A 57,671-nucleotide genomic window follows, 5' to 3' on the forward strand; every position below is an offset into this window, starting at 1 on the left:
CCCGCTACCGGCTGCCGCCTGATTGAGGGGCGGTGCCGGCGAGCGGGGGGCTAAACGATTACTGTTGGAGAGCTCGTTCGAGAGCGCTTAGCCTGGCCGCGAGAGTATTGGCTTTTGCTCGGCTTACGCCACGCGGCGAACGAATATCGCCTTGATGTTTATCTTCGTTGAGCTTGGCAAGTCTTTATGGCGCTGTTCAACAAAAACCCGCAGTCAAAACGTGAGGAGAAACAATAATGCCAGTTATAAGCCTTGATATTATTGGCCAAAGAGATGGACAAGTTTTTTATCCAACCACGCAGCAAGTATCTAAACTGCAGACTGCGATATCGAACAGCGAATTAGCTGTCCTTTCGTCCACCTTTCCAGATCAATTGGGCTTTGTTAGTCATGTTGATTCGACCACGGGCTTGAATCAGTATGACATAGCAATGCAGGCGGTACATGATGGTTTTCCAGGTTATATCATTGTAGCGGCTGATCAATCAGCTTATCCAATGGCAGTTTACGGTACAAATCTTGGCAATGGGATTTCTGTTCTGGCAGATATCCGTATTGTCGAGTTGGCTTTGGATGAGTCCATTCAGGATGCGATGGACAAAGCTCTGACAGCCGCGATCCAGTCTTCTCTCGGTAGCGATTACCCTGATCTGAACATCAATGTCGCATCGACCATGATTACAGGCAATGTGGATATTTCCTTGCCGGGAACGAAGAATGTTACCGGTGGGCCTGTTGATGGTGTGATCAGCGCCATGGCACGAACTTCTGCCGATGGTTCACAGAATATCAGTTTTCATGACTTCCTGTGGAGCCAGATATTGGCGGCAACGGATGCAAAAGGATTGAACTTGCATTTGGAAAATCAATTAAACAATATCGACGGCCTTCGTGGAGGGGCCGGCAACGATGTGCTTGATGGATCCAATAGTGGCGATTATTTGTTGTCAGGCAATGCGGGTAATGACATCATAATCGGAGGCGGGTACTCCGACATAGGGATCAATGTGATAGAGGGTGGTTTGGGCAATGATTCATTGGTTGCGGGAGGTCATAAGACGGGCCAGTTTGACAAATTCCTCGCTGCTAATCCAAGTATTGCAGCAAACGCAGCCAAGGCTCAGTCAAGTGATTTGAATTCAATCATGAACAGCGTTGCCGATAATTCGACAGGAAGATCTTATAATATCTTCACTTTCGACAGCAACAGCGGCAGTGATGCAATCTACAACTTTCACGCCGCAACCGATCAGATTCAAATTCACAAAGGAATTAACAACTCCAATATCGTAGACCTGAGCAGCCTTGTCCAGCACATTACTGTTTCAGGAGACAACCTGAGCATCGACCTGGGCGGTAACAACATAGTGACGCTTCTTGGTGTTGATGTCGCCGGATTGAGTGCAGTAAACGCTTCGTTTGTTTGAACGCAATCAATGGTGGCGGCGACGTAAGAAGAGAACCGTCGTGGAATGAATCCTCGGCGGTTCTTCTCGTTTCGGGCGGCAGAGAAGCCCGGTCCGGGATGGAAGGAGGTCACCCGTGGACCTACCGACTCGACGACACCAGACACATCCCAGCCCAGAATAAAGGGCAATTTATGGTGGAGAAGACCATCGAGAAAGCCTTCGCGGACTTTCCAATCGACCGGGTTCACTCCAGCCGCGTGCACGCGCACCAGGATTTCGCCTTCGGCCGGCTCTGGTCGGGGGACTTCTTCGACCATCAGGACTTCAGGTCCGCCGTATTTGTGGATGCGTATCGCTTTCATAGCCGTTCTCGCCAATGCTTTCACGCCGCGTGGCCGACCTCTACGCCACGCTGTTCGGATCGGGGCATTTGACTGCAAGGGTGTTGCGGTTGACGTTGTCGCAGCGCTGATAGTCAAAGCGATCGACGCCCTGCAGCGCCAGAAAGATCCCCAGGCCGCCGATCTCGCGATCGGACAGTGGTTTGTCGAGGTCTTCGGCGCTTGGCATGCCTTGAGCGCGAGGATCATAGGCGACCCCCGTATCCTCGAGTATCACGGTCAGGTTCTGGTCGCCCCGTTCGATCGATATCACGATGTCACCGGTCAAGCCTTGTTCCTGGTAGCCGTGGATGATGATGTTGGTGGCGATCTCGTCCACAGCCAAGGTCAGACGATAGCCTGCTGCTGCCGCCAAACCTGCTTCCCGGCATGCCTGCGTCACCAGTTGGCGGATCGCCGAAAGCGCCGGCAGGTTGGCCGGGATGGTGTGCCTTGCCATGGAAAGGCACAAGCCGGGCTCAGGGGTAACTTTCCTGAAGGTACACCGACTGGTCGAAGCCGCTCATCAGCAATGTGTTGAGGACCGGGCCGCTGGCGCCGACGACGTGGATGCTGACCTCACGCCCCATGTGCTGCTTGGCAAACACCAGTACGCGCAGGCCGGCACTGGCCATGAATTGTAGCTTGCTGGCGAAGAGGACGAGCTTTTCGGGTTTGTGCTGCGCGACCTGTTCGATGGCCTGACGGAATTCCCCAGCCACCCCAGCATCGAGTTCGCCATCGAGCGTGATCCATGCCTCGCGGCCATTCATTTCCACGATTGTGCTGAATGCCATTATTGCTGTCTCCAAAAATTGATCAAATGGTCAGGTGTCAGGTGTCAGGTGTCAGGTGTCAGGTCTACGGCCGAGGACGCCCGATCAGTATCGCTACTGCCCGTCCACCCACCAGGAAGCTGCGCAGATTGTCCTCCAGCGGGACTTCGTGTCCGGGTTCATGGATGTCATCGGGGGCTGGCAGGCCGGTATTGGCGAACAGGTACCAGTGATAACCGGCGGGTAGTTCGGGTAACTCGAAGGGGAGTGCGTCCCAAAAACTGTTGATCGCCATGTACAGCACGGGGTCGATATTTCCCCCTTGTCCGGCCTGACGTTCACGGAGCATGAAGGCCAGGGTTCGCGAGCCCGGCGACCAGTCAGCGCTCCAGGCTTGCGTGCCATGCCAGATGATGTCGGCCTGGGTGTGACTGCTGGCAAAGAACTCGCGGGCGCGCAACAGCGGCTGCGCCTTGCGCAAAGCGATCATCCGGCGAGCAAAGTTGAACAGGCTGCCGTGACGTTCCAGCAGCGTCCAGTCGAACCAGTTCAGGTCGTTGTCATGGCAATAGGTGTTGTTGTTGCCACGCTGGGTTCGGCCTACCTCATCGCCCATCAGGATCATCGGAACGCCATGGCTCATCAGCAGGATGGCCAGGGCATTCTTGATCATGCGTTGGCGGAGGGCATTGACTTCGGCATCGTCGGTTTCGCCCTCAACGCCACAATTCCAGCTATGGTTATCGTTGCCGCCGTCGCGATTCTGCTCGCCGTTGGCTTCATTGTGTTTGTCGTTGTAGGCGAACAGGTCGTAGAGGGTGAAGCCGTCATGGCAGGTGATGAAGTTGATCGATGCGGTCGGGCCGCGTTGATTCCAGCCGTAGAGATCCGGCGAGCCCTGGATGCGCTCGGCGAGAACGGGGACCATCCCTTCGTCGCCTTTCAGGAAACGGCGGATGTCGTCGCGGTACTTGCCGTTCCACTCGGCCCAGCGCCCGTAGGCAGGGAACGACCCGACCTGATACAGGCCTCCGGCGTCCCAGGCTTCGGCGATCAGCTTGCAGTTGGCGAGCACCGGGTCATAGGCCAGACTTTCCAGTAAGGGTGGGTTGGGCAAGGGGGCGCCGCTCGGAGCACGGCCGAGGATCGACGCCAGATCGAAGCGAAAGCCGTCGATATGGTATTCGGCAGCCCAGTAGCGCAGGCAGTCGAGGACCGTATTGCGTACCACCGGGTTGTTGCAATTGAGCGTGTTGCCGCAGCCACTGAAGTTGTAGTAATAGCCTTCGGGAGTCAGCATGTAGTAGGTCTGGTTATCGATTCCCCGGAAGGAAAGGGTCGGACCCTGCTCGTTGCCTTCGGCCGTGTGGTTGAAAACCACGTCGAGAATGATTTCTATACCGTTGCGGTGGAATTCCTTGACCAGATTCTTGAATTCGTCCACCTCCATCCCGAAGGGTCCGGTGGCCGCATAGCCAGCTTTGGGAGCGAAGAAACCGACCGTGCTGTATCCCCAGTAGTTGTACATCGTCTCGCCGGTGACCGGATTGGGACGGCTGTTTTCGAACTCGTCGAACTCGAAGATGGGCATCAGCTCGACGCAGTTGATCCCCAGTTCTTTGAGATACGGGATCCTGGCAATGATACCCGCATAGGTGCCGGGATACTTGACGCCGGCCGAAGGGTGGGCAGTGAAGCTGCGGGTATGCAGTTCGTAGATCACCAGGTCGGCGAGGGGTGTTTCCAGGGGGCGATCTTCCTCCCAATCGAAATCATCGAAAATCAGTCGGCCACGGTGGGGGTACTGGTCGCTCCAGTCGGGCGGCTTGCCCCAGGCAGTTCGTCCGCCGATCGCTTTGGCGTAGGGGTCGAGCAGAATCTTGGCAGGGTCGAAGCGGTGCCCAGCCGCTGGATCCCAGGGGCCGTCCATGCGGTAGCCATACTCGATGCGCTCGTAATCGAGATCGAAGACCACCATGCACCAGGCGTTGCCAATGCGGAAGGATTGCGGAAAGGGGATCTCCACCAGTGGCTCCGGCGCCCCTTTCTCGAAGAGCACCAGCGTGCACGAGGTCGCATGGCGGGAAGTGATGGCGAAGTTGACGCCACCCGGTACCAGGGTGGTGCCGAAGGGAAAGACATGCCCGGGACGAAATCTGTAAGCCCCCTGCTGGTGAGTCGGATAGAAATCAATGCGCGTATCCATGTCACACCTGCTTGAGGGCCGTCACGGCCTCGTCGACGCTGTTCGCCACGGTGAAAAACTTCAGAAAGCCGGTAATCTCCATGGTGTCCCGGATCGATTCCGGGAGTCCTGCGAGAGCGACACGGCCATTGTGCGCCGCCGCCTGACGGTAGAGCAGGAGCAGCGTCCGCAGACCTGCGCTCGACAGGTAAGTGACCGCGCCGAGATCCAGGATCATCACCGAACCGTCCTCCTGCAGGAGCGGCAGGATCTTGCTCTGCAAACTGGGCGCGGAACTACCGTCTATCTCGCCCGCCACGGCGACGACCGTCATCCCGTCGCGGGGAAAGGCTTTAACCTCGATCGACATCTGCTTGAATCCTTCCCTGAGATTGACGCGCGGCTATTCGACAGGCGTCAGGGTAACCTTGACCCGCACGCTCTGGCGGGAATCGGGTAGCTGCACCGAGAGGGCGTCAGCGTCGAAGGAAGTGTAGGGCCGTCCGTCGATCTCGACGGCGGTGAGTCGGATGCTCCCTTTCGGCAGAATGTCCGGCGCTACGCGCAGGATCCGGTCAGGGAAACCGTCCGGCAGCGGCTTGAAGTACAGGCACATCGGTTGCTTGTTGATCAGCAGGTTGATATAGGTCGCCGACAGGTAACACAACTCGGTGGAGTGATAAGCGCTCATCGAGTGGCTGCCCTTGAGCCGTTCGTTGCCTAGCAGATAGGGCAGCCCGTTGGCCAGCACGTTGAAATAGACACCACCATCGTCGTGATCGAGGAAGAATGCGTTGTAGAAGGCGGCTGCTTCGCGGCCGTGTTTCTGGTAATCGGCCTGGCTCAGGCAACCCTGCAGAATCAGGTAGGCGAGGATCGCCTGCTCCTGCTGCCACCAGGCCTTGCGATCATGCCAGACAAATCGGTGCGCCTCCTCACCCGGGGCGATCACCCGCTCGACCACATCGTACCAGCCACCGCGGACCTGGTCCGAACCGGCATCGGGCATCAGGTGGGCGATCTTCTCGGCCAGCGCCACGTAATGGTCATTCGGACGCATGCTGTGGATGCGCATGAGATTCCAGGCAATCTTGAGATTGTGGCCAACCACCGCGCGGTCCTGCTGCCAGTTCCAGGCACTATCGTGGCTCCAGTCTTCATGGAAACGCTCCTGGACAAACGGAGAATGGTCGTAGTCCGGAAAGTGCTTGACGATGGTGTCTGCGGTGTCAACCAGGAAATCGGCGTACTTGTCGTCGCCAGTGGCTAGCCAGAGGTTGATCAGGTAGGCGGGAGCGTGATCGCCGACCGAATTCCAGTTTTTTCGCGCGCGGTTGTTGCCTTTGTCCAGCAGCGGCGAGCGGGGATCCAGTCCGATCGGATCGATGTGCGAGAAGTAGCCGCCTTGCTCATTATCCTTGTAGTACTTGTCGAACAGATCGATTGTTTTTTCGATATCGTACAGAATGCGCCGGTCGCCGGTAATGCGATAGGTCTGGGTCGGTCCGGCGAGCGCGTAGATCTGCTCGTACATGGGCAACGAATCGAAGTCGTCGCCGAATTCCGAAGTCAGCAACTTGTGCTCGCGGTCGTTGGCAACCTGGATTCCGTGGTACCAGTAAATCAGATCCTCGTCCGGGTCCATGAAGCGCATGTGCGCACGCAGGTATTCCGTCCCTTTTTCGGCGGCCTCGAGAAAACTCTCCTCGCCGGTGAGCATGTAGGCCGAAGCCATGCCGTAAACCATACGGGAAATGGTATCGGTTTCCTGCAGGTAATCGCCTTTCTTGCCACCGGCCAAGTGCAGGATGGTGCGGTAATTGCGATAGTCGATCGACTGGCCGGGGTAGTTGAATTGCCAGCGCAGGTAACTGTTGGCGATGGAGCGGATCTGCTTGATCCACCATTCCGGTTCCTCGTGGCGGTAAACACCGGGTCCCTCACCGGGGAAGACCATCGACTTGACCTCGGCGCGCAATTCGCCCGCCTGCGGATAAAAGATGCAGTAAGCGAAAACCTGCTGGCCCGGTTGTAGCATTTCTGCAATTCGCGAGGTGCAATCCTGGTAGGAGTCCTCGAGGTTCTCGGCGATGCGTGCGTAAGTGTTTGACGTCAAGTAGGCACGAAACTCGCTGCCGTTACTGGTTTTGAGATCAAAGCTGCGGGCGGTGCGATCAAAGTGAGTGACGTAACCGGCAATGGTATCTGAATAGGAATACGCTGGCGTCTTCATGACGGCTCCTCGGGATCTTGGAAATTGTTTGTTCAGTCTGAACGGTGGTGTTACCTTAGCTGCTAATTTAAGGTACGGTCAACTGCTTTTTGCCAATGGCTTGCCGTGCCTGAGTAAATCGATAAATGATGACTTATTCGCTCCGCGGCAGCTTGCCTGCCGGTGACCAAACGCATGGGTGAGGACTCGCAATGCCGCTCGACGAAAGCCAGCCACTGATGACGATGCTCGAAGAATTCGGGATTGCCAGCGCGACGGTCGAGCATCCGTCGCTGCGCACGATTGACGACAGTAGGCGCCTGCGCGGCGATCTGCCCGGGGCGCACGCCAAGAGCCTGTTTCTGAAAGACAGAAGGGGCGGGTACTGGCTGCTGGTGGCGCTGGAGCAGACACGGATCGATCTGCGAGTCGCGGCAAGCGTTTTGCAGGCGCCGCGTTTCTCATTTGCCAGTATGGACGAACTGAGTCGTCTCCTCGGAGTCGTTCCGGGAGCCGTCTCGCCTTTCGCGGCGGTCAACGACGTGCATGGGCGGGTCTGCGTGGTGATCGAGCAACGCGTGCTGGCCAGCGAGCTCATTAACTGCCACCCGCTGAGGAATGACCGCACGACAACGATCGCCACACTCGATCTGGTCAGATTTCTCGAGCAGATCGGACATCCGCCGCGCATCATCGATCTTTCCGGGCTGACGGAAAGCGCGTAGAGGGCTATGTCAGGCGTTCGGCTCATCACGCATCCCCGGAACCCAGCCTGTGCTTGCCCCGTGGTCAGCGTCGCGCGCTGCGTCTTGGTGGGTCGAAGGAGACTCGGCGCCGGCGGGACCATGCCAGCGTAGCGCCAGCAGGGTAATGTCATCGCTCTGCGGATGACCGCCAACGAAAGCCCTGACGGCGTTCATGACGCTTTCGATGATCGTTCGCGCAGAACATTCCGCTGAGATCGCGCCCAGGGTGTCGCCGAGACGTGTCGCCTTGAATAGCTCGTGCTCGCTGTTCATCGCTTCGGTCACCCCGTCGGTGTAGATCACCAGTCCTTCGCCAGGCAGCAAGCGGATGACATCATCCCGGTAAACGGACTCGGCGACGAAGCCGAGTACCAGTCCCCCCTTTTTCTTCTCGATCATTTCCACGCCGTGGCCGCGTCGCAGGGCGAAAGGCAGTTCATGGCCGCCGTCACTGCATCTGATCTCGCCGCTGCACAGGTCGAGAATACCGGCGAAGACGGTCACAAACATGCCTTCCGGATTGTTCTCGCAGAGGGTACGGTTGACCCGCGCCATGATGCCGCTGACCGAGGTGGAGTCGCGCTTCGCCTCCACTGAGAACAGCGTCTTGGTCACCGCCATGAACAGCGCGGCCGGCACACCCTTGTCGGATACGTCGCCGATCAGGAAGAACAGCCGGCGCTCGTCGAGCAGGAAAAAGTCGAACAGGTCGCCGCCTACGGCCTTGGCAGGTTCCAGCACCGCATGCAGGTCGAAGCCTGCGTCGGTCGGCAACTCGACGGCGTGCGGCAGCATACCCATCTGGATATTGCGTGCCGCTGACATCTCGCCCTCGATCCGCTCCTTGGCAGCCGTTGTGGCCTTGAGGTCCGCGATATACGTCTTGAGCGTGGTGACCATCGAGTACAGTGCGTTGCCCAGATAACCGACTTCATCGTTGCGGTTTTCCGACACCTTGAGCAGTTCCGCATGCATCTCCTCATCGGGATCGAAGTTGTGTTCCACCAGACGACGGGTCTGCACGGCAAGGCGCGCCAGCGGCCGGACGATGCGGTCGAGAAAGGGTAGGGCCAGGGCCATTCCCAGGACCAGCAACAACACAGTAATCCCGCCGCCGACCGTCAGCAGTGAATTGAGCTCCGCCTTCATGTCGACCGGCAGGCGCATCAGCGCGGCCCCATTCGGCAACCCGTCTGCGCCAAAAATGGGCGCCGCAACGTAGAGCAGAGCGTGCTGGAAGGGGACCTTGTTATCAAGATGCGAGGCGGGCGCGCTATTCCTGATCACTGTTTCCACGAAGCTGCGCTCGGTATCGCTCAGTGTGGCACTCGTGTCGAAGCTGGCGACCGAAGAGACAGCCAAGGGATGGAGGTTTTCGTCGAATATCCAGATGGTGTCAATCAGCGCCGCCGACAGAACGGTGTCCAACATCCGTTTGAGGCCGACACCGCGGATGATCTTGTTGGCTCGGTTCGGGAGACGGGCGATCAGGGCCATGCCGCCGCTCCGGTCCGGCATCGTAACCGCGCCGTAGTACAACTCCCGATGGTCAAGATCGCGGTGCTGAAGGTCAGTGGACACGCTAAACTGGTCACCGTCCAGTAGCGGCTTGAAGGCCGGCTGCAGCGTGAAGCCGGAGTCAACGGCGACGGTCGCGTCGATATCGTCGAGCGACCAGTAGAGCGGGCTGCCGTTGACGTCGGTCACCCAGATTTCCGGGATGCCATTGCGCGCGGCGAGGGTTCGCAGAGCTCGGTTGATATCCGTCGCCGAGGCCTTTTTCTGGCGCGCCAGGTACGTCAGTTCGGCAACAATATCTGCCTGGGTGCGTACGTTCTTGTCGACGATCTGCTCAACGACCGCTGGCACTTGCTGGATGAAAGTGACGGACTGGGCAAGCGTCTGGGCAATCAGAGTTCCCTCCCGATCGGTACGTTCCAGAACCGACTGCCAGGACACATAGGCGAACACCCCGGCGGTGCTTGGCAGACCGATGGCGATGAGCGTCGTGACGAGGAGGAAGAGCCGCTGGCGCAGAGTCATGGCGACGACCCTATTTCAGCCAGATGATCGAAGCGGACAGGCGCTGTGCGATGGTATAGTCCAGCGGGAAATAGATGACCCCGCGTGGCCCGAACCATTTGTCGTAGATGTCGAAATAGCCACCACGGTACTGGTCGATGCCTTCGAGGAGTCCGGCGAATACCTCGTTGACGAAAGCGCGCCATTCAGAGTCGTTCTGAGGCAGGCTGCAGGCCATCGATTCATAGGATAGCTCCTCTGTCCGCGGCAGCAGGACGACCTTGCTCTTGAGAGGACTCTTCTCGACGATGGCCCGCAACACGATCCCGACATTGGATAGCCCGTCGAGTTCTCCGCGTGCGAACATCCTGAAGCCGGTGTCCATGTCGGGGACCTCGACGATCACTGCATCCGGCACGTGCTGTTTGAGAATGCCGGCGGTCGTCGTGCCGGCGCCGACGCCGATGCGTTTGCCGCGCAGATCGGCGAAGCCCTTGGCCGTCGTGCGCAGGAGCATGATGCGGGTGCCGTTGCCGAAGAACGGGATCGAGAAATCCACCACTTTCTGACGTTCCCAGGTGGGCGTGGTGATGCCGCATTCGATGTCGATGGCGTGACTGGCGACCAAGTTCAGGCGATCGTGCGCCGTGGTCACGCGCAGCCTCGTTTCAATTTCGCGATCGAACTTCTTCGCCAGCTTCTGGCGAAGAAGTTCGATCAGGTCGACCGAGAACCCGACCAGTCGTTCATCCCTTTCTCCCGCGACCTTGGCGCGGTAACCAAATGGCATGGCATCCGCGCGGGTTCCGGCGTTGAGGACGCCGGTGTTCCCGATGCGCTCGATCGTCGACTCGGCCCATACCGGGTCCGGCGCGGCGAAAGCGAGCAGCGCTGCAGCCGTCAGGCCTGGCAGGCAACGGCGAAGAATTGCGCTAGTCTGTTTCAATGTTTTCCCCACAAGTCGCCCGCCGTTTACGGCGTCGCGGTGCCGATGCGCGCCAGCAGGCGCCGCCTCGCGTAGCCCATTGCCCAGTTCAGCGGGAAGCAGAACAGCAGAAAGTAGCTGATGGCGTAAGTGTATACCCACAACATCGTTTCATCGCCGCCCACCGCGGCGATGACGATGTTGCAGCGTGACACGATCTCACCCACGCCGATCACCGAAGCGGTGCTTGATGCCATGACGATAGTCACCAGGTAAGACGTCCAGCTCGGGATGAAGAGCAGCGCTGCCGCATGATTCCGGCTTTGCTGATGGCGCAGCGCGACCAGCAGGTTGTCGGAGACGAAACCGATCACCGCCACCGAGAGCGCCAGCGACGCTTTGAGCCAGGCGGGAACGGCGTAGAGATTGCCCGCCACTTCGAGCTCCGCCGGAATCAGGAACGCCAGGTAGAACAGGAAGACAAAGGTCGGGATATTGCGCGTCAGTTCGGTGACCACCAGGCTGGCGTGCGCCAGGGGCTTCCGACTGGACAGGCGCAGCCGTGCCAGGACCGCGCCGAGCACGGTGCCAATGGCCATCGCGACCAGCGAGATCAGGATGTTCCACGCGAAGCCGAGCGCCAGGAACGGCGTCCAGGTCAGCAGCATGGCGACGATCTCAGCGGTTGCCACTCTGTAGCATCCTCCGCTCGAGAAAGTTGAAGATCTGCACGATGGCCATCACCAGCAGGAAGTAGGTGATCATCAGAACGTTCATCATCACCGCGGGGTTGCCCTGTTCGGCGACGATGGCGGTGGCGGCCGAGACAAGTTCCGGTACCCCAATCACGCTGGCCATGGCCGTCGCCTTGACGACGTTGACCAGCGAAGCGACCACCGGGGCATAAGCGAGGCGAAGCGCTTGCGACAGGTTGCGCCGGCGCAGGGAAAAACCGGCTTCCTGCTCCTTGAGTACGGCGACCGCATCGAGCAGGGCGGAAACGATGGCGCAGCCGGTATAGGTCGACAGGCAGAAGATGGCGATCGCGGCGCCGTCGAAAGTCCAGCCGAAACGGCTGACGATGATGCGCCCGATGCCGAAGAAAACCAGGTAGATCAGCAAGAGCGGCGGCGTCATCCGGCCGAGAGCGGCGGAAATTCGAACCAAGCCGCTCAATAAGGGGATGCCCGACTCGGCCACCAGCGCACCAAGGCAGCCTACGGCAAGGCTGCCGGCAATGCATGCGACCATCAACTGCAGCGTGACCCAGAGGCCGTGCAGGAAGAGTTGGCGATCATAGGCGTCGTGGATGATTGCCAGGTCCAATCCCGCTTGTTCCTTGAGCAGCAGGCCGAAGCGCTGCATTCCGTCGACGTCGGCGGAGCTTAGAAGGAACTTGTTACGGCACTCAACAGGCCATTTGTCGTTGCTCTGTCGCGCGCAGAGAGGGCTTCCGTCGGGCTGAAGCCGCGTCCAAAGTTCGCGCATGTCGGTCAGGAAGTGGTTTGGCTTGATTCCCCAGCGCTGCTCGCTTTCGATCAGCCACCCACTACGGTGCCAGTCGGCAATCGCTTCGGAGACCGCGTGCTCGAATCGCGATCCCTGTTCCGTGGAGGCCAGGGCGATGGCCCATGGCGAGACCATCATCGAAGGCAGCGGCGTCTCGAAGCGGGCCCATTCCGGATCGCCCAGAACACCAACGATGCCCGTGTCATCGTAAAGCCAGGCCACGCAGCGCCCGTCTCGCAGGGCCAAGCCGGTGTCGCGCGTGCCGTTGAAAACCTGCAGATCGAGCAGGAAGCGTTGGGCCATCGCGCGATTGAAGTAGGCGCCCTGGGTGGCACACACTTTCTTGCCGCGCAGGTCCGCCCAACTCGACAGGCGGCTATGGGGGGACGTCACTACCGTTGCGCCACTGGCGTAGTAGCTTGGCTCGACCAGGGTGGCAATCTGTCGGCGCTGCGGGGTGTCGGCGAGGGTGGCGACGACCAGGTCAATGGCGCCCTCGTCGAGCTTTTGCAACCGGTTGGTGGAACTCACCGCGACCAACTGCAAGCGGACGCCCAGGCGGCGCGCGATTTCGGCAGCAAGATCGGGCTCGAAGCCGATCAAGCGGGCATTGCCGTCCAGCATGCCGAATGGCGGATAGTCGGATTTGACGCCGGCGATCAGGATTCCGCGCTTCTGGATCAGATCGAGCCGGTCGGCAAACGCTTCCCGGCCAGCAAAGATGGCCATCAACGCCAGCAGGCAGGCGGTACAGAATTTCACACGGCTCATCGCCCGTCTTGTTCCGCTCGGCCGCGAGCGGTATTGTCGGCCTGGCTTGGCACCTCGGCCACGGCAAGAAAACCGTAAGCGTGGCGCAGTGGTACGAACGCCGCCAGCAGTCGGTCCACACCGCGCAGCAAGGCCGACCTGACGATGCCGCTCTCCGGCAGAAAGCTCTCGGCACCGAGGTGGATCAGGCGGAATCCCTGTTGTTCAAGGTCATGGACGAACTCTTCGAGGGTGTACAGGTGGTAGTACATTTCTACTACTATTTGATTGGTCGTCCGTTCGTAAAGGATGTCGCCCGTTTCCAGATGTCCCGCCTGTACCAGCCGTTGGGCAGCCGCCTGCTGGCTCGAAAAACGTCGCGCGGCGTTAGGCACCGTAACGACGATCCGCCCTCCCGGTCGCAGCAGTTCGCGGATGGCGGCGAGCGTCTCGCGGCGCAACGTGCGGGAATAAATGTGACCGAGGACACCAAACAGCATGATCGCCAGATCGAACCTCTCGTCCCGGCCAACGCTCTTGGCTACCACCGAAAGATCGCCAAGCACCGGCCGCAAGCGGCCGCAAGCGACATGCCGGGAGCAGCGAATGGTCAACTCGTCAATGGCTTCCCGGCTGATGTCGCAGGCGACAATCGTTGCCGCAGTTCGCTCAAGCAGCGCTTCGGCATAACGCCCGCTGCCGCAACCGACGTCGAGAACCCGATGGCCCTGCGCGCCGATCTCGCGAACAACGGTGGCGAAGGTCGACGGGTTTGGCTGTGGGTATCTCTTGTCGTACAGCCCGCTGGCAAAATACTGGTTGTAGTTCTCGACGACAGAGATTGGCAGCGGCATCCATCACTTTCCACGACAAAACCGACGGGGTGAGCCGCGCAGGGGGAGGAGTGGTCCCGGCAGCGGCGCGCACGAGAAAGGGCGCGAGATTGAGCCGCCAGAGCTGGGCTAATTCCCTTTCTCGATTTCGCTCAGGAAGGTGGTGATGAACTGCTCGGTTGTTCCCGGGTGCTTGCCGGTGATCAGGTTGCCATCAACGACCAGATCGACGGTGCCTTCGGGACCATAGACGACTTCCGCGCCGGCATTCTCGACGTCACAAATGATGTTGTGCGCGCAAGTGACCCGACGCCCTTGCAGGAGGGCGCGGTCGGCGCACAGCAACCACAAGCTGTGGCAGATCGTACCGACCTTCAATTCGCGAGTGGCAAGCGCCTGGCGCATGAAGACCACCGCTGGGGCTTGGTTCGGTTCACCCTTGCGGGGAGCGACCTGGTAGCGCAGGCGGTCGCTGGCGTAGGCCCCGATGATGATTATGCCCTTGAAATCAGCTGGCTTGACGGAGTCGATTTCGGTTTCGACCAGCACATGTTCCTCGACCCACCCGTTGTCTGGATTGGCACCGAAAGTGAGGCTGGCATTGCCCCACAGGTGCGAGAGATAAACCACCTGGTATCCGTGCTTGGGGAACAACTCGTTGAACAGGCGATACTCCGTCATGTCGAAGTGTTCTTCAATCAAGACGCCGATCTTGCCCTTGCGCGGTTCGCCAACGATGCCGCGCAGTGGTGGGGGGGTAGAGTTTTCAGTCATGGCGCGATTCCTTGCGTAGAGTTGAACACAGTCATGGAAGACCGATGTTTGCCGTGGGCGGCGGTCGCCGCGGAGCAATTCTATGAGGCAGCTGGTGGTGCAATTTCATTGAGAACGCCAAAGCAAGCGACGACCTTGTTGAATCTGGCATGGACGGCCAGGAACAAGATAACCTCTTCCACTTCCCGTCTCATGAGACTCTCAATTCGCAGTGTTGAGTCGATCCAGCAACTCGGGGGAGGCAAAGACATCGCGGTAGAAGGTGAGCTGCTCTCCCTTGAAATGACATCCCCCGCGATGGCCACGACGCGCCCAGGCGACGCTTCCTTTGGCAGTCACTTCGTGGGTTTCCACATCGAGACAGCTCCACTCGAACCACACGAACTCACTGTGGAACATCACGATAGGCCAGCACATGACTACGCCAGGTTGAGCGATGAGCGCCCACCAATGCTTTTCGCGCGACTTTTGCTCCTCCAGTCCATAGTAAGGCCCATCCTGGCAAAAATAGACGATATCGTCGCGGTACTCACCTGTAAGGAGGTCACCCCGCGCCTGTCTCAAGGCCTCGCAATGAGTCGGCCACCATTCCTTGTTTTCATTTTCGATCTGCTCGGCCGTGTAGTCAGGGCCTATTTCCGGCAGCGTTTTTTCCTTGAGTCCAATGAATTTTTCGGCCGATTTAATCAGAGTTCTTGCCAGCTCGGGCGCTACAGGTTCGGGCTTTGAATAATCAGCCAATAACTCTTGGTAGTAGTTCGTTCTCTTCTTCATTCAGTCCTCCTGTGTTTTAGGAATATTCGACCATGAAATTCACTGCTTTCGGAAATACACTCCTGCAAAAAGTGTCTTGCACATCGCCAGATACCTGATTGAGAGTATAGGTAGCCCCATCAATCATTGTCAATTGCGAACCTGCCCCCGATGTCCTGAGAAGCCGCGTCGCGAAACTGGAACGGTATATGCGAATGCCCTGTCCAGGGTACCGTTGGTCGAATTCTACCCTGGCTTCGCGCTTCGCTGCTGTGGCGGGTCGGGGCCAACTACCAAGCGTTTGTGGTGGGGTCGCCGCGGTTGATGCTCATCCGCCGGCCGGGGCGACACTCCTGTCGAACAAACTCACCGCAAGGCCAGCCCGTTGAGTGCGGTGGCCAAGGCATGGCTCGGCGTTGACGATGGGTGCAAGCAGCAGGTACACTATTGCTTGATGGATTTTCTCAACTATTGGTAAGACGAGGTTTTCTCATGGATGCCCAGCAACTGATCAAGGAACAGGTCACCAGCAACCCGGTGGTGCTCTACATGAAGGGCACGCCACAGTTTCCGCAATGTGGTTTCTCGGCGACCACGGTGCAGATCCTCAAGGCCTGTGGCGTGTCGACCTTTCTCAGCGTCAACGTGCTGGAAAATCCGGAAATTCGCAACGGCATCAAGGAGTATGCGAACTGGCCGACGATTCCTCAGCTCTACGTGCGCGGCGAGTTCATCGGTGGCTGTGACATCATGCGCGAGATGTACGAGGACGGCGAGTTGCAGAAGCTGCTTGAAGGTCTCGTCGAGCCGGTCTGACGGGCGCGCGCCCCGCCAGTCGAGCGGCGTGCCGGGCGATCCCCTGCTGCTGCTCAGGCGGCGGGCTTCGCTGGCCTGGCGGCGCTGAACTCCTCATAGGCACGGACTGCTTCGGCGGCGTACATCAGCGACGGGCCGCCGCCCATGTAGGTGCACACGGCCAGCGTTTCCATCAATTGAGCACGGCTGACGCCCAGGCGAATCAGGGCCTTGACATGAAAACCGACGCAGGCATCACAGCGGCTGGCAATGCCGATGGCCAGGGCGATCAGCTCCTTGTCGAGCACTGAGAGTACGCCCGGTGCGAGTGCCGCCTTGGCCATCGCGTTGAAACCCTGCATCGTTTCGGGAATGTCATGGCGCAAGGAGCCGAGCGCCTGCGAAACATCGTGCGTAATGGTGGTGAAGGACTTGCTCATGATAGACTGGCTCGCATAATAAGAAAACTCTAATATACATCCTGGAACTTCTTTGGGCAAGCTCGCTCACAGGGACACCGGTTGTCGCCCTTGTCGGCCATGCTCAGATCACGGAGGTAGCAATGAATGCGAACCGATTGCCTTGGCCACTCCTGCTGATTTGTGTCGGTGCAGCATGGCTGCTGTCGGCTTGTGCGAGCTACAGTGGCTACGGCCTGAAGCCAGGCGTGGCGACCGTGGCTGAGGTGATCGAGACGATGGGCAAGCCGGCCTTGAGTTGGCAGGATTCCGATGGCAGTGAACAGCTCGCCTACCCGAGAGGGCCGGCGGGTACGCAGACATTCATGGCCTTCATTACGCCGGATGGACGGCTGCAGCGCATAGAACCCGTGCTGAACATGGAGCACTTTGCTCGCGTTCAGGCGGGGATGAACCAGGATTCGGTGCTGCGTCTGCTTGGCCCGTCAGTTCCCCAGTGGACGGAGTATTTCAAGGCACGCGACGAACTGGTCTCGGAGTGGCAGTTCTGCGACAGCTGGAATCAGCTCGCGCGCTTCGACGTACTGTTCGACGCCACCAGCGGTATCGTTCGCACCGCCTACCAGCGGCAAGCACTGATGGGCGCCAACGGGGTGGCGCCGTGGTGTGGGCAATAGTGCCAGCAGGCTCACGGTTGGCGACGCCGGCCGGCTTCAACTCCTAGAAGCTGATCAGACGAACGTTCGAAGAGCTCAGGCGTTCACTGAGCACAGCGAGGAAGGACTGGTAGAAGTGAATTCGGCAGGTTTCGGAAGATGTCTGCAGAGCGCTGGCGCTTATTCTCACCAGTTTTGCCGGGGTCCGCGTGACGATGTCGGCGCCCCGCTGTGACCTCGTTTTGCCGATCACTGCCATCTCGCCGAAACAGTCGCCAGTGGTCAGCAGATCCAGAACCAGGCCGTTCTTGAGTACCTTCAATTCCCCTTCGGCGAGGAGATAGAAGAAATCCCCGGGCTCTCCGTCCCGAATGATCACCGTATCGGGTGGAACGCGGTCCCAGTGGGAAAAACGCACGACCTCCCAGATCTCGACATCGGAGAACTCCGCGAAGAAGGCAAAGGAACGCAGCGTTTCGAACTTCTCAAGGTCAGGCATGTGCTCGCTGGGCATCTTGAGTTGCCGGTCACGAAAGGCCTGCGCCAGATCGTGTGAGAATTCCTTCCAGTGGGTGTAGCGCTTATGGAGTTTCTTGTTCATTGCCCGCGCGACGATCGCGTCGAGCGCTTCCGGAATGTCGCTGCGTATCTCCGAAGGTGGGCGGGGCTCGGTGTGGATGATCCGGTAGATCATGTCGTAACTGTTGCGCCCCTGAAAAGGGAGTTGTCCGGTCAGTAACTGATACATGACGACGCCGAGCGAGTAGATATCGGTCTGATGGTCCAGCGTCTGTTCTTTCACCTGTTGTGGCGACATATACGCAGGCGATCCGATACCCAGAACCAGCGTGCGGTCTGGCGAGCCGATGATGGCGGCACCAAAGTCCGAGATCTTGATGTCACCATCGTTCGGGTCAGTGCTGGTGAACAGGATATTGGCCGGCTTGATGTCACGGTGAATGATTCCGGCCCGGAAGGCAAAATCGAGCGCACGCGTGCACTTGAAAATGATCTCGACGATGCGCTCGAGCGGCAGCAGTCTGTCGGGTGCGCAAACAGTCTCCAGAGTGCCGCCCGCGACATATTCCATCACGATATAGCAGAGCTTGTCACCGACCACTGCGTCGTAAGTCTGCACAATGTGCGGGTGCGACAGTCTGCCGATCAGCGCCGCCTCGTTGAGAAAAAGGTGGGTATAGAGACGGCCCCGTTTCGGGTCTTTCAGAATACCGGGAAACGCAATCTTGACCGCCACTTCGCGTTGCGTGAAAGGGTCGCTTCCCAGGTAGACGGTCGACGTGGCGCCGCGGCCGATTTCGCGGACGAGTTCGTATTTGCCGATCTTCTCCATGTCTTGAGTGCTGTTGAGCGGAGTGGTGTCCAGCGGCTACGCGCGGCGCGCGCGGGCAATCGCCGCCAGAACCTGTTCGGGCGCCGTGCCGCCCACGTGATTGCGTGCCGCCAGTGACCCGTCGACCGTCAGCACGGCGAAGACGTCGTCCGCGACCAGCGGCGAAAACCCTTGCAAGTCAGCGAGCGAAAGTGCTGCCAGGTCAACGCCCTGTTCCTCGGCGTGGCGTACTGCAAGGCCGACCGCTGCGTGCGCATCACGGAAAGGCAAGCCCTTGCGGGTCAGATAGTCGGCCAGATCGGTAGCCGTGGCAAATCCCTGGCGCAAAGCGTCGCGCATGTTCTCCGGGCGAGTGCTGACGCCGGCAATCAGGTCGGCAAAAATACGCAAGGTGTCGGTGACCGTGTCGATGGAGTCGAAGAGCGGCTCCTTGTCTTCCTGATTGTCCTTGTTGTAGGCCAGCGGCTGGCCTTTCATCAGGGTCAGCAAAGCCATCAGATGCCCGTACACGCGGCCCGTCTTGCCGCGCGCCAGCTCGGGTACGTCGGGATTTTTCTTCTGCGGCATGATCGAGCTGCCGGTGCAGAAGCGATCGGCAATCCTGATGAAGCCGAAACGCGGGTTCATCCACAACACCAGTTCCTCCGACAGGCGCGAGAGATGCATCATTACCAGCGCGCTGGCGGCACAGAATTCGATGGCAAAGTCGCGGTCGGAAACTGCGTCCAGCGAGTTTTCGCAAACGCCCTCGAAGCCCAGCAGGTCGGCGACGAATGAGCGGTCGATGGGGTAGCTCGTGCCGGCCAGTGCAGCGGCACCGAGCGGCAGTCGGTTGGTGCGTCTTCGACAGTCGGCGAAGCGCTCGGCGTCGCGTCGCATCATCTCGAAATAGGCCAGCAGGTGATGGCCGAAGGTCACTGGTTGGGCAACCTGGAGGTGAGTGAAGCCGGGTAGTGGTGTGGCGGCCTCCTTTTCTGCCAGGTCGAGGAGCCTGTTCTGGAACTGGTCAAGCAGGGCGAGAATGTCATCGATGGCGTCGCGCAGATACAGGCGAATGTCGGTCGCCACCTGGTCGTTGCGTGAGCGTCCGGTATGCAGGCGTTTGCCGGCATCGCCGACGAGCGTGGTCAGGCGTTTCTCGATATTCAGGTGCACATCTTCGAGATCGAGGGACCAGACGAAGGTACCGGCTTCGATCTCCTCGACGACCAGTGCCATGCCGCGCTCGATGTCGGCCAGGTCTTGCCTGGCGATGATTTCCTGTCTGGCCAGCATCGTGGCGTGCGCCAGCGAGGCCCGGATATCCTGGCGCCACAGGCGGCGGTCGAAATCCACCGAGGCAGTGTAGCGCTTGACGAGATCGGACATCGGCTCGGCGAAGCGGCCGGCCCAAGTGTATTGGGAAGAATCCGGTTGACTCATGCGGGGAGGTTTCCTGGGCAAGAATGACTCGTGCTCGTCGCTCCTTGGGGAGGCAGCAATACGAGTGACGCGGAGTATAAAGCAAAACCTGACCGGTCAGCCCGTCAGGCGGGCTCTCGGACGTTCCGGCAGAAGCGCGGCTGAGTCCTTGTCGAGATTTCTTACACTTGAATTCTGGCGGTGCGAGGAACTGATCCGCCGCGCCACTTATATCAAACCTGTCATCTAGCGGGCACAAGTCTTGCTATTACGGTGTGCGGCAAAACTTAACCCTTCTATGGCTGAATTGCGCGGTTGACGGAGTAATGCCAACGGAATGACGCAAGCGGCCGCTGTTGATGTGATCTTGGGGCGGTTCCCTGTTGGCGGGAACCGCCCTTTTTCTTTTTGCAGCAGTCAGGCTCAAAGCCGCTGCCATATCTGCCAGCGCTCGTGCCCGGCAAAGACCGGCAGCGAATCGCCGACCGGGCGATCTTCGCGGCGCGTGAAGTACGGCGCCAGCAGTTCCTCCAGTTGTTCCGGGCGGATGCCGAAAGGCGGGCCGCGGGTTTCGTCGCTGAAAAAGAAGAAGCCTGCCAGCAGCCCGCCGGGACGAAGCAGGGCCGCCACTTGCGCGGCATAGTTCGGCCACCAGTTGCGTGGCAGCGCGCAGAGGAAGGCGCGTTCGTAGATCACGTCGAAGGTCGTGCCCGGATCGAGAGCGAAAAAGTCGGCACACAACAGCGTGCCGCGCCAGTCGCCACCCAGCGTTGTGCGGGCTGTTTCAATCGCTGCGCTGGAAAAATCGAGCGCCGTTGTGTTCCAGCCCAGTCGATCGAGAAAGAGCGCGTCGTAGGCGCTGCCGCAACCGGGGACGAGGACGCGGGGGCGCCTGCCGGTGCCCTTCGGTTCGTCCGCCGCGTAGCCGGCGGCAAACGCACGTAGTGCCGCAGGCGCTTCGCCTGCTTCCCAGGGGGTAACGCCATGACGGAAACGGTGGTCCCAGAAGTCGGGGAGTTCGGGCCGTTGATGGTCTGGTCTGTCGGACGACATGGGTTATCTTTCGGTGGTCTTGCCGGGTCAAGCGAGCCAGATGGGCATGCTAGAATGACTGCCCTGATGCCGGCTGGCGTCGATGCCGCCGCTTGCTGCCAGCAGGGCGCGTTGGCCAGCGCTGTTACTGGAATCCTGCCGTGAACTCTGTACCCTCAGCCCCGTCGCGCGTGGTCATCGCCTCACGTGAATCCCGCCTCGCCCTGTGGCAGGCGCAGCATGTTCGTGGTCGCCTCACGGAATTATACCCACAGACAACGGTCGAGATCCTCGGCATGACGACCAGGGGCGATCAAATCCTCGACCGCCCGCTGTCGGCGATCGGCGGCAAAGGGCTGTTCATCAAGGAACTCGAGGTCGCCATGCTGGCAGGTCGCGCCGATCTCGCGGTGCATTCGATGAAGGACCTGCCGATGGAAGTCCCGGCGGGATTCGTCCTGGCTGCCATCTCGGCGCGCGAGAACCCCTGCGATGCTTTCGTCTCCAACCGCTTTGCCGGCCTCGATGAACTGCCCGCCGGTGCGGTCGTCGGTACCTCCAGCTTGCGTCGCGAAGCGACCCTTTGCGCGGGCTATCCGCATCTCTCGGTGAGAAGCCTGCGCGGCAACCTCGACACGCGTCTCAGGAAGCTCGATGCCGGTGAGTACGATGCGATCATCCTCGCCGCCGCCGGCCTGATTCGCCTCGGCTTGGCCAAGCGGATCGCCGCCGTGCTGACCCCCGAGCAGTCGTTGCCGGCGCCCGGCCAAGGTGTGCTGGGTATCGAGGTGCCGGCCGAACGTGCCGACGTGATCGCGCTGGTCGCGCCGCTCAACGATGCCGACAGCGCTCACTGCGTACGCGCCGAGCGTGCTTTTTCGCGCGCCCTGGGCGGTAGCTGCCAGCTTCCGCTTGCGGCTCATGCCGTGCTCGACAACGGTCTGCTCTGGTTGCGCGGCTGGATCGCGACGCCTGACGGCCGGCAGCGCGTGAGCGGCGAACTGCGCGGCTCGCCGGTTGACGACGAGGCGCTGGGTTGCTTGCTCGCGCAGCGCCTGCGCGAGCAAGGGGCCGATGCGATCATCGCGGTGCTGGCAGCCGACTAATGACCGCTCTGTTGCGCGGCAGAAAAATCGCCGTCACCCGTCCGCGCGCGCAGGCGTCGAGTCTGGCGGCACTGATCGCCGAGCAGGGCGGCGAGCCGGTGATCTTTCCCTTGCTCGAAATCTCGCCGGCCGCTGACACGGCGCCGTTGCTGTCGGCGATCGCCGACCTCGATTCGTACGCGCTGGCCGTCTTCATCAGCCCGAACGCGGTTGCTTTCAGCCTGCCGATCATACTTGCCCGCCGGAAATGGCCTGCCGGCCTGCAGGCGGTCGCCATCGGCCAGGGGAGCGTCGCTGCGCTGGCGGCTTACGGCATCGAGCACACGCTCGCCCCCAGCGAGCGCTTCGATTCCGAAGCGGTGCTCGAACTGCCGGCGTTGCAGCGGCAACACGTAGCCGGCAAGCGGGTGGTCATCTTTCGCGGCAACGGCGGGCGCGAACTCCTGGCTGACACGCTGCGTGCGCGTGCTGCCGAAGTCGATTGCGTCGGTTGTTATCAGCGCTCGGCGCCGGGCGATGCGGCACCTCTGCAGGCGCTGTTGCACGCCGGCGAGCTTGACGCACTGACCGTTTCATCGAGCGAGGGTCTGCGCAATCTGGTCGACCTGCTCGACGGCGCGGCGCGTGACGCTCTGCGGCATACGCCGCTCTTCGTGCCGCACCGGCGAATCGCCGATTTGGCGCAGGAACTTGGTTTGCCGAGGGTGATCCTGACTGGCCCGGCCGATGCGGGGATAATCGCCGCTTTGCGGACGCATGATTGGCGGGCAGCATGACTTTGGCCGCAGGTCGTCGCCCAACATCCTGTGTTATGTAGTCTGGTGTCCGGTGCAATGCGCTTCGCTTATTGCACCCTACGGACCTCCCGACCTACGGAAGAGGCCGACCGACAAGACCGACCTGGCGCTATGGCAGTCACACCCAGTCGCGCGGCGCCAGCATTTCGTAGAGCGAGGCTTCGGCCGTGCCGGCTTCGGGTTGCCAGTCGTAGCGCCACTTGACGATCGGTGGCAGCGACATCAGGATCGACTCCGTTCGCCCGCCCGATTGCAGGCCGAACAAGGTGCCACGGTCCCAGACCAGGTTGAACTCGACGTAGCGTCCTCGTCGGTAGGCCTGGAAATCGCGTTCGCGTTCGCCGTAGGGTATCGCCTGCCGCTTCTCGATGAGCGGCAGGTAGGCTGGCGCGAAGGAGTCGCCGACGGCCTGAGTCAGGGCAAAGCAGCGTGTGAAACCCCCTTCGTTGAGGTCGTCGAAGAATACGCCACCGACGCCGCGCGGCTCCTGGCGATGTTTGAGGAAGAAGTACTCGTCGCACCATTTCTTGTAGCGTGCATGGGTGTCGTCGCCGAACGGCAGTAGCGCTTGCTTGCAGGTGGCGTGAAAATGCCGGATGTCTTCGGCAAAGGGGTAATAGGGAGTCAAATCCATGCCGCCGCCAAACCACCAGGCGGGTTCTGCGCCGGCTTTTGTCGCGACGAGCGCGCGCACGTTCATGTGCGCCGTCGGGCAGTAAGGGCTTTCGGGATGCAGGACCAGCGAAACCCCCATCGCTTCGAACGATCTACCGGCGAGTTCAGGGCGTTTGGCGGTCGCCGAGACCGGCAGTGCGGCGCCGCGCACGTGCGAAAAAGCCACGCCGCCGCGCTCGAATACCCGGCCACCCTCGATGATGCACGTGCATCCCTTGCCGGCGAGCGTCTGGCCAGCTTCCTTTTCCCATGGGTCGACGCGGAACTTGCCGCCGTCCGGGCCTTCGATCGCTTCTGCGGCCGCGATGATGCGCGTCTGCAGGCCGGTGAAGTACTCTCCGAGGACGGTAGAGTCGATCACTTCCCGCGCGCCGCCATGGCGCTCAGCGCAGATGAGCCGCAGCCGTCAATCTGCCGCAGCTTTCCTTCGCTCATCGGCTCAGTGCCCGGTGGCCGATGTCGCGTCGATACTGCATGCCGTCGAAATGAAGGCCGACAATGAGGTCGTAGGCGCGTTTCTGGGCCTGCTTGACGTTGTCGCCAAGCGTGGTCACGCACAGCACGCGACCACCAGAGGTGACGATCTGGCCATTCTTCTCCATCGTTCCGGCATGGAACACATGGCTGTCGTCGCTGGCTTTCGGCAGGCCGCTGATCAGGTCTCCCGTGCGCGGGGTAGCGGGGTAGTTCGCCGCAGCCAGGACGACGCCCAGTGCCACGCGACGATCCCAGCTCGCTTCGACCTGGTCGAGTCGCCCGGCGACGCCATGTTCGAGCAGGGTGAGCAGGTCGGACTTCAGGCGCATCATGATCGGCTGTGTTTCCGGGTCGCCGAGCCGGCAATTGAATTCGACCGTCTTGACCGATCCATCCTTGCCCACCATCAACCCGGCGTAGAGGAAGCCGGTGTAGGGAAGACCGTCGGCGGCCATGCCGCGGACCGTCGGCAGGATGATCTCGCGCATGGTTCTGGCGTGTACTTCGGGCGTGACCACCGGCGCTGGTGAGTAAGCGCCCATGCCGCCCGTGTTGGGGCCGGTATCGCCGTCTCCGATTCGCTTGTGATCCTGACTCGAAGCCAGCGGCAGTACGTTTTTACCGTCGACCATGACGATGAAGCTGGCCTCTTCACCTTCGAGGAACTCTTCGATGACTACGCGCGCGGTAGCCGACTCGCCCGGCGCGCGAACGCTGCTGTCGGAGAGCATGTGGTCAATGGCGGCATGCGCTTCGGCGAGCGTCATGGCCACCATCACGCCCTTGCCGGCGGCGAGTCCATCGGCCTTGATGACGATCGGCGCGCCCTGCTGGTCGATATAGGCGTGGGCGGCAGAGCGCTCGGCGAAGGTCGCGAAGCGAGCCGTCGGGATGTGGTGTCGGGCCATAAAGCGTTTGGCGAAAGCCTTCGAACTCTCAAGCTGCGCGGCTTCCCTGGTCGGACCAAAGATCTTTAGGCCGCGGGCGCGGAAGATGTTGACGATGCCTGCGGCAAGCGGCGCTTCGGGGCCGACGATGGTGAGGTGGATTTTCTGTTTTTCTGCAAAGTCGGCGAGCGCTTCGGGGTCGGTGATGCCGATGTTTTCGAGTTCGCGTTCTCGTGCCGTGCCGGCGTTGCCAGGCGCGACGAAGATCCTTTGCAGGCCTGGCGTCTTCGCCAGACGCCAGGCGAACGCGTGTTCGCGACCACCGGAGCCGATGACCAGTAACTTCATATCAGTGCCGAAAGTGCCGGGCGCCGGTGAACACCATCGCCAGACCATGCTCGTCGGCCGCGCTGATCACCTCATCGTCACGCACCGAGCCACCGGGCTGAATCACCGCCTTGGCGCCGGCGCCGGCGACGACATCCAGCCCGTCACGGAAGGGGAAGAAAGCGTCGGAAGCAACGCAGGAACCGGCCAGGTCGAGGCCGGCGCTCTGCGCCTTGCTGGCCGCGATGCGCGTCGAATCGACACGACTCATCTGGCCGGCACCCACGCCGAGCGTCATGCCGCCGCCGCAGAAGACGATGGCATTGGACTTGACGAACTTGGCGACGCGGTAGGCGAACAGCAGGTCTTCGATCTGCGTAGCGCTCGGCGCCACCTGCGTCACCACCCTGAGGTCGGCGGGCTGCACGTTGAAGCGGTCGGGTGTCTGTACCAGCAGGCCGCCACCGACGCGCTTCAGTTCGAAGGCGTGATAGACCCTGGCCAGAGGCAGTTCGAGGACGCGCAGATTCTGCTTGGCAGCCAGCATTTCTCTTGCCGCGTCGGTGAAAGCCGGTGCCAGCAGCACCTCGACGAAATGCTTGCGTGCGTTCATTGCCGCGACGACCTCGTGGTCGACGGTACCGTTGAAGGCGATGATACCGCCGAAAGCCGATGTCGAGTCGGTCTGAAAGGCTTTTGCATACGCCGAGACGAGATTGACATCGACCGCCACGCCACACGGATTGGCGTGCTTGATGATCACGCAGGCCGGCGTGTCGAAGGTCTTGACACATTCCCAGGCGGCGTCCGCATCGGCGATGTTGTTGTACGATAGTTCCTTGCCCTGCAACTGCCGGTAGTTGGCGATCGAGCCGGCGGTGGGTGCAGGATCGCGATAGAAAGCCGCTTGCTGGTGCGGATTTTCGCCGTAGCGCAGCGTCTCGACGCGATCGAAAGCGAGTTGGAGTTGTTCGGGGAAAGGCTGTGGCTGGTTCGCGTCATCGAGTGCCGTGAGCCAGTTGGCGATCGCACCGTCGTAGCGCGCGGTGTGCACGAAAGCCTTTTTGGCCAGCGCAAAGCGTGTGCCCAGGCTCAGGGCGCCGGCACTGCTGGCCATCTCGGCGAGCAGTGCCGGGTAGTCTTCGGGGTCGGTGACGACGGCCACGCCGGCGTAATTCTTGGCTGCTGAACGGACCATGGCCGGACCCCCGATGTCGATGTTCTCGATGGCCTCGACCAGCGTCACGGCGGGGTTGGCAACAGTCTCTCTGAAGGGGTAGAGATTCACGCAGACCAGATCGATGGTCGGGATATCGTGCTGTTCGAGGGTCGCCATGTGCTCGGGAGAATCGCGGCGAGCCAGGATGCCGCCGTGCACCCTGGGGTGAAGGGTCTTGACGCGGCCGTCGAGCATTTCCGGGAAGCCCGTGTAATCGCCGACCTCGGTGACCGGCAGACCGGCGTCGCGCAGCAATTTCGCTGTACCTCCGGTGGACAGCAGCTTGACGCCGTGGGCGATGAGGCCCTGGGCGAATTCGAGGGCGCCATTCTTGTTGGAGAGGCTGATCAGGGCTTGACGGATTTTCATGGTGGGCAGGCAGGCAAGGTGGTTTTGAGGGCGAAGGTTCAGGCAAGCAGCTTGTGGTCGAGCAGCTTCTTGCGCAGCGTGTTGCGGTTGATGCCAAGGATCTCGGCGGCAAGCGTCTGGTTGCCGGCAGCTTGCTTGAGGACCACTTCGAGCATCGGGCGTTCGACGCTCTTGATGACCATTTCGTAGACGGCGGTGGGTTTCTCGCCGTCCAGCTTCTGGAAGTAGCTCTCCAGCGCTCTACCGACACAAAGGGCGATCGGGTTGTCTTCATTCTGCGTCATGCGGCAAGTTCCTCACAATCGCCCGCGCCTGCTCCCGGTGTTGCCGGATCGCTGGCCGCGTAGGGCAGGTGCTCGTGCTGTGCCGCGAGAGCAGCAAAAAAGTCATTCACTGCCTGGCGTTGCAGATCGACGGTCGGCAACTGATTCATCATGTGCCGGAAAGCCGCCGAACCGACCAATCCTCGGGTGTACCAGGAGATATGCTTGCGCGCGATGCGCATGCCGGTGTCGCTGCCGTAAAACAGATAGACGTCTTCAAGGTGTTCGAGCAAAACCTGGTGGATCTCGCTGACCAGCGGCGGCGTCAGATACGTTCCGGTTTTCAGGAAGTGTTCGATCTCGCGGAACAGCCAGGGACGCCCCTGCGCGGCACGGCCGATCATCAGCGCGTCGGCACCGGTGGTGTCGAGAACGAATTTCGCTTTTTCCGGCGAGTCGATGTCGCCGTTGGCGATGATTGGGATGCGCGCCGCTGCCTTCACCGCCCGGATCGTCTCGTATTCGGCACGGCCGGTGTAGCCGCAGGCGCGCGTCCGTCCATGCATGGCCAGAGCCCTGATCCCGGACTGCTCGGCAATCGCCAGGATGGCCAGCGCATTGCGGCTGGCGGTGTCCCAGCCAGTGCGGATCTTGAGCGTCACCGCTGTGTTCGGGACGGCATTGACGACGGCTCCCAGAATCCGGGCGACCAGCGGTTCATCCTTGAGCAGCGCAGATCCCGCCATGACGTGGCAGATTTTCTTGGCCGGGCAGCCCATGTTGATGTCGATGATCTGGGCGCCACGGTCGACGTTGTAACGCGCCGCATCGGCCATCATCGACGGACTGGCGCCGGCGATCTGGACCGAGATCGGCGCCATCTCGCCATCATGTCTGGCACGTCGTTGGGTCTTCGCGCTGCCGTAGAGCAGCGAGTTCGAGGTCACCATCTCGGACACGGCCAGGCCGGCACCCATTCTCTTGCAGAGTTGTCGGAAAGGACGATCGGTCACACCTGCCATCGGTGCGACAAAGAGGTTGTTGCGAAGGGAAAAGTCGAGAAATTCCATGGCTGTACGTGCCGGGCGTGGCAAGGCAAGACGCGGATTCTACCGCGATTGCCGCCCAAAAAACAGACACCGCTGGCTGTCTGGCACGATGACCTGCGCCTGTCGCCGACTTTCAGCGAAACAAATCGCTGACTGGCCGGACCCCGGACTGTGGGCATGAAACGGCGATCTTGAGAAAACCATTCGACTCCGGCGCCTACCGTTGGTATTCTGAGCAGCGTAGCGTCTTTTATATCCTCACACTGGAGCACTCAAATTGGGCAAGAAGCTTTACGTCGGAAACCTGGGCTATAACGTTGACAAGAGCGACCTCGAAAAAATGTTCGCCGCGCACGGCACAGTTGCCTCCGCGCAGGTGATCACCGATCGCGAAACAGGACGCTCGAAGGGCTTCGGCTTTGTCGAGATGGGCACCGATCAGGAGGCGCAGGCGGCCATCGCGGCGCTCGCGGGCAAGAGCCTTGACGGCCGCAACCTGACCGTCAATGAAGCACGTCCCCAGGAAGGTCGCAGTGGTGGCGGCGGTGGCGGCGGTTTCGGTGGCGCCCGCCGCGGTGGCGGTGGTGGCGGTGGTGGGGGGGGCGGCTTTGGTAGTGGCGGTCGTGGCGGTGCGGGTGGCGGTGGGGGCACCCGCTACTGATTCCCTCGGTCGCCGACCCCCGACGTCGGTGTTTGGCGGCTTGACGCGACCGTATCCAGATTTCCACCGGTGTAGCCGCGGCTGCGGCAATGAGAGGACACGTCTTGGCAAAACCCAATTATCAGTTTGAAAAGCGTCAGCGAGAGCTTGAGAAGAAGAGGAAGCAGGAAGAAAAGCGGCAGCGCGAACTCGCCGCCAAGAGCCAGCCGGAGGGCAGCGCCTCCGAAGGCGCGGCCGAAGCACCTGAGTCGACCGAAGCCGGCGGTTCAGGGACGCCAAGCTGACGGAGGCGACAGGTTCGAACATTGAGCGGGGTTATTGACCGCGGTTGACAGGCCTGGTCGGGCCAGAGATACTCGCCCGCACTTCCGTGGACTTCCCCCCAGCGCCAATGCAAGGTCCGGCTCACCCTTCCAACCGTTCGTTCGGCACCCTGTTTGTCGTCGTCTTCGCCTTGGCCGGCGGCTATCTCTGGTGGCGACACCTGGCCGGGCACGAGTGGTTTTTTGTCGCGGCCGGTCTGCTCTTGCTGGTCACGCTGACCGCCCCCGATTGGCTGGCGCCGTTCAACCGCGCCTGGATGAAGCTGGCGGAACTGCTCAATCGCGTCGTTTCGCCGCTGGTCCTCGGCCTCCTCTTTTTCGGTCTTTTCACGCCGATTGCCTGGGGAATGCGGCTGGCCGGCCGTGATGCGATGAAGCGGCGATTCGAACCGGAAGCAAGCAGCTATTGGCAGGATCGCGACCCGCCCGGGCCCGATCCCGACGGCCTGCACAACCAGTTCTGACAGGAAGCAAGATGGGATTCATCGGCGAGTTATGGCAGTTTCTCAAGGTGCGCAAGAAGTTCTGGATGCTGCCGATCATCATCGTGATGGTTCTCCTCGGCGGGCTGCTGGTCCTGGCGCAGGGTTCGGTGATCGCACCGTTCATCTACACCCTGTTCTGAACGATGCGCGTTCTCGGGCTATCCGCCTATTATCATGATGCGGCGGCGGCTGTCGTCGTCGACGGGAGAATCGTCGCCGCCGCGCAGGAGGAACGCTTCAGCCGAATCAAGCACGACCCCGCGTTTCCTGTAAACGCAGCGCGAGCGTGCCTCGAACTCGCCGGGCTACAGCCGGCCGAGATTGATCTGGTGGCCTTTTACGACAAGCCCTTCCTCAAGTTCGAGCGTTTGCTCGAAACGTATCTGGCTTTCGCCCCGCGCGGCTTTACCTCGTTCCGGCATGCGCTGCCGCTGTGGCTGAAGGAAAAGCTGTTCCAGAAAAGCATGCTCGTCAAGGAGTTGTCGCAGTTGGACGAGGACGTCGACTGGGCGCCGCGTCTGCTCTTCTCCGAGCATCACCTCAGCCATGCGGCGAGCGCGTTCTTCCCGTCGCCGTTCGCCCGGGCGGCGGTGCTCACCATGGACGGTGTCGGCGAGTGGACGACCACCTCGCTGGCGATCGGCTCGGGAGCCGACCTCAAGGTGATCCGGGAGATTCATTTCCCGCATTCGCTAGGGCTTCTCTATTCCGCATTCACCTATTACACCGGCTTCAAGGTCAACTCCGGCGAGTACAAGGTGATGGGTCTGGCACCCTACGGCGAACCGAAGTACGCGGCGCTGATCCTTGAACACCTGATCGACGTCAAGGAAGACGGCAGCTTCCGCCTCAACCTTGACTACTTCGATTACTGCACTGGGCTGACGATGACCAACCGTCGCTTCGACGCCTTGTTTGGCGGCCCGCCGCGCAAGGCGGACGAAGCGCTCGGACAGAGGGAGATGGACCTCGCCGCTTCGGTGCAGGCAGTCACCGAGCAGGTAGTGCTGAAGCTCGCGCAGGCTGTCGCTCGCGAAACCGGCGAGACGAATCTGTGCCTGGCCGGTGGCGTGGCGCTCAATTGCGTGGCCAACGGCAAATTGCTCAGGCAACGCAGCTTCGCGCGGATGTGGCTGCAACCGGCGGCCGGCGATGCCGGCGGTTCGCTCGGCGCAGCGCTGGTCGCCGCGCACCTGTACCGGCGCGAGCCGCGACCGTCGAACGGAGCTGCCGATTGCATGCAGGGCTCCTACCTCGGCCCCAGCCACGATACCGCCGATAGCGTCCGGCGACTGAGCGCTATGGGCGCGAAATTCGACGTCCTCGATGATGACCAGATCGTCGAACGATGCGCCCGAGCGCTGGCCGATGGCCAGGCGCTAGGCTGGCACCAGGGCCGCATGGAATTCGGCCCGCGCGCCCTCGGCGGGCGCTCGATTCTCGGCGATGCGCGCTCGCCGACGATGCAGAAGCTGCTCAACCTCAAGGTCAAGTACCGCGAGTCGTTTCGGCCGTTCGCTCCCGCGGTCCTGCGCGAGGACGTGAGTGACTGGTTCGACCTCGACGAAGACAGCCCGTACATGCTGCTGGTGGCCGACGTTCTCGACCGCCATCGCATCGCCATGACGCCCGAAGAGCAACAGCTTTTCGGCATCGACAAGCTCAACGTGCCGCGCTCGTCGATTCCTGCCGTCACGCACGTCGATTATTCGGCGCGCATCCAGACCGTTCACCGCGAGACCAATCCGCGCTATCACGCGGTGATCAGCCGCTTCAAGGCACTGACCGGCTGTCCGGTGGTGGTCAACACCAGTTTCAATGTACGCGGCGAGCCAATCGTCTGTACGCCTGATGACGCTTTTCGCTGCTTCATGGGCACCGAGATCGAAACCCTGGCCGTGGGCAACTGCTTCCTGCGCAAGCAAGACCAGGATCCGGCCCTGAAGGAGCGCTACGAAGGGAAGTTCGTGCTGGACTGAATCCTCAATCAGGCGCGGGTCACGCCCGGCAAGCTGAACCCTGCCGGCGGACGAGGTCAACCCCCTTGCCACTGTAATATTGAATCTTGACGAGACTATCGTTCATGAAAAGATCCACCCTGGTCAACATCCTGCTGGTCGTGGTCAGCGTCCTGGTCACCGTGCTCGTGCTGGAAGTGGTGATCGAAAAGACACTGCTGACCAGAATCCCGGTCAAGTTCCATTTTGCCCTGCCTTCCGGTCTGGCCGTGCTCGCCCAGAGTTCGAAAGCGCACCGACTGCCCGAGCACTATGTGGCCCTGGCGGGCGACTCCTACGCCCAAGGCAAGGGCGATTGGTTGCTGCAGGTCAATCCGGCAGGCAACGAAGCCTTTCATTCGGCGCATGTCCTGCAGCAACTGACCGGCTACGATGTCATCAGCTTCGGCAGGAGTGGTGCGAGTAGCGCCAAGGGATGGGTGCGCGAGCCGGTGTCGAAATACAGATACCTCCACGACACAGTAGACAGCGACCTGCAGCCGCCGGCGTTCATCCTCGCCTTCTTCTATGCCGGCAACGATCTGTCGGACAATTTCCTGGAGGTGCGCGACAGCTTCATCCCCGACTACGGCGAAGCCGCGCTGCATGACGAAGCGGCCTGGGACCAGTTCTTCAACAAGGAAGTGCGCAGGAACCAGGTCGGACCACATGGTTCCGCACAGGTCAATCGTGGCTGGCTGATCACGACGCTATTTCGAATCGTCAAGCGTGAACTGTCCGGCAAGGATGTCGAGGCGGAAGTTGATCCGGCTGACCAGATGGCTGCCCAGGGCAAGGGCGGCAATCAGGTCGTCGTCGGCGGGCGATCAACGGCGATTCCCGGTGGCCTGCAATCGCCGGGGCTCGAGCTTGATCGGCAGCAAACCGAGATCGCTTTCCTGGCCATGGCAAAATCCCTGGCTCGCCTGAAACAGGCCTTTCCCGTCAGCCAGGTGGTGGTGGTTTATGTCCCGTCGGTGATCGAGGCCTACGCTCCGGGCTCGGACGAGGTGAGCATTTTCAATTCGGTTCCCCAGCAAGGCAAGTATCTGCAGGAACGCCATTCGGCGGCAGAACTCGCGGCGCGCAGCGATCAAGTGGCCGCTCGCGTGGCCGCTGAAGCGCAGGCGCAAGGCCTGCCGTTCATCGACACGCGCCAGGATATCCGGGCAGCGAGTGCACAGCACATCCTGCACGGTCCGAAAGACTGGTTGCACTTCAATCGTCTGGGTTACGAAGCGTTTGCCCGTTCGATCGCCTGTGCTATGGCGGCGAAAAAGCTGTGGCCAGCACAGGCGTGTCCGCCGGCGACTCCGGCGAACGGATAGTGGCATGGCGCCAACGGTCATGGCTTCTGGCAGACACCCCCGATCATAAGAGGCATGCCCGTTTCCCCTCCCTTGCCAGGCGCATTCCGGCTTGCACGCCGGAATTGCTCGATGGGCGCGGAGCATACTCCGCAAATTCCCCATCTCGCCCCCCGATCTCTCCCGCAAGCGGGCGAGGGGCGATTCGCGAGTCGCTCGCGCGACTTTCGCGGTAAGCACGCTTACTGCGCACCCTCCAACCAGCGCGCAATCGCCCTCTCCGTTGCCTTGTCGAGCGGCATCTGCTCGCGCAGGCACAAGGAGCGGACGTTGTTCGCCATCGTGCGGGCCAGTGACGAGGCATCGTCCTGACCTTTGCCGAAGACGTGCCCACGCATCAGCAGTCCGCGCAGGATCCAATTCACGTCGAGACGGCTGCCGCCATGGCCAGCCTCGCGGATGCGGTCGCGCACCCGCTTGCCGGTCTCCTTCAAGTCGAATGGATGTTCGGCGACCTCCTGAGCAATGCTCACGAATAGTGCCTGGTAATCGACCGGCCGCAGTAGCGGTATGCCGGATACTTCGTGGATCTGCGTTGCGATCGGCAGCAGATTCTGGTCGGTTCCCCAGTTCGAGGCACTGCCACTGAGGGACTTGAGGCTCGTCGCCGCGACACTCATGTGCCGATGAGGGTCCAGTACCCAGCCGCCAGAGGCACTCCAGTCAAGTTGAAGGGCGCCGAGGGGGAGCGCTTCGACGAATTTGCGGAACGAACCCTTGCCGTTCCAGTCGGCGGCGATCGCGCCGTGTTGCGTGGTGATCAGGCTGGCGATGCGGCTGCAGGGGACCGGCACGTTCGACCTGGCGACTTCCTGCTCGATGAGTCGGGTGATGCGCGTCAGATCGGTGTCCACCGAAGCCGTGGGTGTCGTCGTTGCCAGTTCAAGAGCGGCGTGGCGGCGCGGATCGTGGATGCTGCCACCACCGGCTGTCGTGATCGCCAGTGGCGTCAGGTTCCATGACTCGACCAGCCCCCGGAAGCTGCCGTGGCCAGCCCAGGTCGAGGCATCCATTCCCTCGACCGAGGCGAGGACTCTGGCGGCGAGCCTGGCCATGGCGACCGGCACGGCCGATTCTGCGACCACCTGTTCCACCAGCGTGCGCGCGGCAGCGGCGAGCGCATCGTCATCGGGTTTGCTGACCGGAGGCGTTGTTCCCGGTTGTTGCGGCAGTGATTCATCGTCGTCCCTGAAGCCGAGCGCCTTGCGCACGAACTCGTCCTGGTCGATGAGCAGATCGGCCGATGCGCGGTAGGCGGCCGATGGAAAGCCGATCGCCAGCACCGTCGTGCGCCGGTCCCAGCGGCGCAGTTTGCGCAGCACCGGGGTGAAATCGGCGTCGGCGGAAAACACGATGAACTCGTCGTAGGGGACCTCATGCTGCAACAGATCGATGATGTCGAGCACCATGTGAATGTCGGTGCTGGTTTTTCCCTCGCTGGTCAGGGCAGGGCAGTCGATGATCTCGAAGCCGGCCAGGTTGAAGGACGGTCGGAAGCGCTGATAGGCCTGCGGATTCAGGTAACAGCGGCGCACAAGAACACGGCGGCGTGCACCGGCGGGAGCGTGATCGGGCAGTTCGAGCGCCTCGACGACCCAGTTCATCCACTGCAGCGGCTGGCGGGCAAAGCGATCGGCGATGGTCTGATCAAGCTTCCGTAGCCCGGAATACACGTTGTCGAAATCGACGAAAAGTGCGCTTTTCAAGATGTCGTGTCCTTTCTGTTCAAATCCTCGCCGACGATCCGTTCTTCTCAAGGAGGCCCTCGTAAGCGTAGTCCTTGACGTTGACGCCCATCGACGACCAGGTCCTCATCAGTCTTGTTGTTCGCTTTCGCCCGCACGATAGCGTTGCTGCGGGTGATTTGGGTGGTGGGGGAAGAGCAACTGCAGCGAGCCCGCTTTCAGCATCGGCGTCAGATAGTGGTTCTGAAGGCTGGCCGGCGCACGGGCCAGCAGCTCGGCCAATTCACTCAACGACAGGGGTTGGACGGCGCACAAAGAGCGAATTACCTGTCGCATTTCCTCCGGTCTTGTCCGCTTTTCTATCCGCACCCGATCCGCCAGGACTTGCAGTGTTGTCCTGTGTTGGGCCGGCGAAACCTTATGTTGAGAGCTGCCTTGCTTATGTTGGGACATCTCGTCACTATGTTGAGAGCCTTCCATGCCGCCAGACTGTTGGCTGAAGAGGTCACCGACCGGCTGCTTCGGCCACCGGTAACGCGTGCCGCGTCCATGGCCGCTTTTCTCCAACCAACTCGCCTCGACAAATTGCTTCAGCCGAGCACCGATTTCACGGGGATGCTCTCCTCGGTAGGGCTGAATGTCGGCGTTGCCGACTTCGTCAAACCGATGCGCGAGCATCAAGATCACACGCCCCAGTTCGTCGAGGCTACTGTAAGCATCACCCACCACCGCGCGCAACTCGCGTTCGACGTCACCTGGAATCATGCTCGCCAGCGGCAGCCAGACGCGCGTCATCTCCAGCGCCATGTTCTCCGCGACGAACGGAATCATCCAGTGTTGTTCGCGCCAGGCGCGGAGGATTTTCTGAAAGCCCGACCCCGCCTTCTCGCCGAGCCCCAGCATCTGGAACATCTTCTGCAGGCTTGGGTTGCGCGGATCGCTCACTCCTCCCTGGTAGAGCGCCTCGCGCGGTATGCGAAGGGTGCCTGGGTTAAAAAACACAAAGGCGTCCCGCCGTTTGATCACCGTGATCGGGCGGGACGACTGATGATCCGCATGAACCAGCGTGTTCACCAACGCTTCGCGTAGCGCTTCGTGAACATGTGTCTCATCAACACGCGTCGCGCGGTCGTCCAGTTTGAACGGCACCGCGAGTCCGTCGACCAGTCGCGGATAGACGCGGTAATAGAAATTGAAGAGGTTCGGCGCCCACTTGCCGTCCACAGTAAGCCGGAAGGTCCAGCGCTGCTCTGGATCGTCGGAGAGTTGCTCCTGATAATCAAGGTGGTAGTGCGGCGACGCGTCCAGCAAACTGCGCTCCGCGCCGAACATCAACAGTCCCGCCATCGTCAACCCGTCGCGGCCGGACACGCGTTCTCGCCGCCATCCACCCAGCTGGCGCAGAAGTTCGATGTCGTCCAGAGCAAGGAAAGGATGATCCGGCTCACGCGAACCGAATCGGTTGCGAAAAGCTTTTAGCGTCGCGGCGTCGAGGTCGGCAAGACCGAAGCCCTCGAAGATGCCCGCATCCTGGGGTTCATCGCTTGCGTCGCGCAGCATCTGCCGCACTTCTATGTCGGTGCAGCGGTAGTCACCTTCAAAATTGCGTTTGAACGTGCCGGCGAGCGGATTGCCGTTGATAAATATCGGCCGCTGCGTACGCGTCGCACGAGGTACCTGTACTATGACCATGTCCTTGCCGTCGATGCTCGCGACTGAAACGTCGCGATCGATGCAGATCGGCGCGTTGAGTTTTTGCGGATTGTTGTGCGAATCCCAGAAGGCCTTGATCAGCCTGCTCGGCGTACGCACGCCGGCGATTTCGTGCTGGTCGCCACTTTCCACTACACCGAGCACAATCGTGCCGCCCTCGGTATTCGCGAAAGCCGACAAGGATTCCCACAGCGACTTCGGCAACCCCCCGTCAGCACACTTGAACTCGACGTCCTGGTCTTCGCCGATATCGAGCCGGGCAAGGATCTGATCGAGTGTCATGCGCATCCCTCGGTAGAAAAACGAAGGTGGTGTTGCCGGAGAAGGGTGTTGACTTCCATGTGTCGATGCACTCCTGTGAATCTTGTCACTCTCCCGCTTTGCATAGCCTATAGCAAGCCATCAAGTCGAGCCGGCCCCTTTGCTCTCTTGTCTTCCTACCGGGCCAACCCGGCGGCCACATCGCGAAAAGCCAGCAAAGCGGCTTCGAGATGCTCGATGATCTCTTGCTGCAGCACCTCGGGCGGCGGCAGGTCGGCCAGGTTGTCGAGGTCATCGTCCTTGAGCCAGAAGATGTCGAGGCTCGCCTTGTCGCGGGCGACGAGGTCGGCGTGGGTGAAGTGCCTGAATCGATCAGACTCCTGGCGTTGATGGCGATTCGCAGGGTGGCAGCAGGCGATGAAGTCGCGCAGGTCATCGAGCTTGAGCGGCCTCGTCTTCAGGGTAAAGTGCCGGTTGGTGCGCAGGTCGTAGATCCACAGCCCCCTGGTGTGGACCTGGCCGTCCTTGGGCCGGGCGTCGAAGAACAGCACATTGGCCTTGACGCCATTGGCGTAAAAGATGCCTGTCGGCAGCCGCAGCAGGGTGTGGACGTCGCAGGTTTCGAGCAGCTTGCGGCGGATGCGCTCGCCGGCGCCGCCTTCAAACAACACGTTGTCGGGCAGCACCACGGCCGCTTTGCCGTTGTCCTTGAGGATGGTGACGATGTGTTGCAGAAAGTTGAGCTGCTTGTTCGAGGTGGTTTCCCAGAAGTCCTGCCGCTCGTAGGTCAGCGCGTCCCTGTCTTCCTCGCCCTCGGCATTGGTGATCGTCATGCTGCTCTTCTTGCCGAAGGGCGGGTTTGCCAGCACGTAGTCGAAGCGCTCGCCTCGGTCGGCAATCAGCGCATCGGCGCGGTCTATCGCGGGTTCGCCGTCCAGCTCGCCGATGTTGTGCAGGAAGAGATTCATCAGGCACATACGGCGCGTGTTGGCGACGATCTCGTTGCCGTGGAAGGTCCTGTCGCGCAGGAACTGCTTCTGCCGTTTGTCCAGCGCCGGCGGTGTGTGCTCCAGCCAGGCGGCGTTCTCCTTCACCCACTTGCCGGTGCCGCTGATCCATTCGTAGGCCGCGAGAAAGAAACCACCAGTGCCACACGCCGGGTCGGCGATCCGCTTGTGCGCTTCCGGCCGCATGCAGGCGACCATCGCCTGAATCAGTGGGCGCGGGGTGAAGTACTGGCCGGCGCCGCTCTTGGTGTCTTCGGCGTTCTTTTGCAGCAGGCCCTCGTACAGATCGCCCTTGGTGTCGGCGTCCAGGCTGATCCAGTTCTGGGCGTCGATCAACTGCACCAGGCGCGAGAGCTTGGCCGGGTCCTGAATCTTGTTCTGCGCCTTGAAGAAGATCGCGCCCAGCATTCCCGACTGTTGGCCCAACGTGTGCAGCACGGCGAGGTAATGCGCCTCCAGAGGCTCGCCGGTCCTGGTTTTCAGGCTGGTCCAGTCATAGCCCCTGGGGATGCGGGTATCGCGCTTGTACGGTTCCTGCGCGAATTCGTGCGCGAGCTTCAGGAACAGCAGATAGGTCAGTTGTTCCAGGTAGTCGCCGTAGCCGACGCCATCGTCGCGCAGCGTGTGGCAGAAGTTCCAGATTTTCTGGATGAGGGTCGATGAGTTCATTGCGTTTGCGCCAATTGCCTCGGCAGTGTCGAGACAATCTCGTATTGGCGGGCCTGTGGCGAAGGGTGCGCTTCAGGCGTCATTGTGGCTGTCGGTTTCTACCGCCGCCTTGCGGCGACGGGGGTTTTTCGTGGGGAGCTGCGCGCTCTTCGCCATCCGTTCGGCGCGGATGCGCTCCAGCAGCTTGCTCGCCGGTTCGTCGGTCGGGTCTTGCGGAACCAACTGGCCGGAGAAGGCGGATGTGAGGATGTTCTGGCGTTGCGCAGAGGCTTGTTTGAGGGAGACTGCAATGGCAGCCTCTTGCGACTCGATCTGAGAAAGCAACACTTCAACAAGGCCAACGATGACCTTCAGTTCCATTGGCGGTGCTATCGGGATCGGGATTCGCTCGACAATCGACTTGTTGAGCGCGGGCTGATTGTTCCCGCTACTGCCCCGTCGAGTCTCCTCGTAGCGGGACCATAGCCAGTAGTACACATACTCTGCTGGGACATCCGTTTCCGATACCCGGATGGCTGCGCAATTCTGGTTGTTCGCAGCCTCAATGTCCAAAATCGCAACTTGGCCGCGTGTCCTTCCTTCCCCGATCATGCCGAGCATGACGCTGCCAGTCGGATTGATTCCCGTGCTGCTGTTTTTCAAGCCAAGCTCACTGATTCGCTCTTTCGTCGCCTTTATTCGCGAAAAGTGCACCTCTCCTGAACTGACCCATGGGATGGTGCCATTCCAGTAACTCGGTTCCTTCCTGCTTGGAGTTGCACCGACTGCAACATGGAAACACTGACCGACGGAACTCCATAGCCAATCCTCTGGCAGTTCAGGCAGGCCGTGTCCTGTGGGCTGGTTAGGCTCGGGGTAATTGTCCTGCCAGTCCTTGGGCGGCGCCTTGCCTTGTTCCTTGAGCTTCGCGAGTTGCTTCGCTTCCCAGCAGGCGCGGCGCTCACGGAGGATACGTTCCAGAAGTTCCGCGCCGGTCTCGAATGCCTCGCCCTGTTGGGTACGCTGCGCGCGCCAATCAGCGGTCAGTGCGCCCTCGACCGCGGCTTTCAGCACTGATTGCCGGTACTTTGTGAGCTTCTTCTGCGCTGCCTTGAGTTCGGCCACGCCGGCATCGAGGTCGGAGAGTAATTCTTCGAGTTTTTCGACGATGCGGGTTTGTTCAGCCACAGGAGCGATTGGTAATTCCACTGCTCTCAGGAACTCTCCGCCTATTGCAGCGAAGGTTGTTCCAGTTCCTTGCTTTGATAGCCACGGTTCAAGTTGTCGGAAAAAGTAAAACAAATAGAGCGGGCTTGCAGGTTTCTCAGCGCCTATTGCTGCTAGACCTCGGCCAATACATGCGCGTTCTTGAGCGATGTTTGTCGGTCCAACAGGGGCACGAATAGAAAGGAGGATGTCGCCCGGTTCTGCTATTTTTTTCGGATCAGAGCACCATTTCCTCACTTCAGGGTACCGTTCTCCGAACTCACTCTTTCCTTGAAAGAACGGCAACCCTGTACCTTCATTGTTGTAATGAACTGACTCGGGTGACTGCCCCATTTCAACTCGTGCCATATCTGCCAAACTAGACACCAACCAGCCCGTCGGTAGTTGTATAGGTTCCTTCACGCCACCAACTCCCGATTCATCTCATCCATCAACCCGTCGATCTGGCTCCCGAAAACCGCCCACGCTTTCTGCAACCCGCCCTTGTCGGCAAACTCGGCGTAATCGAAATCACTGCGCGCGATGCTGCAACTGCTCGCGATGTGGTCCTTCATCAGCCGCAGCCATTCGGTCTGCTCGGGGGTGAACGCGGTTCCCCGCTGCGCGTTGTGACGGAAGATCCACTCCTGGAAGCGCTTGTCGACCTGCTCGCTGAAGGGCTTCAGCTCGGCGTCGAGCCCGATGGCGAAGCGCACCAGCGCGACGAGGTCGGTCAACTGGCGCTTGTGATCCGCGCCCCTGACCTGTGCCGCCTGCACGCGCGCATAGGCGCTCCATAAGCGCTCGGCGGTGAGCATCAACGGTGGCCGGCTCAGTTGTTCGTGCAGTTCCTCGATCATCTCGAAAGTCAGCGCGCGCCGCTGGTACGGTTGCTGATAGAAGAACGCGAGTGCGGCGATCTCGTCCTTGTGCTGCTCGATGAACTCGGCAAAGGTGTGCACGGTTTTCCCGGCCTGCGCCTCGGCCTGCGCGCTGTAGCCCGAAAAGGTTACCTGGTCGAGGTTGATGTGGTCGATGAGCTGCTCACGTTCACGTCGGGCAGACTGGATAGCCTCGCGCAGTTCGGGCTTGTCGAACGGCGCACACGCAGCGGCCACGCGCGCTGCCCGGGCAGCGGCGATCTCGTCTGCGGTCAGCGTCTCTTCGGAACGTGTGACGCCTCTTGCCCTGGCGCTGGCCAGCGCCGCGTCGACGATGGCGTCGGGGTTCAGCGCACTGATCAGCGCCTTGCCGAGTTCTCCGACCGGGATTCCCCCGGACGCCTTTTCGACGCGCGCACGCGCCTTGTCGTCCAGTTGTTTGGCCAGGCGCAGCAGGCGGTTGGCGAGACTCAAGACGGTGTCGTCGTCGCGGTGGCCGATGGCGACGCCTTGCAGCAGGTCCTTGAGCGGCACGCCGGGCTTCTTCTCCAGCGGCCGGCTGTCGGTCTTGCACGACTTCTCGACGCCGACGGCGTCGATCAGCACGAAGCGCGTCTTGGCGCTGTCGGCGCTGTTGCTGACGCGCCTCATGTCGTCGTAGCTCAAGCCCCGCACGCCGCGGCCCTTCATCTGTTCGTAGTAGCTCCGCGAGCGCACATCGCGCAGGAAGAGCAGCACTTCGAGCGGCTTGACATCGGTGCCGGTGGCGATCATGTCCACCGTCACCGCCATGCGCGGGTGGTAGTCGTTGCGAAAACTCGCCAGCGTCGTGTCGGGGTCTTCTTCCGCCTTGTAGGTGATCTTCTTGCAGAAGGCATTGCCCTGGCCATACGCCTCGCGGACGATCTGGATGATGTCGTCGGCGTGGCTGTCGGTCTTGGCAAAGATCAGCGTCTTCGGGGTCTCTTGGCGGGTGGCGAAGATTTGCCCTTCGACCGCGCTCTTCATCGCCTGAACCACCTGGCGGATCTGGCTGGGGTTGACCACCGACCGATCGAGATCCCTGCCGGTGTAGGGCTTGTCTTCCTCGGTCTCGGCCCAGCGCTTCTTGCGCGTCTGCCGGTCACGGTGGTCCACCCACTCCCTGGCCTTGACTTCGGCGCCCTTCGCCGTGATCTCGGTTTCGATCACGTAGACGTCGTAGCCGACGTTGACGCCATCGGCGACGGATTGTTCGTAGGTGTACTCGGCGACGATATTCTCGTTGAAGAAGCCGAAGGTGCGTTTGTCCGGGGTCGCGGTCAGACCGATCAGGAAGGCATCGAAGTAGTCGAGCACCTGTTTCCACAGGTTGTAGATCGAGCGGTGGCATTCGTCGATGATGATGAAGTCGAAGGACTCGACCGGGACGGCCGCGTTGTAGCGGACCAGCTTGGCTTGCTGCGCCGTTTGCTGCAGCTCGTTTAGCGAAGTGTCCTCGGCGGAGTCGTCGATCGCTTCACCGGAGAGCAAGGAATACAGGCGCTGGATGGTGCTGATGCACACCTGCGCCTGCGGGTCGATGTGGCTGCTGGTGAGGCGCTGGATGTTGTAGAGTTCGGTGAATTTGCGACCGTCGTCGGGCGGGGTGTAGGCCATGAACTCCTGGTGCGCCTGTTTGCCGAGGTTGCGGGTGTCGACCAGGAACAGGACGCGCTTCGCGCCGGCGAACTTGAGCAGGCGGTAGACCGAGGTAACCGCGGTGAAGGTCTTGCCGGCGCCGGTGGCCATGTGCACGAGCGCGCGCGGCCTGTTGCGCGCCAACGACGCCTCGAGGCCGGTGACCGCGCTGACCTGGCAATCACGCAGGTTCTGCATGGGCAGCGGCGGCAGGTTGGCGGCGAGTCGCCGGCGCAGCGTGTCGGGCTGTTCGAGCCAGTGCGCCAGTTGCTCGGGGCGAAAGAAGTGGAAGACCTCGCGTGAGCGCGGTAGCGGATCGCGGCCATCGGTGAAGCGGGTGATCTGCGCGGTGCTTTCAAACAGGAAGGGCAAGGGGGCCGTGTGCAGGCACCACTTGAGGGTGGCGTTGGCGTAACGCGCGGTTTGCACTTCGGTGGCGGTGAGGTTCTCGCCGGCTTCGTCGCGTTTGGCTTCGATGACGCCCACCGCCGTGCGCTTGGCGAAGAGCACGTAATCGGCGGGTCCGCTATCGGTCGGGTATTCGCGTACGGCGACGCCCAATGCGGCGCCCAGGTTCAGATTCCTGACGTCCTGAACCGCCCACCCGGCATGGATGAGCTTTTCGTCGATCTGCTGCCTGGCTTTTGCTTCAGGCGACATGGCGGTGCCGGTGGTTGCGCACTCGTGGCGGCTGGAACATCGCTGCGGGGTTCCTCTTCTGGTTTTGGCCTTGCGCCGGGTACCGCTGCCGGCGTAGCATTGCCGCGTTTTGGTGAGTATGGCGAGCGAGCCGACATGTTGCCACAGCAACGTTGCGAAAGCACGAGTCGATCAGCAGGCGTGACCCTCGCCCGTGCGCGTGAATCCGAAACCGCCACTGCCACCGAGGCCAGGATGAATGCAGATCGTGACGCCCAGCGAGCGGGCGGCCTGGTAGAGGTCGGGCGGGAACGCTGCGAAGGGAACGGCACGTTCGACGACGGACTTGATGAAGGCGATTTCTTCCTGCTGGTCACCGGCATTGCGGACGGTGAAGGATTTCAGGCTGCCGTCGGGGTTGATCCGGAACTGTACGGACGCCGTGCGCAGGCCCGTGCTTCTGGGGTCGTTGCGAACGAAGGCGGCGCTGCGGTTGAGGCGCTTCAGGAGCCCGTCGAGGTAGAGATCGAGGCTGAAGGGTTCGGGTGGCGGGGTGTTGGGCCGACGCTCGAGCATGGCGCTGCCCTCTGCGTCCACTCTTGCCTGCTGCCGGCTCATGTCCCGGGCCATGGCCAGCGAACGCTGCGCCAGGCTGGGCTTGGGAGCTGCTTTAGCCTCTGCCGCCAACTCGTCGAGGAAACGCTTCATTCCCTCCTTCTCGGCTAGCGACTCCCGCGGCGTGTCGGCGACGGCCGGCCCGGCAGGCTTTGGCACGGTCATCACTGGCGCACGAGGCTGCGGTTTGGCGGTCGGCCTGGTGGCGGCTGTCTTCGCTGCGGCTGCGGCCATCGTGGGCGGGTGGGGTGGCGTCGGCTGGGCGTCGGCATGAGGGCCGGGCGCCAGGGTCGCCTCGAAGCGTGATGACGCTGTCGGTCGGGCTGCGGGTTCTTTCCGGGGAAAGAAGAGCACCACGGCATGCACGATCAGCGACGCGGCGACGGCCCAGGCCAGCGAGCGCGTCCGCGAGCTCGGTTCTACCGTGGCCTCGACATGGACAGGGCTTGCCGGGCTGGCTTCCGAGTTCTGGCTGACCGCCTGTGTGCGGAACGGCTTTTCATTGTCCCGTTGCCTGGCTCAAGCGCTCGCGGTCATCAAGATCCTTCTTTCGTTGCGCCACGCGCCGCTCGAAACTGGCCTGAGTCTTGGTACAGACGAGCGAATGGGGGCTGCCGCGCCGCAGGGTTTCGTGCCTGATATCGCAGTCATAGCGGCGAATTGAATTCTCGACATGACTTCGGTCGGCCTGCACGGCCTTGAAAGTCCAGACCGAGCGTAGCGGGTCGGCGAGGAAAGCCGAGAGTTCCTTGCAGTGAGCACAGCGACAGTCGACACGGCTTTCACGGGAGAAATCGGCAGGTGCGACCAGCGGTTCGGCGATTCGTTGCGCGAGGTGGTCAAGGCAAGCGGTGGTCAGGCGCCGCGTGGGTGCCCAATCGCGCGCCGGGCCGCCCTGCTCGGCCAGGCGGCGGGCGGCGGGTACGAGAATGGCATCGAGCGCGAAAGGGTTCGGCCAGGCCAGCATGTGGTCCACGGCGCGTTCGCCAAATGCGAGGGCGCGCAGATGGCAAAGCGCGGTCAGCAGGTCGACGACCAGTGCTGGCGTCACCGCCAACGGCCGCCGCCAGACTTCCATGGCAGGCGCCAACGCCGGGTCTCCGGGCAGGGCGGCGACCAGAGCCTGCGCGGCCGGCTCCAGCAGCGCGATGGACGGGGCGACGGCCGGCTGCGCAAGAAAGCGGCCGGCCATCGCTGCGAGGAACTCGGCGCAGGCGCTGGCCTGTTGGGCTGCATTTCCGGTGATGATTCTTTCGACCAGTGCGGCGGCCTGGCTTGCCGGGAGCCGCATCGCAGCGTCGGTCAAAGCCTCGGTGTCGCCGGCGTTGTAGCCACCCTGGGAGCTGACTTCGGCAAGGAAGAGCGCGATGTTCTCGGTGTCCTCGCTTTGGCTCAGGGCGGTCAGCAGCGGTGCGGCTTTGCCCGATGCGCTGGCTGACATCCAGCCGGAAGTGGACCAGTCGTCGCGCCGCGCGATCATCAGGCGGGCGAGTTGGTGCGCCTCGTTCCACAACGGCGACCTGGACCCTTTATCCTCGCCGGAATCGACCCAACGCTGGGTCAGCGCGACCAGGTAGGGCAGCGAGACTTCGCGGCCCGCGCCGGCGATCACTTTGAGTTTGCCGGCTTGCGGCCAAAGGACCAGCGCTGCTCGCTGATAGCTGCGCTCGAAGCTGGCTCCTTCGTTGCCGGTCGCTTCGAAAAAGTGCTGTTCGTCGGGCTCTTCGTCGTCCAGAGCGCCCGGCGGGCAGAGTTCCTCGTCGTCGAACGGCAGTTCGGCGAGCGCCGGGCGGCTGCCGTCGGGCGTTTGCCAGCCCGACAGCGTGCAAGAGCTGTCGCAGACCTCGAGCACCTCGAAGTCATCGTCGTCCGGCTCCGAATACCGCCTGCTGCGCGACCACGAGCCGCTGAAGCCGCTGTATTCGGCGCTGCCGCTTTCCCTGATGGCGAGAAAGGCCAGGTGGAGATCGCAATTCGCACGGCCGGCAGCGGGAACCAGTACCGAGGCAACAGCGGCGTCGCTTCCCTTGAGCGTCGGGAAGCCGATCTCCGCCGGCGTATAGGCGTGCTCCAGCGGATAGATCAGTTTCTCGGGAGGTGCTTCCTCGGCGGCAGGCGGTTCGTTGGCCCAGCGTTGGAGCAGGTCGCTCACCCGGTCGACCTCGGCCTCGTAAGCCGGCGGCTCGGGTAGTTTGCCCTGGCCTTGCCGAATCAGGTTGTAGATCAGGACCAGTCGGCAGCCCGAAATGATCGGCCGAATTTCGTGCCGGCAGTCGGCGTAGAAGGCGGCGAAAGCGACGTCCGACGGTTCGGGGGATGAAAGGTCGAGGCAGACCTCGCGGTCGCGGTGGCGGATGCACAGTTCCCCGCCGGTGTAGACCGATGGCATGACGACGACCAGCGTGGCGAACATTCCCGGCGCTTTCTCGGTGTCGCGATGGCTGACGAAGAAGCTGCCGGTGTCGTAGACGAGCAGCTTGTACAACTCGGCCGAGACGGGTTCGCTGACGCCAAGGCCGGTCGTGCTGCGCGCCACGATGTTGGCCAGGTCCTTGTCCCAGTGGCGACCGCCAATCTGTACGCGGTCGGCGCCGATCTGCCAGGTCCGCCGGACGTCGGTGTCGATCAGGGTATCGCTACCCCGACCATACGGCGCCTGCTCTGCGACAGCGACCAGTTGCTCGGCCTGGGCCGGCAACAGGGGCAGCGCAACGAGTCCGACGCCGGTCACTTCGAGCCGCGGCGCGAAAATCTCGCTGCGGCCTGTGGCATGGAAATCTCCGGGGCGGCGGACGTTCTTGAGGATGTCGGCAAGGTCCTGGGTAAGGGTGGTCATACGGTTGATGTCTCGGCGATGGGATGGACGGGTTCAGGTTTTTTTGCGGTCAGCGCGTCAGGCAGAAATTGCCGTTTCCGACACGCTCCAGGAAAGCGAGGAGCATAGACGCGGACAAGCTCGAAGTCGAGTGCGGTGAATAGCTTTCCATGCGGAGAATGTCCGTCACAATCTCCGCATGGAAAGCGGAGAAAAGATCTTCCTCTGGCAGGCCGACGACTGGCCCGATTGGCGTTACGACCTGACGGCGCTGGCCAGTCCCTTGGCTGAGGTCAGCCGCGCCCAGGGGATGCTGATCGGGCGTTTGGCCGAGGTCGGCTTTGCCTGGCGCGAACAAGCCAGTCTGGCAGTGCTGATCGAGGAGGCGGTCAAGACCAGCGAGATCGAGGGCGAGCAGCTCAATGTCGAATCGGTTCGCTCGTCGCTGGCTCGTTACCTTGGTGTGCGCAGTGGTGTACGCCTCGGTGCGCTGGCGCCGGTGGATCGGAACGTCGAGGGGGTGGTCGAAATGATGCTCGACGCCACCGGCCGCGCAAATGGCTGCGCAGGTGTCCCGTTTTCTGGACTGGGTGAATGCCACGACGTCCGAGCCGGCGCTGATCAAGGCCGGGCTGGCCCATCTGTGGTGGGTGACCTTGCACCCGTTTGATGATGGCAACGGCCGTATCGCCCGGGCTGTGGGCGATTTGCTGCTTGCCCGCGCCGATGGCAGCCCACAGCGCTTCTACAGTCTGTCGGCGCAGATCCAGTGCGAGCGCAAGGCGTACTACGACGTCCTGGAAAGCACCCAGAAGGGCACGCTGGACGTGACGAACTGGTTGGCCTGGTTCCTCGGCACGCTGCAGCGCGCCGTCGGCAGCGCTCAGCACACGCTCGATGGTGTGTTGACGAAAGCGCCTTTCTGGCAGCGTTGGGCAGCGACGCCACTGAATGAGCGGCAGGTGAAATTGCTCAACCAGTTGCTGGATGGATTCCAGGGCAAACTGACCAGCAGCAGGTGGGGCGCCATCGCCCACTGTTCTCCGGATACGGCGCTGCGCGACATCAACGCGTTGATCGCGCTAGGTGTGCTGCGCAAGACCCCGGGCGGCGGGCGCAGCACGGCCTACGAAGTCAGCGATTGAGGAAGCCGGGCTGAAGGAACATGACGCTCTGATCGCCACCAGCGTCGACGCAATCACCCGTACTGCGCGACTGAGGCAACGGTCGTCGCCTTATTTTCCGCGTTGCCTCAAGTACTCGACCAGCCGTAGATAGCGGTTGTCGTCTTCAGCAGCGGGCCAGGCTTCCGCGATTGCATCAAGACTCTTGCCAAGTTCGGGCCCTGGCCACGGTTGATCGGCGATGATCGTGCCCAGAAGCATCAAGGCATCTTTGGGGTACCGACTACACAGCCCTGATCCGTGCAGCACGCGAACCACATTATGCGGATATTCGATGGGTTGCAACCAATCGCGAACGCTGGCCAGTGCCGCAGGAAAAGCATCGCCCGCCGCTATGGCCAGGAGCGCCAGTCGCTCTGCGATGACCTTCGAGGCCAATTGACGGGACTTCGGCCAGATCTCGTGCCAATATGGCAGGATACGGTTGGTCCACTGACTTTCGCGCTGCTGGCCGGCGCCTTCGAGGGCGTGGACTAGTGCCTGCGCCGCGTCCTGCAAGCCTTGCTGCGGTAAGGCGGCCGTAGCCACGTGCAGTTCGGTGGTGGCAAAATTGTCGGCAGCATCAAGCGCTGCGTAGGTGAGAATCGCCGCGTACTGGCGAGCGTGCTCGCCCAACTGGTCGTAATGACACGCCGTTTCAAGGAAAGATCTCTTGAAAGCGGCGAGCAGTGGCCCATACAAGCGTGGCGACCACAGAAATCCCTTCCAGGCAGCGCACGCTTCGATCGCGGAATGCTGCCAGTCGAACAGGGGGAGCAGGTATTCGGCGGCCCACGCACGGTCTACGCGGAATAGCGCGATGACGTTGGCTGCAAGCAGAACACGCGCGTGGCGATACCGAGCAACCGTGGTGTCGCAAAGAGACGTGAAGATCGGTTTCAGATCGTCGGGCAAACCTTGCCCATCCTCCGGCTGACGACGCAACCAGTAATGCAACAAGGCCTGCGTGATGTGACCGATCGGGTGGTTGATCGCGCTTGCGACAGGCTGCTTCGTTCCCTTATCGTCCTGGTGATCCATCGCCAGGAACCGGCCGCAGAGGGCGAGGAAGAGCGTTTCGTGACTATCGAGTACCTTTGCCGCCACGTGGAGCCACCAGGTGGCGCTCTGGGCAATGGCGAGCAGCGTGGCATCTGGCATGCGCTGCAGTACGGGCGCCACGTAGCGCCAAGAGCGGTGCAGCAGCTTGTCGTCGCTCCAGGTTTGCAGCGCCGCGCGCCAGCGCTCGGCAGGCCATTGCTCTTGACGCCCGAGCGCGCACAATGCAGAAGCTGCGGCCGAGAACTTCTCTCGGCAGACTTCGCGCCAGTCGTTCTCGTGCCAGAGATCTGTGGACGGTGGTCGCTGGAGCCATGCCATCAACTCCCGTCGCTGGCGAGGCACTCTTTCAAACTGGCGCCGACCTTCATCGTCCGGGTCGCCGGTACCACTCATCCACAGTGTGAACTCGTCACTTTCGTTCGTTGCCAGCCGCCATTGCGAGTGAGCAAACGTCAAGGCTGCAAATCGCGCCGTGGCCTCGCCATCGAGGACGGCACCGCCGGATGCCAACTTGGCCAGGCGTAGCCAAACCGAGTGATCCACTAGCTCTACCCAGTGCTCAGATTCCATATCGCCGCTGAACATCCGGCGTGGTGGGCCAGTCAGAATGCCTGCTGCCAGGCGCGTGCGTGCATCGGCGCAGAGACCGGCGCCGCGCAGTACCAGAAGACGCATCGTTTCGCGCTTGGTCTCCTCCGACCACAGCCACCAGCCCTCATCAACCAACAACCAGTCCACCCAGACGCCATCAGCGGCCATGCCATCGTGCGTCGCAGCGAACAGTGCCAGTCGCTTGAAAGTCGGGTAGGGTAGTGCCCACCAGTCTTCGACGACGCGGCGTGCTCGGGCCGTGTCGTGTTCCAGCGTCGCCAGCCAGGCGTCGCGCAGGATTTCAATCAGCGACACCCAGTCGTGGAAGCCCCGGTTTTGCCAGTGCGGACTGATCGACGGCAGATCCCAAAGCCCGCGATCACTCCAGTCGTCGGCCGCCCCCAGTTCGCGCATCAGATCCAGCGCCTCGTACAGCAGGCTTTCAACGTCGTTCAGGAGCTGCGGTAGTGCTGCTCGCCAGGCAGGCGATTGGGCCAGATCGTTCAGCGACGAATGAACGTGATCGGTTGATAGCTCGATTTCCCAGTCGATCAGGTCCTTCAACCGCTCTGGCTCACCGGTGTCCTCGATGTCTGCACTCCAGCGAATGGGTTGACGCAGAGCAACGCGCGGCGACAGCATCTCTCGCAGTTCCAGGCGCAGACTAAGCGTAAGTCCATCACGACTGAAGCGCTCCTGCCAGCGGTACAGATCGACCCGGCGCCACGGCGACTTCGCGCGGCCGGTGAGCAGCAGGCGCCAGAGCGTACGCATCGGCGGGCGCGGAACAGCCTTGGGCGCGTTGGTCCGGATGCGCTCCAACTCCTCGTCCTGTCCCTCGTGCTCGAAGTTGGCGAGTTCATCGAGGCGATGTTCCAACAACCAGATGAAATCGTCGTGCAGTTGGCCGCCCCGCCTTGCCAGCCACCACACCAGCGCGGGGTCGTCGAGGTGTCGGGTCAGCCATCGCGCCAAATGGGACATCACGTCGTCCCACCGGCTTGCGGCGCCTCCATCGATCAGCGACATCCAGGGTGCATGGGTGTGGGGAGCCGGCCGGCGTGTCAGGCTGAAGGCGAGCTTGTCATCAGGCGTCTGATGGGGCCGCACACCAAAGCGGTCCAGGTCGGCATGCCGGTAGCGTTCCTCGCACAGTGGTTCCAGCCAGTCCAGCGACGGTGCCGGGTCAAAGTCGGCGAAACGCTTGGCCGGCAGGCCGGATGGATCGGAAAGCGCCCAGAGCATGCGGCCGACGAAATCATCCTGGCGCGTGCTGGCCAGCGGTCGGGCCATCGCGTATTCGACGACGATGCGCTCCTTGCCGAGCACGCCGTCCCGGTAGATATCGGCCCACTCCTTGAGCGTCCGATGCAAGGCGGAATGGTCGACGGAGTCCTTTGGCACTTCGTAGAGTATCGGCGCGACGCCCCTGGCCTCCCACTCGATCTGCTCGTCCGCCCCCTGACCTGCCGGGCAATCGCCAAACGCGTAGGCCTGGGGTGTGGCCTCGCCCATGATTCGGTCCGCCGCGAGCGCGTCCATCATGTAGCGAAGCACGGGATCGTTGATGCTGTAACCGACGAAGCACACGACATAATTGCGGAACAGTTCGCCGACGAAACGCGCCGCCCAACGCTCGGTCAGGTAGGCAAGACCGAAGTCTCCACTCGTTAGTACCAGGCGATTTAACGCGTTTTCGTCAGCCGTGCTGGGGAGCAGTCCGTGCAAATAGACGACCCCGCTCCAGCGGCTGTTCTTGGGAATCGGTAGCAATGGGGCTGGAAACGCGGGGATGGCGGGACGGACTCGTGCGATCAGGCGCTGGAAGATTCGGTCGAAGTTGGTGGTGACCAGCCGAACCGCGTTGTCGCGGCACCGCGCGAGCTGAAGCAGTGCGGCATGGGTGTCCGTCGCGCCTTTGCGTCGCAGTTTCGGCTGCAGGACTTTCGTCAGCGCCGTTCGTACGGCCATGCGCTGGCCAGGAATTCGTCCTTCCAGAAGATCGAGCGTGGCGTCGAACTGCTCCCTGGCATACGCCGATTGCTCAATGTCAGTGGGCCTGGTGCCCAATTCGGCATAGATCTGGTCGACCAGGCCGCGAAAACCCGGCAGCCCCGCCGGGTACGAAATACCCGCCCCACAGAAGAACACGACGCGGCCTTGCTCATGAGCCTGCATCAGTTGCTCGGGAACGTCCGGGCCGTTCTTGATGAACTGCATGGTCAGGCTGGCTCGGCAAACACCCGCTCCAGCGTCGCGGGGAGCAGGGCGGCATTGGCCGTGCGGATGGCGGTGTGCTTGGCTTTGAGCGCGGTGACCTCGGCCTGGAGCCGGTCGAAAGCCTGCTGGGTGGGCAGTGGCGGAAGGGGTACTTCAATGGCCATTAGGGCGAGGGCCGTCATTGTCTTGTTTCGTGCAGCCGTCCCTGGCGATGCTGCTTCGATCTTCGCGAACCCTTCCAATGTGGTGAAGTAGTACCAGATGAACCTTGGAACGGTACGTTCGGGAGCGGCCACGCAAGTCAACATCCGATGGTTGCCAACGCAATTGTCGTCCTCGGGTCGTGCAATTGCTATTGCCTGCTCCCAAGCCATGATGTTGCTGAAGATCAGGTCGTTGGTCTTGACCCGATAAATGTCTTGCCAAGAAAAATCCGCGCCGGAAACGGTTCGGCGTTGGAATGTGCCCTTGAAGAAACTCCGTACGCCAAGTTCGGTGTAGCTGGTTTCCGGATCAATCGTGACCTGGCGACGTACCAAAGGCGCCACGTCTGCCATCGTGCGCAGCGGCGCATTGGCAATTGCCGCACGAAATCGTGTAGAGAGCAGCCGTTCGGCGTCGCGTTCGGCGGCGTCGAGATGGTCCTGGAGTTGCCGGGTTTTCTCGGCCAGCGTCTCGAGGCGGGCGACGAGCGCTTGTTGTTCGGCTAGCGGAGGCAAAGCAATCTTCTGATCGAGGAAGCGATCTTCCTTGATACGAACTCGATTGGTCGTGCCCTCGCTTGCCGCCTTGCACAATTCGACGAAGGGTGCCGAGCGAACCAGCCAGCCGATGAAAGCCGCGTCGCATCGCTCAGGATCGCGGAAGGCAAAAGCTGGGAAGTCGTTGCTGACGATGGCTCCGTCCAACTGGGGCGGAATCAGTCCGATAGCGCCATTGCGGGCATCGATTCGGGACAGGATCAGTTGATTGGCCCGTACCACGCGCCGTGCGGATACGACGTCGCTACCGAGCACTTTGCCGCGGCTGACGATCCCCTTACCCCATAACCTGATGGTGACTTCGTGATATTCCGCCATTGGGTCGAGAACGGCGGTTTCATCGGCACGGACGAGCAAGTCGCCCAACGCCGCTTTGGGCCACGTTTTCACTCGTCCCTCTCCACCTGGCCGCCGCCGGGAGGACAAGAGCGCCGCGGGCGCAGCCCGGCGGCGCTCATTGTTCCACCTCATTCACCAGGGCCTCGATTTCGGCCAGCAGGCGCATCACTTCGGCTTCGTGGCCGCGCATGCTGGCGATCAGATCTTTTGGATCGGCGTGTTCGAGCCCGATCCTGGCATGCGGATTCTTGCTGTCGAGGTTGTAGATCGGCCAGTATAGGGCGTCGCCTTGCGCCATCGCCGCTTTGGCGGCGGCCTCGTGCGCCTGCTGCCGGGTCTTCAGTTCGCGCAGGCGGTCCTGCAAGGCCGCTTTCCGGCCGTTGTCGGCGGCAGCGATGGCTTGCTCGGCTGCGCGGATCGGCTTGCCGAGCGCCAGGGCTGCGGTGACTTCAGCCGTTGCGCGCTGCACATGCGGCATGGCGGCGTCGATGGCGGCTGCGCGTCTGGCGGCGAAGTCCACCTTCCACGCTTGCGGGCCTTCCTCGCGGACATTCCACCACGCCAGCACCGGCGCGAACTCCTCGAACTGGAGCGCTGCCGTCTTGCTGTACTTCTTGCGGCCCTCGGGCAAGGGCAGTTCGTAGTACCAGAGGGTATCGGTGGGGCCGCCGCGCTCGAAGAACAGCAGGTTGGCGGGGATGTCGGTATAGGGCGCGAAGACACCTTGCGGCAGGCGGACGATGGTGTGCAGGCGGAATTCGTTGAGCAACTCCTGCTTGATGACGGCACATACCCCGTCGCCGAACAACGTACCGTTGGGAACGACGACGGCGGCGCGGCCGCCGCGTTCGGCGCGTCCGCCACCCGGTAGCGGTGCGCCGGCGACGCGCAGCTTGCGCATGATGTATTGCAGGAAGAGCAGCGCGGTCTCGGCAGTCTGCATGTTCGGCGGAAAGTTGGCCTTGATACCGGCTTCTTCCTCACCGCCGAAGGGCGGGTTGGTGAGGATCACGTCCACCCGTTCGCGGTGGCCGATCTCGATGACGCGCTGTTGGGTCAGCGTGTTGCCGTAGGCGATCTGCGGTGCTTCCAGGCCGTGCAGCAGCAGGTTCATCTGCGCCAGCATGTAGGGCAGCGGCTTGGCTTCCTGTCCGGACAGCGTTTGGCGTTGCAGCGTGCGGCGCTGGTCGGGGGTCTGCACCTGTTCGGCGAGGTGATCATAGGCTTCGACCAGGAAGCCGCCCGTGCCACAGGCCGGGTCGAGCAGTGTTTCGCCCAGACGTGGATCGCTGACCCGCACCATGAAGCGGACGACCGGGCGCGGGGTGTAGAACTCGCCGGAATCGCCGGCTGCGTCGCGCATCTCGCGCAGCATTGACTCGTACAGGTGAGAGAGCGTGTGAATCTGTTCGCTGGCGCCAAAGTGAATGCCGTTGATCTTGTTCACGATGTCGCGCAGCAGGTAGCCGCTGACCATGCGGTTCTGCACGCCCCTGAACACGTTGGCGATCACCTCGCGCTGGCTGCCTTTTTCGCCGCTACCGGCGAGGCTGCGCAGGTAGGCAAACAGCCCCGGGCCGGTGCTGCCGTCGGCGCGGACCGTTTTTTCCTGGTTGATGAAGGCGAGCAGTTCGTCGCCGGTGACGCCATCCTCGCGTGCCGCCCAGTCGCGCCAGCGGTACGGCGCCGTGATGATCGGGTGGTAGGCTTTGCCGTCGAGTTCGGCTTCCTGCTGGTGGACGATTTCGAGGTCGTCGAGGAACTTGAGGAACATCACCCAGGTGAGCAGCGGCAGACGGTCTACGTCGCCATTGAGGCCCTTGTCCTTGCGCAGGATCTGGCGCGCGCTGCCGATCAACGCCGAGAGATTCTCGCGGGTGGTGAGTGGGGTTTTGGCCGCGCGCGGCGCACGGGGTTTCTTTTCACTTGCGGTGGATACCATTGGCTGCGCTTCTCGTGTGCGGTTCATTGGTAGATCGCGGTCTGCAGGTTCGCTACGGCTTCTTTCAGGCCCTTCACGCCGCCGAAATGCCGGCTGGCAATTTCGGCGGGAGAGCCGAAGCCGTCGAAGGGCTGTACCTTCATCAGTTCAGAGAGCCTGCTGAACTGGAGAATGCCGCGCTCGATGTACTCTTCAAGCAGCAAGGCGAGAATTTCGCGCGCGGTGTCGCCGTATTGGCTGAACAAATCCGGCGTGCTGCGGCGCGCCTGCTCGGCGCGTTGGCGACGGGTCAACAACGGCACGTTCCAGGCCAGGTGGCACAGGAGGTCGAAGGGGTCGGCATCGGACTGCTCACTGCTGGCAGCAAGCTCGGCAAAACTGACGCCACGCTCGCTGAGTTCGCGCAAGACTTCGCCGCGGGTGTCCGGGTTGGCCCAGGCGGAGAGCAGGGCTTCCCGCGTCGGGTAGAGCGTGCGCACGGCGCGGCCGGAGTATTCGCTGTAACGCACCACTTGCAGCTTCTTGCCGTCGGTGTCGAGGTCGTACACCAGATGGCCGATGATCTCGACTTCGCCGCCGTCGATATAGAACTTGCGCGCTTCGGCCGGCGGCGCCTCGATGACGATGCCGGTACCGGGGCCGATGCGCTCTTCTTCCGCAGTGCTGTATTCGACGACTGGTATTTCCGGCGTCGTGTCGGTCACACCGAGTTGTTCACCGGCCTCGTCCACCGTGACTTCCTCTATGCGGGCGGGTTCGCCGTCGAAGTCGGGATCGGCAAAGTGGCGGGTAGCGCTGCCGGTGAAGTCGATGATCGTGAAATACGCCTTGCCGTAGTCGAGTTTGAGCCGGGTGCCGCGGCCGATGATCTGCTTGAACTCGGTGGACGAACCCACCACCCGGGCCAATGCCACGTTCTTCACCATCTCGGCATCGACGCCGGTGGTCAGCATTTGCGAAGTGGTGACGATGACCGGCGTCGGCTTGTCCACGTCCTGGAAGTTTGCCAGGTGGTTCCGACCAATCGCGCCTTCATCGCCGGTGACGCGACAGACGTAGTCAGGGTATTGCCTGACCAGATCGCTGTTCAGGTTGAGCAGTTCCTGCCGCATTTCGGCCGCGTGTTCCTGATCGACACAGAACACCATCGTCTTGGCGAAGCGGTCCGTGCCTTTGAGCAAGTCGGACAGGTGGCGGGCGATCGCCCTGGTGCGCGCGCGCAGCGCGACGACACGCTCGAAGTCCCTGGTCTGGTACTCTTCGTCCGGAACCTTGCGTCCATAGCGGTCGAGTTCGTCCTTGCTGGGGCGCCAGCCTGCCGCATCGACGGTGGTGATGACGCGGTGCACGCGGTACGGCGCGAGAAATCCGTCCTCGATGCCCTGCCGCAGGCTGTAGGTGTAGACCGGGTTGCCGAAGTACTCGTAGCTGTCACGCGACTCCTCGCGCAACGGCGTGGCGGTCATGCCGAACTGCACGGCCGGCGCGAAGTAATCGAGCACGGCGCGCCAACTGCTCTCGTCGCGGCTCGACCCGCGGTGGCATTCGTCGATGATGATCAGGTCGAAGAAGTCGGGCCTGTATTGCCTGAAGACGTCTTCACCGGCCGTACTCAAGGCCTGGTAGATGCCGAAGTAGATCTCGCGGCTCTGGCTGACGTCACCGCCAGCGATCTTGTGGCGTGCATCGCCGAAGGGGGAGAACATTCTGGCCATCGGGTCGTCGACCAGGAGGTTGCGGTCGGCGAGGAACAGGATCTTGGGACGACGATACTCACAACTGCGGTTCCAGCGGCTGTTCCACAGCTTCCAGCAGATCTGGAAAGCGATGCAGGTCTTGCCGGTACCTGTGGCGAGCGTGGCCAGAATGCGTTTTTGCCCGAGCAGAATCGCCTCGATGACGCGCTGAATGGCGATCTGCTGGTAATAGCGCGGCACCTTGCCGGAGAGCAGGTTGAAGGGCTCCAGCAGATGCGCGGTCGCGGAGGCCGGCAGTGCGGTCGCAGCGGTCAGGCGGGCGAACAGTTCGGCGGGTGTGGCGTAACGATCAACGATCCCTTCGCTACCGGTGGTGTAGTCGATCTCGATGATCCGCTGGCCATTGGTGGCGTAGGCAAACTTGAGGCCAAGTATCTCGGCGTATTCACGAGCTTGTTGCACGCCGGTTTCGGCAGGCAGGCCGGTTTCCTTGGCTTCAACCACTGCCAGCGGGAAATCACGGCGGTAGTAGAGCAGGTAATCGGCGCGTTTCTGCTGGCCACGACGAACCTGACCGCCGGCCACAATGATGCGCCCGTTGGTGAAGGTTCGCTGCTCGCCAATCGCGTGTGGCGCTGTCGACCAGCCGGCTTCAATCAGCCGGGGGGTGACGAACTCGCGGCAGGTGTCTGCTTCGGTCATGGTGTCGCCACACCTTCTGTCGCGGTCACTGTCTCCCCCTGATTCACGGTGAGCCATCGTTGGCGCACTGTCTGGTGCTGGCGGGCGAACCAGAGGAGGGCGACCAGGGGCCAGGTGGAGTCGGTCTGCCCCTGCTCGGCGAGGCCGATGGCTTCCTCGGCGGCGAGGCGGACGACCCGGATGTCCTCGCCTTCGTCGGCCAGGCCGTGGATGCCGCCAGCGGCGGAACTGTCCACGCGGCCGAGGAAGAGATGGGTGCGCTGCGAGGTCTTCGCCGGGCTGGTGTAGAAGGTGCTGATCGGGATCACTTCGCCCACTGTGCAGCCCGCCTCCTCGAAGGCTTCACGCCGTGCCACCTGCTCCGGGGTTTCGCCCGGTTCGATGAGACCGGCGACGATCTCCAGCAGCCAGGGTCCGCGCGGGTCGTCGCGGGCACCGATGCGGAACTGCTCGATCATCACGAGCTCGTCGCGCTGCGGGTCATAGAGCAGGACGGCGGCAACGTCGCCCTTCTCGATCACCTCGCGCACGATCGGCGCGCTCATGCCGCCGGCGAACAGGCGGTGGCGCAAGCGCAGACGCTCCAGCCGATAGAAACCCTGGTAACAGATCTCGCGCTCGATGATCTCGAGATCACTTTCGCTCATGGACGTCTCCTCGCTGGCCGCAGTTGCTCAAATTTCAACGCTCTCCCGGAAGCGTCTGCGAAAGCCGTCCGGGGCAACAGGAGCCCGGAAAAGTACAGTACGATAGGGATGGATGCTTGCATCGGAATTCCCGTTTCCCGTTCGCTGGCTGAGTGAAGGACAGGAAATCCAACGCCGCCAATGATAACCCATGGGCCATACTGCCCACCTGCGCATAGGTGCACCATGCAGATATCAGCACCCTCCCGCTGTGAGCGGGTGGCGATCAACGGCCTCACCTACAATATCCGCCACTGGGGGGAGGACGATGCACCCCTGCTGCTGATGCTGCACGGCTGGATGGATTCTTCGGCCAGCTTTCAGTTTACCGTCGATGCGCTCAGGCACTCGTGGCACGTGCTGGCGCCAGACTGGCGCGGCTACGGGCAAAGCGAATGGCTGAACCGCGCTTACTGGTTCGCCGACTACTACGCGGACCTAGACGCGCT

At 61.8% G+C, this 57,671-nt stretch carries 46 protein-coding genes and 2 pseudogenes (1 of these 48 running past the window's edge); 14 read left to right on the forward strand and 34 right to left on the reverse strand.

Annotated elements, in window-relative coordinates; all coding sequences use genetic code 11:
- Positions 1–236: 236 nt before the first annotated feature.
- A complete protein-coding gene (locus tag ACCAA_RS22135) occupies positions 237–1,427 on the forward strand; it encodes a calcium-binding protein (RefSeq protein WP_245754586.1) in 1,191 nt (396 codons plus the stop codon).
- Positions 1,428–1,531: 104 nt separating this feature from the next.
- Here ACCAA_RS22135 and ACCAA_RS22140 read toward each other — a convergent pair.
- The 6 genes and pseudogenes from ACCAA_RS22140 to ACCAA_RS14600 all read right to left on the reverse strand — a co-directional run.
- A pseudogene (locus tag ACCAA_RS22140) lies at positions 1,532–1,771 on the reverse strand (alcohol dehydrogenase catalytic domain-containing protein); the annotation flags it as partial.
- 40 nt (positions 1,772–1,811) lie between these two features.
- Positions 1,812–2,249 carry an ATP-binding protein gene (locus tag ACCAA_RS14580; RefSeq protein ID WP_186407978.1) on the reverse strand — a complete coding sequence of 146 codons (438 nt, stop codon included), beginning with the start codon at positions 2,247–2,249 and terminating at the stop codon, positions 1,812–1,814.
- A gap of 19 nt (positions 2,250–2,268) precedes the next feature.
- Complete coding sequence (locus tag ACCAA_RS14585) at positions 2,269–2,586, reverse strand: STAS domain-containing protein (RefSeq protein WP_186407979.1); 318 nt, start codon at positions 2,584–2,586, stop codon at positions 2,269–2,271.
- A 64-nt stretch (positions 2,587–2,650) separates the two neighbouring features.
- Positions 2,651–4,771: a glycogen debranching protein GlgX gene (gene glgX / locus ACCAA_RS14590; protein WP_186407980.1), complete on the reverse strand. Its 2,121-nt coding sequence runs from the start codon at positions 4,769–4,771 to the stop codon at positions 2,651–2,653.
- Between the two features lies 1 nt (position 4,772).
- Complete coding sequence (locus tag ACCAA_RS14595) at positions 4,773–5,120, reverse strand: STAS domain-containing protein (RefSeq protein ID WP_186407981.1); 348 nt, start codon at positions 5,118–5,120, stop codon at positions 4,773–4,775.
- A gap of 33 nt (positions 5,121–5,153) precedes the next feature.
- Positions 5,154–6,983 carry an AGE family epimerase/isomerase gene (locus ACCAA_RS14600; protein ID WP_186407982.1) on the reverse strand — a complete coding sequence of 610 codons (1,830 nt, stop codon included), beginning with the start codon at positions 6,981–6,983 and terminating at the stop codon, positions 5,154–5,156.
- 191 nt (positions 6,984–7,174) lie between these two features.
- Between ACCAA_RS14600 and ACCAA_RS14605 the strand changes: the two genes are divergently transcribed.
- The gene (locus ACCAA_RS14605; protein ID WP_186407983.1) at positions 7,175–7,687 is read left to right on the forward strand and encodes a prolyl-tRNA synthetase associated domain-containing protein; all 513 of its coding nucleotides are present in this window, start codon (positions 7,175–7,177) and stop codon (positions 7,685–7,687) included.
- Between the two features lie 9 nt (positions 7,688–7,696).
- On the opposite strand, the gene ACCAA_RS14610 is transcribed toward ACCAA_RS14605, so the two are convergent.
- The 7 genes from ACCAA_RS14610 to ACCAA_RS14640 form a co-directional block, all read right to left on the reverse strand.
- Positions 7,697–9,751: a PP2C family protein-serine/threonine phosphatase gene (locus ACCAA_RS14610; protein ID WP_186407984.1), complete on the reverse strand. Its 2,055-nt coding sequence runs from the start codon at positions 9,749–9,751 to the stop codon at positions 7,697–7,699.
- 10 nt (positions 9,752–9,761) lie between these two features.
- Positions 9,762–10,676, reverse strand: a complete 915-nt coding sequence (locus ACCAA_RS14615; RefSeq protein WP_186407985.1) for an amino acid ABC transporter substrate-binding protein — start codon at positions 10,674–10,676, stop codon at positions 9,762–9,764.
- 26 nt (positions 10,677–10,702) lie between these two features.
- The gene (locus ACCAA_RS14620; RefSeq protein WP_186407986.1) at positions 10,703–11,347 is read right to left on the reverse strand and encodes an ABC transporter permease subunit; all 645 of its coding nucleotides are present in this window, start codon (positions 11,345–11,347) and stop codon (positions 10,703–10,705) included.
- A complete protein-coding gene (locus tag ACCAA_RS14625) occupies positions 11,334–12,935 on the reverse strand; it encodes a transporter substrate-binding domain-containing protein (RefSeq protein ID WP_186407987.1) in 1,602 nt (533 codons plus the stop codon). Before ACCAA_RS14625 ends, ACCAA_RS14620 begins: the two co-directional genes overlap by 14 nt.
- A complete protein-coding gene (locus tag ACCAA_RS14630) occupies positions 12,932–13,768 on the reverse strand; it encodes a class I SAM-dependent methyltransferase (RefSeq protein ID WP_186407988.1) in 837 nt (278 codons plus the stop codon). Before ACCAA_RS14630 ends, ACCAA_RS14625 begins: the two co-directional genes overlap by 4 nt.
- 108 nt (positions 13,769–13,876) lie before the next feature.
- Entirely contained in the window at positions 13,877–14,521 is a 645-nt protein-coding gene (locus ACCAA_RS14635; RefSeq protein ID WP_186407989.1) for a DJ-1/PfpI family protein, read from the reverse strand.
- Between the two features lie 201 nt (positions 14,522–14,722).
- Positions 14,723–15,295: a hypothetical protein gene (locus tag ACCAA_RS14640; RefSeq protein ID WP_186407990.1), complete on the reverse strand. Its 573-nt coding sequence runs from the start codon at positions 15,293–15,295 to the stop codon at positions 14,723–14,725.
- Positions 15,296–15,766: 471 nt separating this feature from the next.
- Here ACCAA_RS14640 and grxD point away from each other — a divergent pair, with 471 nt between their 5' ends.
- Positions 15,767–16,090 carry a Grx4 family monothiol glutaredoxin gene (grxD, locus tag ACCAA_RS14645; protein ID WP_186407991.1) on the forward strand — a complete coding sequence of 108 codons (324 nt, stop codon included), beginning with the start codon at positions 15,767–15,769 and terminating at the stop codon, positions 16,088–16,090.
- 53 nt (positions 16,091–16,143) lie between these two features.
- On the opposite strand, the gene ACCAA_RS14650 is transcribed toward grxD, so the two are convergent.
- Positions 16,144–16,509 (reverse strand): carboxymuconolactone decarboxylase family protein, encoded by a 366-nt coding sequence (locus tag ACCAA_RS14650; RefSeq protein WP_186407992.1) that lies wholly within the window; start codon positions 16,507–16,509, stop codon positions 16,144–16,146.
- 122 nt (positions 16,510–16,631) lie between these two features.
- Here ACCAA_RS14650 and ACCAA_RS14655 point away from each other — a divergent pair, with 122 nt between their 5' ends.
- Complete coding sequence (locus ACCAA_RS14655) at positions 16,632–17,165, forward strand: hypothetical protein (RefSeq protein ID WP_186407993.1); 534 nt, start codon at positions 16,632–16,634, stop codon at positions 17,163–17,165.
- A gap of 43 nt (positions 17,166–17,208) precedes the next feature.
- Here ACCAA_RS14655 and ACCAA_RS14660 read toward each other — a convergent pair whose 3' ends face one another.
- The 3 genes from ACCAA_RS14660 to ACCAA_RS14670 form a co-directional block, all read right to left on the reverse strand.
- The gene (locus ACCAA_RS14660) at positions 17,209–18,495 is read right to left on the reverse strand and encodes a serine/threonine-protein kinase (RefSeq protein WP_186407994.1); all 1,287 of its coding nucleotides are present in this window, start codon (positions 18,493–18,495) and stop codon (positions 17,209–17,211) included.
- A gap of 36 nt (positions 18,496–18,531) precedes the next feature.
- Positions 18,532–19,917 (reverse strand): argininosuccinate lyase, encoded by a 1,386-nt coding sequence (gene argH / locus ACCAA_RS14665; protein ID WP_186407995.1) that lies wholly within the window; start codon positions 19,915–19,917, stop codon positions 18,532–18,534.
- A 402-nt stretch (positions 19,918–20,319) separates the two neighbouring features.
- Positions 20,320–20,949, reverse strand: a complete 630-nt coding sequence (locus ACCAA_RS14670) for a methyltransferase domain-containing protein (RefSeq protein WP_186407996.1) — start codon at positions 20,947–20,949, stop codon at positions 20,320–20,322.
- Positions 20,950–21,089: 140 nt separating this feature from the next.
- On the opposite strand from ACCAA_RS14670, the gene hemC reads away from it, so the two are divergent.
- Together hemC and ACCAA_RS14680 are read left to right on the forward strand one after the other, a co-directional pair.
- Positions 21,090–22,034 carry a hydroxymethylbilane synthase gene (hemC, locus tag ACCAA_RS14675; RefSeq protein ID WP_186407997.1) on the forward strand — a complete coding sequence of 315 codons (945 nt, stop codon included), beginning with the start codon at positions 21,090–21,092 and terminating at the stop codon, positions 22,032–22,034.
- Entirely contained in the window at positions 22,034–22,810 is a 777-nt protein-coding gene (locus ACCAA_RS14680) for a uroporphyrinogen-III synthase (protein ID WP_186407998.1), read from the forward strand. Before hemC ends, ACCAA_RS14680 begins: the two co-directional genes overlap by 1 nt.
- Positions 22,811–22,949: 139 nt before the next feature.
- Here the strand turns inward: ACCAA_RS14680 and hemF are convergent, their stop codons facing one another.
- From hemF to dusB, 5 genes are all read right to left on the reverse strand, one after another.
- A complete protein-coding gene (gene hemF, locus ACCAA_RS14685; protein WP_186408039.1) occupies positions 22,950–23,864 on the reverse strand; it encodes an oxygen-dependent coproporphyrinogen oxidase in 915 nt (304 codons plus the stop codon).
- A 73-nt stretch (positions 23,865–23,937) separates the two neighbouring features.
- Positions 23,938–25,218 carry a phosphoribosylamine--glycine ligase gene (gene purD / locus ACCAA_RS14690; RefSeq protein ID WP_186407999.1) on the reverse strand — a complete coding sequence of 427 codons (1,281 nt, stop codon included), beginning with the start codon at positions 25,216–25,218 and terminating at the stop codon, positions 23,938–23,940.
- Between the two features lies 1 nt (position 25,219).
- Positions 25,220–26,785 (reverse strand): bifunctional phosphoribosylaminoimidazolecarboxamide formyltransferase/IMP cyclohydrolase, encoded by a 1,566-nt coding sequence (purH, locus tag ACCAA_RS14695; RefSeq protein WP_186408000.1) that lies wholly within the window; start codon positions 26,783–26,785, stop codon positions 25,220–25,222.
- A 38-nt stretch (positions 26,786–26,823) separates the two neighbouring features.
- Positions 26,824–27,069, reverse strand: coding sequence for a helix-turn-helix domain-containing protein (locus ACCAA_RS14700; RefSeq protein ID WP_186408001.1), 246 nt, complete (start codon positions 27,067–27,069; stop codon positions 26,824–26,826).
- Positions 27,066–28,118, reverse strand: coding sequence for a tRNA dihydrouridine synthase DusB (dusB, locus tag ACCAA_RS14705; RefSeq protein WP_186408002.1), 1,053 nt, complete (start codon positions 28,116–28,118; stop codon positions 27,066–27,068). Before dusB ends, ACCAA_RS14700 begins: the two co-directional genes overlap by 4 nt.
- 256 nt (positions 28,119–28,374) lie before the next feature.
- Between dusB and ACCAA_RS14710 the strand changes: the two genes are divergently transcribed.
- The 6 genes from ACCAA_RS14710 (at position 28,375) to ACCAA_RS14735 (ending at position 32,891) form a co-directional block, all read left to right on the forward strand.
- On the forward strand, positions 28,375–28,758 hold the full coding sequence (locus tag ACCAA_RS14710; RefSeq protein ID WP_186408003.1) for an RNA recognition motif domain-containing protein: 384 nt from the start codon (positions 28,375–28,377) through the stop codon (positions 28,756–28,758).
- A 104-nt stretch (positions 28,759–28,862) separates the two neighbouring features.
- Positions 28,863–29,042 (forward strand): hypothetical protein, encoded by a 180-nt coding sequence (locus tag ACCAA_RS14715; protein ID WP_186408004.1) that lies wholly within the window; start codon positions 28,863–28,865, stop codon positions 29,040–29,042.
- 107 nt (positions 29,043–29,149) lie between these two features.
- Positions 29,150–29,545, forward strand: coding sequence for an SxtJ family membrane protein (locus ACCAA_RS14720; protein WP_186408005.1), 396 nt, complete (start codon positions 29,150–29,152; stop codon positions 29,543–29,545).
- 11 nt (positions 29,546–29,556) lie between these two features.
- On the forward strand, positions 29,557–29,706 hold the full coding sequence (locus tag ACCAA_RS14725; RefSeq protein WP_186408006.1) for a DUF5989 family protein: 150 nt from the start codon (positions 29,557–29,559) through the stop codon (positions 29,704–29,706).
- Between the two features lie 3 nt (positions 29,707–29,709).
- Entirely contained in the window at positions 29,710–31,545 is a 1,836-nt protein-coding gene (locus ACCAA_RS14730; RefSeq protein WP_186408007.1) for a carbamoyltransferase family protein, read from the forward strand.
- Positions 31,546–31,649: 104 nt separating this feature from the next.
- Complete coding sequence (locus tag ACCAA_RS14735) at positions 31,650–32,891, forward strand: GDSL-type esterase/lipase family protein (protein WP_186408008.1); 1,242 nt, start codon at positions 31,650–31,652, stop codon at positions 32,889–32,891.
- Positions 32,892–33,112: 221 nt separating this feature from the next.
- Here ACCAA_RS14735 and ACCAA_RS14740 read toward each other — a convergent pair whose 3' ends face one another.
- The 7 genes from ACCAA_RS14740 to ACCAA_RS14770 form a co-directional block, all read right to left on the reverse strand.
- A complete protein-coding gene (locus tag ACCAA_RS14740) occupies positions 33,113–34,636 on the reverse strand; it encodes an NYN domain-containing protein (protein WP_186408009.1) in 1,524 nt (507 codons plus the stop codon).
- Positions 34,637–34,744: 108 nt separating this feature from the next.
- On the reverse strand, positions 34,745–36,610 hold the full coding sequence (locus ACCAA_RS14745) for an RNA-binding domain-containing protein (RefSeq protein ID WP_186408010.1): 1,866 nt from the start codon (positions 36,608–36,610) through the stop codon (positions 34,745–34,747).
- 155 nt (positions 36,611–36,765) lie between these two features.
- Positions 36,766–38,265, reverse strand: a complete 1,500-nt coding sequence (locus ACCAA_RS14750; protein WP_186408011.1) for a class I SAM-dependent DNA methyltransferase — start codon at positions 38,263–38,265, stop codon at positions 36,766–36,768.
- Between the two features lie 72 nt (positions 38,266–38,337).
- Positions 38,338–39,804, reverse strand: a complete 1,467-nt coding sequence (locus ACCAA_RS14755) for a restriction endonuclease subunit S (protein ID WP_245754587.1) — start codon at positions 39,802–39,804, stop codon at positions 38,338–38,340.
- A gap of 65 nt (positions 39,805–39,869) precedes the next feature.
- Positions 39,870–42,650, reverse strand: coding sequence for a type I restriction endonuclease subunit R (locus tag ACCAA_RS14760; RefSeq protein WP_186408013.1), 2,781 nt, complete (start codon positions 42,648–42,650; stop codon positions 39,870–39,872).
- Between the two features lie 171 nt (positions 42,651–42,821).
- On the reverse strand, positions 42,822–43,409 hold the full coding sequence (locus tag ACCAA_RS14765) for a hypothetical protein (protein WP_245754588.1): 588 nt from the start codon (positions 43,407–43,409) through the stop codon (positions 42,822–42,824).
- A 334-nt stretch (positions 43,410–43,743) separates the two neighbouring features.
- The gene (locus ACCAA_RS14770) at positions 43,744–46,080 is read right to left on the reverse strand and encodes a 2OG-Fe(II) oxygenase (RefSeq protein WP_186408014.1); all 2,337 of its coding nucleotides are present in this window, start codon (positions 46,078–46,080) and stop codon (positions 43,744–43,746) included.
- Positions 46,081–46,258: 178 nt separating this feature from the next.
- Here ACCAA_RS14770 and ACCAA_RS14775 point away from each other — a divergent pair.
- Positions 46,259–47,204, forward strand: a pseudogene (locus ACCAA_RS14775) (Fic family protein).
- 90 nt (positions 47,205–47,294) lie between these two features.
- Here the strand turns inward: ACCAA_RS14775 and dsr1 are convergent.
- The 5 genes from dsr1 to ACCAA_RS14800 all read right to left on the reverse strand — a co-directional run bounded on the left by dsr1 (position 47,295) and on the right by ACCAA_RS14800 (position 57,183).
- Entirely contained in the window at positions 47,295–51,095 is a 3,801-nt protein-coding gene (dsr1, locus tag ACCAA_RS14780) for an anti-phage defense-associated sirtuin Dsr1 (RefSeq protein WP_186408015.1), read from the reverse strand.
- 2 nt (positions 51,096–51,097) lie between these two features.
- Positions 51,098–52,246: a restriction endonuclease subunit S domain-containing protein gene (locus tag ACCAA_RS14785; protein WP_186408016.1), complete on the reverse strand. Its 1,149-nt coding sequence runs from the start codon at positions 52,244–52,246 to the stop codon at positions 51,098–51,100.
- A gap of 64 nt (positions 52,247–52,310) precedes the next feature.
- Positions 52,311–54,137, reverse strand: a complete 1,827-nt coding sequence (locus ACCAA_RS14790; RefSeq protein ID WP_186408017.1) for a class I SAM-dependent DNA methyltransferase — start codon at positions 54,135–54,137, stop codon at positions 52,311–52,313.
- A gap of 23 nt (positions 54,138–54,160) precedes the next feature.
- Complete coding sequence (gene hsdR, locus ACCAA_RS14795; protein WP_186408018.1) at positions 54,161–56,536, reverse strand: EcoAI/FtnUII family type I restriction enzme subunit R; 2,376 nt, start codon at positions 56,534–56,536, stop codon at positions 54,161–54,163.
- Positions 56,533–57,183 (reverse strand): NUDIX domain-containing protein, encoded by a 651-nt coding sequence (locus ACCAA_RS14800; protein WP_186408019.1) that lies wholly within the window; start codon positions 57,181–57,183, stop codon positions 56,533–56,535. Before ACCAA_RS14800 ends, hsdR begins: the two co-directional genes overlap by 4 nt.
- A gap of 225 nt (positions 57,184–57,408) precedes the next feature.
- Here ACCAA_RS14800 and ACCAA_RS14805 point away from each other — a divergent pair, with 225 nt between their 5' ends.
- Positions 57,409–57,671: the 5' portion of an alpha/beta fold hydrolase gene (locus ACCAA_RS14805; RefSeq protein ID WP_186408020.1), read on the forward strand. It continues 616 nt past the right edge of the window; the window shows 263 of its 879 coding nt (coding positions 1–263); it begins with the start codon at positions 57,409–57,411; its stop codon lies off the right edge, out of view.

Source organism: Candidatus Accumulibacter aalborgensis (genome assembly GCF_900089955.1).
GTDB classification, from domain to species: Bacteria; Pseudomonadota; Gammaproteobacteria; order Burkholderiales; family Rhodocyclaceae; genus Accumulibacter; species Accumulibacter aalborgensis.

Bases quoted from the DNA above. Each gene is read 5' to 3' on its own strand.
- ACCAA_RS22135 (WP_245754586.1), top strand. From the start codon at position 237: ATGCCAGTTATAAGCCTTGATATTATTGGCCAAAGAGATGGACAAGTT.
- ACCAA_RS14580 (WP_186407978.1), bottom strand. From the start codon at position 2,249: ATGGCAAGGCACACCATCCCGGCCAACCTGCCGGCGCTTTCGGCGATC.
- ACCAA_RS14585 (WP_186407979.1), bottom strand. From the start codon at position 2,586: ATGGCATTCAGCACAATCGTGGAAATGAATGGCCGCGAGGCATGGATC.
- glgX (WP_186407980.1), bottom strand. From the start codon at position 4,771: ATGGATACGCGCATTGATTTCTATCCGACTCACCAGCAGGGGGCTTAC.
- ACCAA_RS14595 (WP_186407981.1), bottom strand. From the start codon at position 5,120: ATGTCGATCGAGGTTAAAGCCTTTCCCCGCGACGGGATGACGGTCGTC.
- ACCAA_RS14600 (WP_186407982.1), bottom strand. From the start codon at position 6,983: ATGAAGACGCCAGCGTATTCCTATTCAGATACCATTGCCGGTTACGTC.
- ACCAA_RS14605 (WP_186407983.1), top strand. From the start codon at position 7,175: ATGCCGCTCGACGAAAGCCAGCCACTGATGACGATGCTCGAAGAATTC.
- ACCAA_RS14610 (WP_186407984.1), bottom strand. From the start codon at position 9,751: ATGACTCTGCGCCAGCGGCTCTTCCTCCTCGTCACGACGCTCATCGCC.
- ACCAA_RS14625 (WP_186407987.1), bottom strand. From the start codon at position 12,935: ATGAGCCGTGTGAAATTCTGTACCGCCTGCCTGCTGGCGTTGATGGCC.
- ACCAA_RS14630 (WP_186407988.1), bottom strand. From the start codon at position 13,768: ATGCCGCTGCCAATCTCTGTCGTCGAGAACTACAACCAGTATTTTGCC.
- ACCAA_RS14635 (WP_186407989.1), bottom strand. From the start codon at position 14,521: ATGACTGAAAACTCTACCCCCCCACCACTGCGCGGCATCGTTGGCGAA.
- ACCAA_RS14640 (WP_186407990.1), bottom strand. From the start codon at position 15,295: ATGAAGAAGAGAACGAACTACTACCAAGAGTTATTGGCTGATTATTCA.
- grxD (WP_186407991.1), top strand. From the start codon at position 15,767: ATGGATGCCCAGCAACTGATCAAGGAACAGGTCACCAGCAACCCGGTG.
- ACCAA_RS14650 (WP_186407992.1), bottom strand. From the start codon at position 16,509: ATGAGCAAGTCCTTCACCACCATTACGCACGATGTTTCGCAGGCGCTC.
- ACCAA_RS14655 (WP_186407993.1), top strand. From the start codon at position 16,632: ATGAATGCGAACCGATTGCCTTGGCCACTCCTGCTGATTTGTGTCGGT.
- ACCAA_RS14660 (WP_186407994.1), bottom strand. From the start codon at position 18,495: ATGGAGAAGATCGGCAAATACGAACTCGTCCGCGAAATCGGCCGCGGC.
- argH (WP_186407995.1), bottom strand. From the start codon at position 19,917: ATGAGTCAACCGGATTCTTCCCAATACACTTGGGCCGGCCGCTTCGCC.
- ACCAA_RS14670 (WP_186407996.1), bottom strand. From the start codon at position 20,949: ATGTCGTCCGACAGACCAGACCATCAACGGCCCGAACTCCCCGACTTC.
- ACCAA_RS14680 (WP_186407998.1), top strand. From the start codon at position 22,034: ATGACCGCTCTGTTGCGCGGCAGAAAAATCGCCGTCACCCGTCCGCGC.
- purD (WP_186407999.1), bottom strand. From the start codon at position 25,218: ATGAAGTTACTGGTCATCGGCTCCGGTGGTCGCGAACACGCGTTCGCC.
- purH (WP_186408000.1), bottom strand. From the start codon at position 26,785: ATGAAAATCCGTCAAGCCCTGATCAGCCTCTCCAACAAGAATGGCGCC.
- ACCAA_RS14700 (WP_186408001.1), bottom strand. From the start codon at position 27,069: ATGACGCAGAATGAAGACAACCCGATCGCCCTTTGTGTCGGTAGAGCG.
- dusB (WP_186408002.1), bottom strand. From the start codon at position 28,118: ATGGAATTTCTCGACTTTTCCCTTCGCAACAACCTCTTTGTCGCACCG.
- ACCAA_RS14720 (WP_186408005.1), top strand. From the start codon at position 29,150: ATGCAAGGTCCGGCTCACCCTTCCAACCGTTCGTTCGGCACCCTGTTT.
- ACCAA_RS14725 (WP_186408006.1), top strand. From the start codon at position 29,557: ATGGGATTCATCGGCGAGTTATGGCAGTTTCTCAAGGTGCGCAAGAAG.
- ACCAA_RS14730 (WP_186408007.1), top strand. From the start codon at position 29,710: ATGCGCGTTCTCGGGCTATCCGCCTATTATCATGATGCGGCGGCGGCT.
- ACCAA_RS14735 (WP_186408008.1), top strand. From the start codon at position 31,650: ATGAAAAGATCCACCCTGGTCAACATCCTGCTGGTCGTGGTCAGCGTC.
- ACCAA_RS14745 (WP_186408010.1), bottom strand. From the start codon at position 36,610: ATGACACTCGATCAGATCCTTGCCCGGCTCGATATCGGCGAAGACCAG.
- ACCAA_RS14750 (WP_186408011.1), bottom strand. From the start codon at position 38,265: ATGAACTCATCGACCCTCATCCAGAAAATCTGGAACTTCTGCCACACG.
- ACCAA_RS14755 (WP_245754587.1), bottom strand. From the start codon at position 39,804: ATGGGGCAGTCACCCGAGTCAGTTCATTACAACAATGAAGGTACAGGG.
- ACCAA_RS14760 (WP_186408013.1), bottom strand. From the start codon at position 42,650: ATGTCGCCTGAAGCAAAAGCCAGGCAGCAGATCGACGAAAAGCTCATC.
- ACCAA_RS14765 (WP_245754588.1), bottom strand. From the start codon at position 43,409: ATGACCGTGCCAAAGCCTGCCGGGCCGGCCGTCGCCGACACGCCGCGG.
- ACCAA_RS14770 (WP_186408014.1), bottom strand. From the start codon at position 46,080: ATGACCACCCTTACCCAGGACCTTGCCGACATCCTCAAGAACGTCCGC.
- dsr1 (WP_186408015.1), bottom strand. From the start codon at position 51,095: ATGCAGTTCATCAAGAACGGCCCGGACGTTCCCGAGCAACTGATGCAG.
- ACCAA_RS14790 (WP_186408017.1), bottom strand. From the start codon at position 54,137: ATGGTATCCACCGCAAGTGAAAAGAAACCCCGTGCGCCGCGCGCGGCC.
- hsdR (WP_186408018.1), bottom strand. From the start codon at position 56,536: ATGACCGAAGCAGACACCTGCCGCGAGTTCGTCACCCCCCGGCTGATT.
- ACCAA_RS14800 (WP_186408019.1), bottom strand. From the start codon at position 57,183: ATGAGCGAAAGTGATCTCGAGATCATCGAGCGCGAGATCTGTTACCAG.